At 67.4% G+C, this 56,479-nt stretch carries 52 protein-coding genes, 1 tRNA gene and 1 pseudogene (2 of these 54 running past the window's edge); 26 read left to right on the top strand and 28 right to left on the bottom strand.

The window, feature by feature from the left end; all coding sequences use genetic code 11:
* The 9 genes from AB4Y91_RS07400 to AB4Y91_RS07360 all read left to right on the top strand — a co-directional run.
* Positions 1–13: the final stretch of an FKBP-type peptidyl-prolyl cis-trans isomerase gene (locus tag AB4Y91_RS07400; protein WP_441417790.1), read on the top strand. The gene continues 923 nt to the left of window position 1, outside the view; 13 of the gene's 936 nt are visible here — the last part of the coding sequence; its start codon lies beyond the left edge, outside the window; the stop codon is at positions 11–13.
* Between the two features lie 39 nt (positions 14–52).
* Positions 53–448, top strand: a complete 396-nt coding sequence (locus AB4Y91_RS07395; RefSeq protein WP_441417789.1) for an FKBP-type peptidyl-prolyl cis-trans isomerase — start codon at positions 53–55, stop codon at positions 446–448.
* A 217-nt stretch (positions 449–665) separates the two neighbouring features.
* Positions 666–2,693 carry a helix-turn-helix transcriptional regulator gene (locus AB4Y91_RS07390; RefSeq protein ID WP_441417788.1) on the top strand — a complete coding sequence of 676 codons (2,028 nt, stop codon included), beginning with the start codon at positions 666–668 and terminating at the stop codon, positions 2,691–2,693.
* A gap of 5 nt (positions 2,694–2,698) precedes the next feature.
* Positions 2,699–3,097 (top strand): hypothetical protein, encoded by a 399-nt coding sequence (locus AB4Y91_RS07385; protein WP_441417787.1) that lies wholly within the window; start codon positions 2,699–2,701, stop codon positions 3,095–3,097.
* Between the two features lie 35 nt (positions 3,098–3,132).
* Positions 3,133–3,402, top strand: a complete 270-nt coding sequence (tatA, locus tag AB4Y91_RS07380; protein WP_441417786.1) for a Sec-independent protein translocase subunit TatA — start codon at positions 3,133–3,135, stop codon at positions 3,400–3,402.
* 48 nt (positions 3,403–3,450) lie between these two features.
* Positions 3,451–4,245 carry a twin-arginine translocase subunit TatC gene (gene tatC, locus AB4Y91_RS07375; protein ID WP_441417884.1) on the top strand — a complete coding sequence of 265 codons (795 nt, stop codon included), beginning with the start codon at positions 3,451–3,453 and terminating at the stop codon, positions 4,243–4,245.
* Between the two features lie 24 nt (positions 4,246–4,269).
* Positions 4,270–7,170, top strand: a complete 2,901-nt coding sequence (locus AB4Y91_RS07370; protein ID WP_441417785.1) for a DEAD/DEAH box helicase — start codon at positions 4,270–4,272, stop codon at positions 7,168–7,170.
* Positions 7,171–7,267: 97 nt separating this feature from the next.
* The gene (locus AB4Y91_RS07365; RefSeq protein WP_441417784.1) at positions 7,268–8,941 is read left to right on the top strand and encodes an amidohydrolase; all 1,674 of its coding nucleotides are present in this window, start codon (positions 7,268–7,270) and stop codon (positions 8,939–8,941) included.
* Positions 8,942–9,134: 193 nt separating this feature from the next.
* Positions 9,135–9,872, top strand: a complete 738-nt coding sequence (locus tag AB4Y91_RS07360) for a polyprenol monophosphomannose synthase (RefSeq protein ID WP_441417783.1) — start codon at positions 9,135–9,137, stop codon at positions 9,870–9,872.
* A 74-nt stretch (positions 9,873–9,946) separates the two neighbouring features.
* On the opposite strand, the gene AB4Y91_RS07355 is transcribed toward AB4Y91_RS07360, so the two are convergent.
* The 4 genes from AB4Y91_RS07355 to AB4Y91_RS07340 all read right to left on the bottom strand — a co-directional run bounded on the left by AB4Y91_RS07355 (position 9,947) and on the right by AB4Y91_RS07340 (position 13,201).
* Entirely contained in the window at positions 9,947–10,294 is a 348-nt protein-coding gene (locus AB4Y91_RS07355; RefSeq protein ID WP_026266329.1) for an RNA polymerase-binding protein RbpA, read from the bottom strand.
* A 331-nt stretch (positions 10,295–10,625) separates the two neighbouring features.
* Complete coding sequence (locus tag AB4Y91_RS07350) at positions 10,626–11,597, bottom strand: SPFH domain-containing protein (protein ID WP_441417782.1); 972 nt, start codon at positions 11,595–11,597, stop codon at positions 10,626–10,628.
* A 124-nt stretch (positions 11,598–11,721) separates the two neighbouring features.
* Positions 11,722–12,207, bottom strand: a complete 486-nt coding sequence (locus tag AB4Y91_RS07345; protein ID WP_441417883.1) for an NfeD family protein — start codon at positions 12,205–12,207, stop codon at positions 11,722–11,724.
* A gap of 124 nt (positions 12,208–12,331) precedes the next feature.
* Positions 12,332–13,201 carry a methyltransferase domain-containing protein gene (locus tag AB4Y91_RS07340; protein ID WP_441417781.1) on the bottom strand — a complete coding sequence of 290 codons (870 nt, stop codon included), beginning with the start codon at positions 13,199–13,201 and terminating at the stop codon, positions 12,332–12,334.
* A gap of 110 nt (positions 13,202–13,311) precedes the next feature.
* Between AB4Y91_RS07340 and AB4Y91_RS07335 the strand changes: the two genes are divergently transcribed.
* Positions 13,312–15,390: a prolyl oligopeptidase family serine peptidase gene (locus AB4Y91_RS07335; protein WP_441417780.1), complete on the top strand. Its 2,079-nt coding sequence runs from the start codon at positions 13,312–13,314 to the stop codon at positions 15,388–15,390.
* Here the strand turns inward: AB4Y91_RS07335 and AB4Y91_RS07330 are convergent.
* Positions 15,387–16,082, bottom strand: a complete 696-nt coding sequence (locus tag AB4Y91_RS07330; RefSeq protein ID WP_441417779.1) for a peptide deformylase — start codon at positions 16,080–16,082, stop codon at positions 15,387–15,389. The two genes, AB4Y91_RS07335 and AB4Y91_RS07330, sit on opposite strands and share 4 nt — an antisense overlap.
* Before the next feature lie 9 nt (positions 16,083–16,091).
* Complete coding sequence (locus AB4Y91_RS07325; protein WP_441417778.1) at positions 16,092–17,039, bottom strand: hypothetical protein; 948 nt, start codon at positions 17,037–17,039, stop codon at positions 16,092–16,094.
* 66 nt (positions 17,040–17,105) lie between these two features.
* On the opposite strand from AB4Y91_RS07325, the gene AB4Y91_RS07320 reads away from it, so the two are divergent.
* Entirely contained in the window at positions 17,106–17,507 is a 402-nt protein-coding gene (locus tag AB4Y91_RS07320) for a nuclear transport factor 2 family protein (protein WP_441417777.1), read from the top strand.
* Positions 17,508–17,522: 15 nt separating this feature from the next.
* Here the strand turns inward: AB4Y91_RS07320 and AB4Y91_RS07315 are convergent, their stop codons facing one another.
* Genes AB4Y91_RS07315 through AB4Y91_RS07305 form a run of 3 tightly spaced genes read right to left on the bottom strand, consistent with a single transcriptional unit; the run spans position 17,523 to position 20,649 of the window.
* A complete protein-coding gene (locus AB4Y91_RS07315; protein ID WP_441417776.1) occupies positions 17,523–18,674 on the bottom strand; it encodes an FAD-dependent oxidoreductase in 1,152 nt (383 codons plus the stop codon).
* A complete protein-coding gene (locus AB4Y91_RS07310; protein WP_441417775.1) occupies positions 18,671–19,387 on the bottom strand; it encodes a class I SAM-dependent methyltransferase in 717 nt (238 codons plus the stop codon). The genes AB4Y91_RS07315 and AB4Y91_RS07310 overlap by 4 nt, the downstream gene beginning before the upstream one ends.
* An 11-nt stretch (positions 19,388–19,398) precedes the next feature.
* On the bottom strand, positions 19,399–20,649 hold the full coding sequence (locus AB4Y91_RS07305) for a type III polyketide synthase (RefSeq protein ID WP_441417774.1): 1,251 nt from the start codon (positions 20,647–20,649) through the stop codon (positions 19,399–19,401).
* Between the two features lie 161 nt (positions 20,650–20,810).
* Between AB4Y91_RS07305 and AB4Y91_RS07300 the strand changes: the two genes are divergently transcribed.
* Positions 20,811–23,219, top strand: a complete 2,409-nt coding sequence (locus AB4Y91_RS07300) for an ATP-binding cassette domain-containing protein (RefSeq protein WP_441417773.1) — start codon at positions 20,811–20,813, stop codon at positions 23,217–23,219.
* Between the two features lie 1,799 nt (positions 23,220–25,018).
* Here the strand turns inward: AB4Y91_RS07300 and AB4Y91_RS07295 are convergent.
* The 4 genes from AB4Y91_RS07295 to AB4Y91_RS07280 form a co-directional block, all read right to left on the bottom strand.
* A complete protein-coding gene (locus AB4Y91_RS07295; protein ID WP_441417772.1) occupies positions 25,019–25,918 on the bottom strand; it encodes an isoprenylcysteine carboxylmethyltransferase family protein in 900 nt (299 codons plus the stop codon).
* A gap of 136 nt (positions 25,919–26,054) precedes the next feature.
* Positions 26,055–26,342: a hypothetical protein gene (locus AB4Y91_RS07290; RefSeq protein ID WP_441417771.1), complete on the bottom strand. Its 288-nt coding sequence runs from the start codon at positions 26,340–26,342 to the stop codon at positions 26,055–26,057.
* A 608-nt stretch (positions 26,343–26,950) separates the two neighbouring features.
* Positions 26,951–27,493, bottom strand: a complete 543-nt coding sequence (locus AB4Y91_RS07285; protein WP_441417770.1) for a GNAT family N-acetyltransferase — start codon at positions 27,491–27,493, stop codon at positions 26,951–26,953.
* A 22-nt stretch (positions 27,494–27,515) separates the two neighbouring features.
* Positions 27,516–28,067: a cysteine hydrolase family protein gene (locus tag AB4Y91_RS07280; protein WP_441417769.1), complete on the bottom strand. Its 552-nt coding sequence runs from the start codon at positions 28,065–28,067 to the stop codon at positions 27,516–27,518.
* An 89-nt stretch (positions 28,068–28,156) separates the two neighbouring features.
* Between AB4Y91_RS07280 and AB4Y91_RS07275 the strand changes: the two genes are divergently transcribed.
* Both AB4Y91_RS07275 and AB4Y91_RS07270 read left to right on the top strand, forming a co-directional pair.
* Complete coding sequence (locus AB4Y91_RS07275; RefSeq protein ID WP_441417768.1) at positions 28,157–28,573, top strand: DUF3054 domain-containing protein; 417 nt, start codon at positions 28,157–28,159, stop codon at positions 28,571–28,573.
* Positions 28,574–28,660: 87 nt separating this feature from the next.
* Entirely contained in the window at positions 28,661–28,942 is a 282-nt protein-coding gene (locus tag AB4Y91_RS07270) for an Lrp/AsnC family transcriptional regulator (protein ID WP_146337532.1), read from the top strand.
* 40 nt (positions 28,943–28,982) lie between these two features.
* Here the strand turns inward: AB4Y91_RS07270 and trpD are convergent, their stop codons facing one another.
* Positions 28,983–30,041 (bottom strand): anthranilate phosphoribosyltransferase, encoded by a 1,059-nt coding sequence (gene trpD, locus AB4Y91_RS07265; protein ID WP_441417767.1) that lies wholly within the window; start codon positions 30,039–30,041, stop codon positions 28,983–28,985.
* Between the two features lie 112 nt (positions 30,042–30,153).
* Here trpD and ctaE point away from each other — a divergent pair, with 112 nt between their 5' ends.
* The 4 genes from ctaE to qcrB all read left to right on the top strand — a co-directional run bounded on the left by ctaE (position 30,154) and on the right by qcrB (position 34,532).
* Positions 30,154–30,828: an aa3-type cytochrome oxidase subunit III gene (gene ctaE, locus AB4Y91_RS07260; RefSeq protein WP_217500973.1), complete on the top strand. Its 675-nt coding sequence runs from the start codon at positions 30,154–30,156 to the stop codon at positions 30,826–30,828.
* Positions 30,829–30,914: 86 nt separating this feature from the next.
* The gene (gene qcrC, locus AB4Y91_RS07255) at positions 30,915–31,703 is read left to right on the top strand and encodes a cytochrome bc1 complex diheme cytochrome c subunit (RefSeq protein ID WP_441417766.1); all 789 of its coding nucleotides are present in this window, start codon (positions 30,915–30,917) and stop codon (positions 31,701–31,703) included.
* Positions 31,704–31,804: 101 nt separating this feature from the next.
* On the top strand, positions 31,805–32,875 hold the full coding sequence (gene qcrA / locus AB4Y91_RS07250) for a cytochrome bc1 complex Rieske iron-sulfur subunit (protein WP_441417765.1): 1,071 nt from the start codon (positions 31,805–31,807) through the stop codon (positions 32,873–32,875).
* Positions 32,853–34,532: a cytochrome bc1 complex cytochrome b subunit gene (gene qcrB, locus AB4Y91_RS07245; RefSeq protein WP_441417764.1), complete on the top strand. Its 1,680-nt coding sequence runs from the start codon at positions 32,853–32,855 to the stop codon at positions 34,530–34,532. The genes qcrA and qcrB overlap by 23 nt, the downstream gene beginning before the upstream one ends.
* 79 nt (positions 34,533–34,611) lie before the next feature.
* Here the strand turns inward: qcrB and AB4Y91_RS07240 are convergent, their stop codons facing one another.
* Positions 34,612–35,379 (bottom strand): GntR family transcriptional regulator, encoded by a 768-nt coding sequence (locus AB4Y91_RS07240; RefSeq protein ID WP_441417882.1) that lies wholly within the window; start codon positions 35,377–35,379, stop codon positions 34,612–34,614.
* 228 nt (positions 35,380–35,607) lie between these two features.
* On the opposite strand from AB4Y91_RS07240, the gene AB4Y91_RS07235 reads away from it, so the two are divergent.
* The gene (locus AB4Y91_RS07235) at positions 35,608–35,898 is read left to right on the top strand and encodes an HPr family phosphocarrier protein (RefSeq protein ID WP_441417763.1); all 291 of its coding nucleotides are present in this window, start codon (positions 35,608–35,610) and stop codon (positions 35,896–35,898) included.
* Positions 35,899–35,988: 90 nt separating this feature from the next.
* Here AB4Y91_RS07235 and AB4Y91_RS07230 read toward each other — a convergent pair whose 3' ends face one another.
* From AB4Y91_RS07230 to AB4Y91_RS07215, 4 genes are all read right to left on the bottom strand, one after another.
* A complete protein-coding gene (locus tag AB4Y91_RS07230; protein WP_441417762.1) occupies positions 35,989–36,390 on the bottom strand; it encodes a cytochrome c oxidase subunit 4 in 402 nt (133 codons plus the stop codon).
* Positions 36,387–38,111, bottom strand: a complete 1,725-nt coding sequence (gene ctaD / locus AB4Y91_RS07225) for an aa3-type cytochrome oxidase subunit I (protein WP_441417761.1) — start codon at positions 38,109–38,111, stop codon at positions 36,387–36,389. The genes AB4Y91_RS07230 and ctaD overlap by 4 nt, the downstream gene beginning before the upstream one ends.
* 12 nt (positions 38,112–38,123) lie before the next feature.
* Entirely contained in the window at positions 38,124–38,996 is an 873-nt protein-coding gene (gene ctaC / locus AB4Y91_RS07220; RefSeq protein ID WP_441417760.1) for an aa3-type cytochrome oxidase subunit II, read from the bottom strand.
* Between the two features lie 205 nt (positions 38,997–39,201).
* Positions 39,202–39,591 carry a HesB/IscA family protein gene (locus AB4Y91_RS07215; protein WP_138769282.1) on the bottom strand — a complete coding sequence of 130 codons (390 nt, stop codon included), beginning with the start codon at positions 39,589–39,591 and terminating at the stop codon, positions 39,202–39,204.
* Positions 39,592–39,730: 139 nt separating this feature from the next.
* On the opposite strand from AB4Y91_RS07215, the gene AB4Y91_RS07210 reads away from it, so the two are divergent.
* Positions 39,731–39,985 (top strand): hypothetical protein, encoded by a 255-nt coding sequence (locus AB4Y91_RS07210; RefSeq protein WP_441417759.1) that lies wholly within the window; start codon positions 39,731–39,733, stop codon positions 39,983–39,985.
* Here AB4Y91_RS07210 and AB4Y91_RS07205 read toward each other — a convergent pair.
* Together AB4Y91_RS07205 and AB4Y91_RS07200 are read right to left on the bottom strand one after the other, a co-directional pair.
* A tRNA-OTHER gene (locus AB4Y91_RS07205) sits at positions 39,967–40,046 on the bottom strand. The genes AB4Y91_RS07210 and AB4Y91_RS07205 overlap by 19 nt on opposite strands.
* A 140-nt stretch (positions 40,047–40,186) precedes the next feature.
* Positions 40,187–40,531, bottom strand: a pseudogene (locus AB4Y91_RS07200) (peptidase dimerization domain-containing protein); the annotation flags it as partial.
* Positions 40,532–40,771: 240 nt separating this feature from the next.
* Here AB4Y91_RS07200 and AB4Y91_RS07195 point away from each other — a divergent pair.
* Together AB4Y91_RS07195 and AB4Y91_RS07190 are read left to right on the top strand one after the other, a co-directional pair.
* Positions 40,772–41,191 (top strand): hypothetical protein, encoded by a 420-nt coding sequence (locus AB4Y91_RS07195; RefSeq protein ID WP_441417758.1) that lies wholly within the window; start codon positions 40,772–40,774, stop codon positions 41,189–41,191.
* A 220-nt stretch (positions 41,192–41,411) separates the two neighbouring features.
* A complete protein-coding gene (locus AB4Y91_RS07190) occupies positions 41,412–42,011 on the top strand; it encodes a DUF3043 domain-containing protein (protein ID WP_175323623.1) in 600 nt (199 codons plus the stop codon).
* Positions 42,012–42,122: 111 nt separating this feature from the next.
* On the opposite strand, the gene AB4Y91_RS07185 is transcribed toward AB4Y91_RS07190, so the two are convergent.
* A complete protein-coding gene (locus tag AB4Y91_RS07185) occupies positions 42,123–43,196 on the bottom strand; it encodes a quinone-dependent dihydroorotate dehydrogenase (RefSeq protein WP_441417757.1) in 1,074 nt (357 codons plus the stop codon).
* Between the two features lie 78 nt (positions 43,197–43,274).
* Here AB4Y91_RS07185 and AB4Y91_RS07180 point away from each other — a divergent pair, with 78 nt between their 5' ends.
* Genes AB4Y91_RS07180 through AB4Y91_RS07170 form a run of 3 tightly spaced genes read left to right on the top strand, consistent with a single transcriptional unit; the run spans position 43,275 to position 46,999 of the window.
* Positions 43,275–44,969, top strand: a complete 1,695-nt coding sequence (locus AB4Y91_RS07180; RefSeq protein ID WP_441417756.1) for an FAD-binding dehydrogenase — start codon at positions 43,275–43,277, stop codon at positions 44,967–44,969.
* A gap of 21 nt (positions 44,970–44,990) precedes the next feature.
* Positions 44,991–45,977, top strand: a complete 987-nt coding sequence (locus AB4Y91_RS07175) for an alpha/beta hydrolase (protein ID WP_441417755.1) — start codon at positions 44,991–44,993, stop codon at positions 45,975–45,977.
* On the top strand, positions 45,974–46,999 hold the full coding sequence (locus AB4Y91_RS07170) for an alpha/beta hydrolase (protein ID WP_441417754.1): 1,026 nt from the start codon (positions 45,974–45,976) through the stop codon (positions 46,997–46,999). The genes AB4Y91_RS07175 and AB4Y91_RS07170 overlap by 4 nt, the downstream gene beginning before the upstream one ends.
* Positions 47,000–47,072: 73 nt before the next feature.
* Here the strand turns inward: AB4Y91_RS07170 and AB4Y91_RS07165 are convergent, their stop codons facing one another.
* From AB4Y91_RS07165 to leuA, 3 genes are all read right to left on the bottom strand, one after another.
* Complete coding sequence (locus tag AB4Y91_RS07165) at positions 47,073–47,918, bottom strand: isoprenyl transferase (protein WP_441417753.1); 846 nt, start codon at positions 47,916–47,918, stop codon at positions 47,073–47,075.
* Positions 47,919–47,920: 2 nt separating this feature from the next.
* Positions 47,921–48,676, bottom strand: coding sequence for a DNA repair protein RecO (gene recO / locus AB4Y91_RS07160; RefSeq protein WP_441417752.1), 756 nt, complete (start codon positions 48,674–48,676; stop codon positions 47,921–47,923).
* A 97-nt stretch (positions 48,677–48,773) separates the two neighbouring features.
* Entirely contained in the window at positions 48,774–50,513 is a 1,740-nt protein-coding gene (gene leuA, locus AB4Y91_RS07155; protein ID WP_441417751.1) for a 2-isopropylmalate synthase, read from the bottom strand.
* Between the two features lie 252 nt (positions 50,514–50,765).
* Between leuA and AB4Y91_RS07150 the strand changes: the two genes are divergently transcribed.
* Complete coding sequence (locus tag AB4Y91_RS07150) at positions 50,766–52,718, top strand: M13 family metallopeptidase (protein ID WP_441417750.1); 1,953 nt, start codon at positions 50,766–50,768, stop codon at positions 52,716–52,718.
* 111 nt (positions 52,719–52,829) lie between these two features.
* Here the strand turns inward: AB4Y91_RS07150 and AB4Y91_RS07145 are convergent, their stop codons facing one another.
* From AB4Y91_RS07145 to AB4Y91_RS07135, 3 genes are all read right to left on the bottom strand, one after another.
* Positions 52,830–54,416, bottom strand: coding sequence for an LCP family protein (locus tag AB4Y91_RS07145; RefSeq protein ID WP_441417749.1), 1,587 nt, complete (start codon positions 54,414–54,416; stop codon positions 52,830–52,832).
* A 143-nt stretch (positions 54,417–54,559) separates the two neighbouring features.
* The gene (gene era, locus AB4Y91_RS07140) at positions 54,560–55,519 is read right to left on the bottom strand and encodes a GTPase Era (RefSeq protein ID WP_175321064.1); all 960 of its coding nucleotides are present in this window, start codon (positions 55,517–55,519) and stop codon (positions 54,560–54,562) included.
* Positions 55,503–56,479, bottom strand: the 3' portion of a protein-coding gene (locus tag AB4Y91_RS07135) for a hemolysin family protein (protein WP_441417748.1). Its footprint extends 355 nt past the window's final position; only the last 977 of its 1,332 coding nucleotides appear in the window; its start codon lies beyond the right edge, outside the window; it ends in the stop codon at positions 55,503–55,505. The genes era and AB4Y91_RS07135 overlap by 17 nt, the downstream gene beginning before the upstream one ends.

Genomic DNA, 56,479 nt, shown 5'->3' with positions numbered 1-56,479 from the left:
CGGCGTCAAGTAAACAACCCCGCTTAAGCAAGCCACCCAAGAAGGAGCAACCATGTCATTTGGACAGCGCAACATCGACCGCCAGAAGCCGGAAATTGACTTCCCGGAGGGCGACGTACCCACCGAGCTCGTCATCACCGACCTGATCGAGGGTGACGGTGCCGAGGCCAAAGCCGGCGACACCGTCTCCACCCACTACGTCGGCGTGGCCTGGTCCACCGGCGAAGAGTTCGACGCCTCCTGGGGCCGGGGCGCACCCCTGGACTTCCGGGTCGGCGTCGGCCAGGTCATCCAGGGCTGGGACCAGGGCCTGCTGGGCATGAAGGTCGGCGGCCGCCGCCGGCTCGAAATCCCCTCCGAAATGGCTTACGGCGCCCGCGGCGCCGGCGGAGCGATCGGCCCCAACGAGGCCCTGATCTTCGTCGTCGACCTCGTCGCCGTCCGCTAATCCCCACCGGCTCCCTGCCCTCGCAAGCTCGGGCCGGGGCCCTCGCCGGCGTGGGCCCACCCACCGGGTCCCTGCCCTCGCAAGCTCGGGCCGGGGCCCTCGCCGGCGTGGGCCCACCCACCGGCCACCGCGAAAGCGCGGTAACAATCGGAAAGTTCTTCCGGTTGTTGCCGCGCTTTCGCCGTTTTCGGGGCGGACACTTTAGTACCCTTGCGGAGTGTCCGCCTCACGTACTGAACGCCTCCTGAACCTGCTCATCGCCCTGCTCAACACCCAATACGGGCTACGCCGCAGCGAGCTGCGCGAGAAGGTCTATCACGACACCACCAGCTCCGAGGCGGCCTTCGGCCGGATGTTCGAACGGGACAAAGGCGAGCTGCGCCAGTTCGGCTTCGACGTCGAGACCGTGACGGACAAGGGCTGGGGCTCCGATGACCCGGCGACCACGCGGTACCGGATCGGCAAGGAATCCAACCGGCTGCCGGACGTCAGCCTGACCCCCGCAGAGTGCACCGTGCTGATCCTCGCCGCGCAGCTTTGGGAACAGGCTGCCCTGGGCTCCGCCGCGCGCGACGCCGTGCGCAAACTGCAGGCCGCCGGCGGCCTGCCGGACGCCGAACTTCCCCCGGGGGTCCAGCCCCGCATCCGCCCTGCCGGGCAGGCGTTCGAGGACCTCGTCGCCGCCGTCCACACCCAGCACCCCGTGAGCTTCAACTATCTGGCCGGCAGCACCGGACAGGAGGAGACCCGCACCGTCGAGCCCTGGGGCCTCGGCAGCCGCTTCGGGCAGTGGTACCTCGTTGGCCACGACCGCGCCCGCGGGGACAAACGGTTCTACCGGCTGTCGCGGTTCACCTCCGCCGTCACCGTGCTGGACCAGGAGTCCTTCACCCCGCCGTCGTCCTTCAACGTCCGCCAACAACTTGCCGCGCTGCCCGAACTGCCCGTGCGGCACGCCCTCGTCGACGTCGCCGACGGCGCGCTGCTGGGGCTTCGCAAGCATGCCGGACCCGCCGCCGGCACCGAGGGTGACATCACCGATGCCGTCGCGGCAGCGCCTCGCCCCGGTTTCGACCGCCTCAAGGTGCCATACCGGGACATTGAGACGCTCGCCGAGGAACTCGCCTCCTACGGCCCGAAGGCCGTCGTCGTCGCGCCGCCCGAGCTGCACACCGCCGTGCGCCGGCGACTGGCGGCAGCCGCAGCCTTCGCTGCGGCGCCGGTCCCGCCGATCGAATTCCCGCGTTTGGCTCCGGCCAAACGGAGCCGGAAACGCACGTCCGAGGACCAGCTCAAGCGGATGCTCCAGCTGGTCCCGTTCCTGGTACACAACCAGGGCCTGCACATCAGCGAAGTTGCCGACCGGTTCGGCATCACCCGCAAGGAACTCGAGGACGACCTGCGGATCCTGATCTGCTCCGGCCTGCCCGAGGGCTACCCGGACGATCTGTTGGACATCCAGTGGGACGACGACCACGTCTACATCATCGAGGACCTCGACCTTAAGCGGCCGGTGCGTTTCACCGTGGACGAGGCCTGCGCGCTGCTCACCGGCCTCGAAGCGCTCAACGGCCTGCCCGGACTCGCCGAGGGCGGCACCCTGGAGTCCGTGACGCTCAAGCTCATGGCCGCGGCCGGCGAGGAGGGGCTGAAGGCGGCGGCCGTGTCCGGTCCCGAGGTGGCGCCGGAGGATTCCGGCACCCTCGAAACGGCACGCAACGCCATCCGCACCGGCGCGCAGTTGCGGCTGAGCTATCTCTCCCCGCAACGCGATGCCGTCACCGAACGCGACATCGACCCGCAGCGGCTCTACTCAATGGACAGCACCTGGTACCTCGAGGCGTACTGCCATTCCGCGCAGGGCCTGCGGAACTTCCGGCTGGACCGGATCCAAAGCCTGGAACCCAACGGACGCCCGGTGTCCTCGGCCGCCAACCCGGCAGGCGGGTTCCCGGTCAAGCTGTTCACGCCCAACGACGATGACGCCGTGGTGGTGGTCGAGCTGACCAGGCAGGGCGCCGGGCTCGCGGATGACTACTACGCCGAACGGACCGCCGCGCTTGCGGACGGCCACGTCCTGGCCGAAATCCGCTTCGGCAGTGCCGGCTGGCTGCCGATGTTCGTGGCCCAGCACGGCGGCGCCGTCCGCATCCTGCAGCCTCCTGCGCTGGCCGCGGCCGCCCGGGAATGGCTCGACGCCGCCCTCGCCCGATACGAGGACCACCCCGCACGCCAGCTAGACTGATCAGCATGCCTTGGTGGTCCTGGATCGTAATCTGGATAGCGCTCGTCGCGCTGTCGCTGCTGTTCTTTGGCGTGCTCGGCGTCCGGCTCTTCCGGCAGTTCATGGCCACGGTCAAGGAACTCGGTGAGGCGGGGGAGCGCTTCTCCACGTTCGCTTCCTCCCCGCTTACCTCCGGTTCAGCCGCTGTTCATGTGGGTGCCGTAGGCTCGAACGGCGACGACGCGGGGAACGGAGCCGGCCCGTACGCGGAGCCCGGGGCAGCCGTTTTTGCCCCGCCCGCGTTGATGCGACATGATTACCATGCATCCAAAATCGCGCGTCAGGAAGCCCGGCGGTTGCGCCGGATCCGGCGCAAAGCGGAGCGAGGCCAGCCCCAGGCGCTGCGCGACATCGATCTGCGTTAGACATAGGATGTACTCAAACGAAAGGACCACCCAGCATGAGGCTTGAAGGCTGGCATCTCATCATCATCATCGTCCTGGCCCTGGTGCTTTTCGCTGCACCGAAGCTGCCCGGAATGGCCCGCAGCCTGGGCCAGTCGATGCGGATTTTCAAATCCGAGGTCCGCGAAATGAAAAAGGACGGCACGCCGGAGGCCAAGGCTGACTCCGACGCCGTCGAAGGCAAAGTCGTGAACCACCCCCGGTCCGCCGGCACCGAGAGCCGCCCGGGCGAGGGAACCGACGTTCCGCCGCCGAACCGCGCCTAGAACCACATGGCAGTAACCATGAGCCGCCGATCGAACCCCGAAGGCCGGATGGCCCTCCTCGATCACCTCAAAGAGCTGCGGAACCGGCTCTTTAAGTCGGCGATCGCCGTCGTCCTCGGGACCGTCGTCGGATTCCTCGTCTACCAGCCCATGCTGGCGGCGCTGATCAAGCCGATCCGCGACCTGAACGAACATGAAGGCCGGCAGGCGTCGCTGAACTTCGACGGCGTGGCGAGCTCCTTTGACCTGATGATCCAGGTGTCCGTGTTCCTGGGCCTGATCGTCGCCAGCCCGGTCTGGCTCTACCAGCTCTGGGCGTTCATTGTCCCCGGGCTGCACAAGAAGGAACGGCGCCTGGCGCTCTCCTTCGTCGCCGCCGCCGTGCCGCTCTTCGTCGGAGGCGTCCTGCTCGCCTGGCTGGTGCTCCCCAACGCGGTGCGGGTGCTGACCGACTTCACCCCCTCCGGCGGCTCCAACTTCATCAGCGCCCAGGTCTACCTGTCCTTCGTGCTGCGCCTGTTGCTCGCCTTCGGCATTGCCTTCCTGCTGCCGGTGGTGCTGTTCGGGCTCAACCTGGCCGGGCTGATCAAAGGCCAGCAGCTGCTCAAGAGCTGGCGGATCACCGTGTTCCTGGTCTGCCTCTTCGCTGCCATGGCCGCCCCCGGCGCCGACGCGATGAGCATGTTCTACCTTGCCGTGCCCATGCTGGTGCTGTTCTTCACCGCCATCGGGCTGTGCCTGCTCAACGACCGCCGGCGGGAGAAGCGGGCGGCCAAGGTGGCCGCCGAGACCGAAGCCACCGCGGACCAGGCGACTCCCAGCTCCGAGCTGGAGAATCTCTAGCCGTCCGCCCACTAGGCTGGAAGCATGTCCTCACTACCCGGGCCGGAGTCGCCGTCCGAGCGTTACCGTGCCAGCGCCGAGCGGGCCGCAGAAGCCAAGACCTATCTGGGCGGTTTCACCCGTTCGCTCGCGTTCGACCTCGATCCCTTCCAGCGCGAGGCGTGCCTGTCCCTGCAAGCGGGCCGGGGCGTGCTGGTGGCCGCCCCGACCGGGGCCGGAAAGACGATTGTCGGGGAGTTCGCCATTTACCTGGCGCTCCAGCGCGGCCTGAAAGCCTTCTACACGACGCCGATCAAGGCGCTGAGCAACCAGAAGTACACCGAGCTGGCCGAGAAGTACGGCGCGGCGCAGGTGGGCCTGCTGACCGGTGACACCAGCATCAACGGCGAAGCCCCGGTAGTGGTGATGACCACCGAGGTGCTCCGCAACATGCTCTATGCCGGCTCGGAGACCCTGGATGACCTCGGCTTCGTGGTGATGGACGAGGTGCACTACCTCGCCGACCGGTTCCGCGGCGCCGTCTGGGAGGAAGTCATCATCCACCTGCCCAGCGAGGTGCAGGTGGCCTCGCTCAGCGCCACGGTCTCCAACGCCGAGGAGTTCGGCGCCTGGCTGGACACCGTCCGCGGCCAGACAGACGTGATCGTCTCCGAGCACCGTCCCGTACCGCTGTGGCAGCACGTCATGGTGGGACGCAAGATCGTGGACCTGTTCGCCGGCGACACCAGCTTCGACGAAATTGCGCCCGCCGGTGAGGACAATGTGGCCGCTACCGCGGATACCGCAGGCTCCAGCGCCGCGATCACCGAACGCGCCGGCTACGAGGTCAACCCGGAACTGCTGTCGATGGCCCGGGCCGAGAGCCAGATGAACTTCCGCGGCCGCTTCGGGCACGGCGGCCGCAACCAGCGCCGCCAGCAGCGCGGCCAGCGGGAGGCGGCCCCGCAGGGCGGCCCGCGCAGCCCGGTCCGGAAGGCCAGCCGCCCGCAGGTCATCGCCAGCCTGGACCGGATGGACCTCCTGCCGGCCATCACCTTCATCTTCTCGCGCGCCGGCTGCGATGCCGCCGTGGCGCAGTGCGTCTCCGCCGGGCTCTGGCTGACCACCGAGAAGGAACAGCTCATCATCGCCCAGCGGGTCGACGAAGCGGCCCAGGACATCCCCTCCGACGATCTGGACGTCCTGGGCTTCTGGAGCTGGCGGGACGGGCTGCTGCGTGGCCTGGCCGCGCACCATGCCGGCATGTTGCCGACCTTCAAGGAGGTCGTCGAGAAGCTGTTCGTGGACGGACTGGTCAAGGCGGTGTTCGCTACCGAGACCCTCGCGCTGGGCGTCAACATGCCCGCGCGCTGCGTGGTGCTGGAGAAGCTGGACAAGTTCAACGGCGAAGCGCACGTGAACATCACGGCGGGGGAGTACACCCAGCTGACCGGCCGGGCGGGCCGCCGCGGGATCGACGTCGAGGGGCACGCCGTCGTGCTCTGGCAGCCGGGCACCGATCCGGCAGCCGTCGCGGGTCTCGCCTCCCGCCGGACCTACCCGCTGAACTCCAGCTTCCGTCCCACCTACAACATGTCCATTAACCTCGTGGCCCAGTTCGGCCGGCCGCGCGCCCGCGAAATCCTTGAGTCCTCCTTCGCCCAGTTCCAAGCGGACCGCTCCGTGGTCGGACTGGCCAAGCAGGTCCGCAGCCGGGAGGAATCCCTGGCCGGGTTCAGCAAGGCAATGAGCTGCCATCTGGGCGACTTCACCGAGTACTCCAGACTGCGCCGGGCCCTGTCGGACGCCGAAAACGCAGCTTCCAAAGGCACGTCACGGGCCCGGAAGTCGCTCACCGAAGACTCCCTGAGCCGGCTGCTGCCCGGCGACGTCGTCGATGTGCCGTCGGGCCGGGCCCCCGGCCTCGCCGTCGTGCTCAGCTCGGACCACCACTCCCGCGAGCCGCGGCCGGCGGTTATGACCCTGGACAACCAGCTTCGCCGGATCGGCCTTCACGATGTGGAAGGACCGCTGGCCCCGATCACGCGGGTCAGGATTCCCAAGTCCTTCAACGCCAAAGTGCCGAAGTCGCGGCGCGACCTGGCCTCATCGGTCCGCAACGCCATCCGGGAGAGCCGTCCGCCGGCACCGCCGAACCGGAACGAGGACTTCGGCCGTGCCGCCGCCTTGCCGAACATGGAGAAGAAGATCGCGGAACTGCGCCGCGAGCTCCGGGCCCACCCCTGCCACGGCTGCAGCGAACGCGAAGACCACGCCCGCTGGTCCGAGCGCTGGTGGAAGCTCCGGCAGGAAACCGACGGCCTGATCCGCCAAATCCAGGGCCGCACCAACACCATCGCCAAGACCTTCGACCGGGTCTGCGGAGTCCTCTCCGGCTACGGCTACCTGGAAACCTCCGACTCGGGCACGCTTTCCATCAGCCCTGACGGGCAGCGGCTGCGCCGGATCTACGGGGAAAAGGACCTGCTGATCTCCCAGTCGCTGCGGATGGGCGCCTTCAGCGACCTCGACGCCGCGGAAATCGCGGCACTGGCCAGCGTTCTGGTCTACCAGGCCAAGCGCGAGGACCGCGGTCTGCGGCCCAAGATGCCCAGCGTCTCGCTGGAGTCCGCCGTCGACACCGTGGTGCGCGAGTGGTCCGCCCTGGAGGACGTGGAGGAGGCCAACAAGCTGCCACTGACGGGGGAGCCCGAGCTCGGCCTGGTCTGGCCGATCTTCAAGTGGGCCAAGGGCCGGCACCTCCAGGAGGTGCTCAGCGGCACGGACCTCGCCGCCGGCGACTTCGTCCGCTGGGTGAAACAGGTCATCGACCTGCTGGACCAGCTCGCCAAGATTCCCGGACTGGACCCGCGCGTCGCACGGCTGTGCGGCGACGCGATCACCCTGGTCAAACGCGGCGTCGTCGCTTACTCGGCCGTCGTGTGACCGGACCCTAGCGGCCCTCCGCCCCTGCCTTTCCTCCACCATGCCCCGATGCCGCAGGCCCGGCACACCGGCCCCCAGCTACAAGGAGTTCCACACCATGACCGCTTCACCGTCCGAGGCTTCCAAGGAACAGCGCAAGGTGACGCTGTACCGCAACGGTTCCGTCTACACCGCGGCTGATCCCTTCGCTACGGCCATGCTGGTCGACGGTGACACCGTGGCCTGGGTTGGCTCTGAACAGGCCGCCACGTCCATCGCGGACTCCTCCATGGAGGTCATCGACCTCCAGGGCGCGCTCCTTGCCCCCGGCTTCGTGGACTCCCACGTGCACCTGACGGAGACCGGCATCGCCCTGGACTCGCTCCAGCTCGGCGGGGTCCGCTCCGCAGCCGAATTGCTTGACGCCGTCGCCGGCGCCGCCGTCTCCGCTTCCGGCGCGGGCGGCACGGTGCTGGGGCACGGCTGGGACGAAACGCTCTGGGCCGACCCGGTCCTGCCCAGCCGCGAAGAACTGGACCGCGCCGCCGGCGGCCGGCCGGTATACCTGTCGCGGGTGGACGTGCACTCGGCCCTTGTCTCCGCTTCCCTGGCCGCCACGTCCGGCCTTGAGAGCCTCGACGGCTACGCCGCCGACGGGCAGGTCAAACGGGCCGCCCACACCGCCGCGCGGCGCGCCGCCCGGAACCTGCCCGCCGGTGCCCTGCGCCGCTACCAGGAGGCCGCGCTGGCGGAGGCGGCCGCCAACGGCTATGTCGCTCTCGCCGAAATGGCGGCACCGCACATCGGCAGCATCGAGGACCTGCAGCTCGCGGCCGGCTGGAACGCCGCCGACCGGCCAGGACACGCCGTTCCGGAGATCCTGCCCTATTGGGGCCAGCTTGCCGGTTCCGCCGAACAGGCCCGGTCCATCCTGGACAGCCTTGGCGTTTCTGTCCTGGGCCTGGCCGGCGACCTGAACATGGACGGTTCCATCGGTTCACGGACCGCCGCGCTCCGCGGCGACTACAGCGACGCGCCGGGGGAGCGGGGCACCCGCTACCTCTCGGTCGATGAGGCCGCCGCGCACCTCGCGGCCTGCTCGGTGCTCGGGATCCAGGCAGGCTTCCATGTGATCGGCGACGCCGGGCTCGACGCCGCGCTGGACGCCCTGGACCAGGCCGCCGCCGAAGTCGGGGAACAGCGCGTCCGTGCCGCCGGCCACCGCCTGGAGCACGTCGAAATCGCCGACGCGGACGCCATCCAACGGCTGGCCAAGTACTCGGTGACCGTCAGCGCGCAGCCCGTCTTTGATGCCCTCTGGGGCGGCGGGGAGAGCCTCTACGCCCAGCGGCTTGGCGCCCGCCACGCCGCCATGAACCCCTTTGGCTCGTTCTACTCCGCCGGCGTGCCGGTGTGCTTCGGCAGCGACAGCCCGGTCACGCCGCTGCGGCCCTGGTCCAGCGTCCGCGCCTGCCTCGAACACCACAACGCCGACGAGCGGATTTCCGCCCGCGCAGCCTTCCTCGGCCACACCCGGGCCGGCTGGCGGGCGGCCCGGTACCGGAACCCGATGGCGGGCCAGCTTGTCCCCGGCGCTCCGGCGAGTTTCGCGGTCTGGGAAGTCGAAGAACTCATGGTGCAGGTGGCCGACGGCCGGGTCCAGTCCTGGAGCACGGACCCGCGCGCCCGGACACCGTTGCTCCCGGCACTGGACACCGGCACCGACCCGGTCTGCTTGCAGACCGTTCGGGACGGCGTCGAACTCTTCTCCAACGGCTCACTCGGACGCTAAGCGCCCTGCCGGGCCGGACCACGCCGGCATGCCCGGGCGGTCCACACCGGGCGGTCCGCGCCGGACCACGCCTGCCGGGCCGGCCGCCCGGCCTCGGCGTGCTGACTGACTATAATGGGGAGCTGTGCCTGTCGTCGGCTAACTGCCGACAGTCCCGGCCCTCCGACCGCTCCCTCCAAGGAAAGGCCCCGCTGTGCGTGTCCTCACGATCATCCCGACCTACAACGAGCTGGAATCGTTGCCCAAGACCCTCGGGCGTCTCCGCACCGCTGTGCCGGCCTCCGACGTCCTGGTGGTTGACGACAACAGCCCCGACGGCACGGGCCAGCTGGCGGATCGAATCGCGGCTGAGGATGGCCAGGTCCACGTCCTGCACCGGGAGGGCAAGGCCGGACTCGGCGCGGCATACATCGCCGGCTTCAAGTGGGGCCTCGACGCCGGCTACGACATCCTTGTCGAGATGGACGCCGACGGTTCGCACAAGCCGGAGCAGCTGCCCCAGCTGATAGAAGCAGTCGAGCAGGGTGCAGACCTGGCCATGGGTTCCCGCTGGGTACCGGGCGGCAGCGTCGTGAACTGGCCGCTGTACCGGCAGGCCATCTCCCGCGTTGGCAGCACCTACGCCCGCATCATGCTGGGCGTCAAGATCAAGGACGTCACCGGGGGCTTCCGTGCCTTCCGCCGGAGCACGCTGGAGAAGCTCAACCTCGACTCCGTGGACTCGGTGGGCTACGGCTTCCAGGTGGACCTCGCCTGGCGTGTGGCCAAGCTGGGCCTGAACATCGTGGAGCGTCCCATCACCTTCGTCGAGCGCGAACTGGGCGCGTCGAAGATGAGCGGCAACATCGTGGTCGAAGCCATGATCAACGTCACCAAGTGGGGCCTCACCGCCCGCTGGAACACGCTAAGCCGCAAGCTCGGCCGCAAATAGACTCAGACGCGCAAAAGGCCGGGCCGGCCCCTCAACGAGGTGCCGGCCCGGCCTTTTGTGCGTGGGCGCGGTTGCTAGGCCGAGCGGCGTTCGCCGCGGCGTTCGCGCAGGATGGTGAGCCGGTCTTCGAGGATCTGCTCCAGCTCGGGCAGGGAGCGGCGTTCCAGCAGCATGTCCCAGTGCGTGCGGACGGCCTTCTCGTTGCTGTTCACGGGGCGTTCGCCGTCGACCAGCAGGGCCTCCTTGCCGGTCTTCGAAACCCAGACCGGGGGGATCTCCGCTTCGGAGGAGAAGGTCACGAACACCTGCTCGCCGTCCTCGCAGCGGTACTCGACCCGCTGGCGCGGAGCCGGTTCGACGCCGGATTCGGTCTCCATGCTCTGTGCGCCAAGGCGCATACCCCGCAGGCTGCGATCGCTCATCTTTTCTCCCTTTTGATCGGTTCGCAGGGCCGGGCCCTGCGCTAGCCGGGGGCCACTGGGACCTCGCCGGACTACTTGTTGCGTGGCGTTCCCCACTGCAGGAATCGTCAGTAGATATAACGCCGCGCGAAGCGTAATTGTTCCGGCAGGCTGAACCGTCCGGACAAATACTCAAGTATACGCGGGAGCGGCACCTCAGGTAAAGCCGCTCCCGCGTCGGGTGAAGCGACCGAGAGCAGCTGCGGGAAAAGCGGCAGGGACAAGCGGCAGGAAAAAGGGAGACACCCGCCCGAGCGGGTGCCTCCCTGTAACTACGGTTGAAGCGCCCCTACTAGGCCTCCGGCGCGGAACCCGCGGCCGTCGTCGGCTCCGTCGACGTTGCGGCAGAGGCAGCAGCGGTCCCGAACGGCCCGTCCGAGCGCGGGTCGGGGTTGGTGCCGCCAAGGGCGCTGCCGATCCCCTTGAGCGCCTCGCCCACCTCGCTGGGGATGATCCACAGCTTGTTGGAACTTCCCTCGGCGAGCTTCGGCAGCGTCTGCAGGTACTGGTAGGCCAGGAGCTTCTGGTCCGGGTTGCCCTTGTGGATGGCGTCGAAGACCTTCTGGATGGCCTGCGCCTCGCCGTCGGCCCGCAGAATGGCTGCCTGGGCATCGCCTTCCGCCTTCAGGATCGAGGACTGGCGCTGGCCCTCGGCGGTAAGAATGGCGGACTGCTTGGTGCCTTCGGCCGTCAGGATGGCGGCACGGCGGTCCCGCTCGGCGCGCATCTGCTTCTCCATCGAGTCCTGGATGGAGTGGGGCGGATCAATCGCCTTGAGCTCCACCCGGGAGACCCGGATGCCCCAGCGTCCGGTCGCTTCGTCCAGGACGCCGCGCAACTGGCCGTTGATCTGGTCGCGCGAGGTCAGCGCCTCTTCAAGGTTCAGCCCGCCGACCACGTTGCGCAGTGTGGTGGTGGTGAGCTGCTCGACGGCCTGGATGTAGTTGGCAATCTCGTAGGTAGCGGCCCGCGCGTCGGTCACTTGGAAGTAGACGACGGTGTCGATGGACACCACGAGGTTGTCCTCGGTGATCACCGGCTGCGGCGGGAAGGACACCACCTGTTCGCGCAGGTCGAGGAGGGGCAGGAGCCGGTCAACGAAGGGAATCAGGATGGTGAGGCCCGGGTTCAATGTCCGCTGGTACTTGCCCAGGCGTTCCACGACGCCGGCGCGCGCTTGCGGGACAATCCGCACCGAGCGCACCAGCACGATTATTACGAACGCAACGAGTACCAGCAGCACTATTGCGACTGCGATATCCATACATCACCTTTTCCCCAGTTATGTGGTTTTGCTGTGCGCGGCAGTCCGGCTGCCGCTGATCCTGCGGCCGGTGGCGGCAACAGGAAGATTGTGCCCCGAGAGGCGGCTCAGAACGGTCGCAGCCTTACAGCGCCTCCGGTTCCGGCGACGGGTTCGGTTGCGGCTCAGGCTGCGGGTCGACGACGGCGGTGGCACCGTCAATGGACCTGACGACGGCGTGCTGCCCGGGAGTCAGCACGCCGGACTCCGAGCGGGCGCTCCAGATGTCGCCGCCGATCTTGACCAGGCCGCCGTTGGCGCTCACGGGTTCCATGACGAGCGCGGATTCGCCGATCAGGCGTTCGACGTTGCTCCGCTGGTCGGCCGGGCTGCTGCGAAGGTGCTTGAGCGCCACCGGCCGCACGAATCCGATCATGAGCAGTGAGACGACGCTGAAGACAACGATCTGGAGCCAGAAGTCCGCGCCGGCGAAGGCGGCGACCAGCCCGGCCAGGGCACCGCCGCCGAGCATGATGAAGAACAGATCGAGGGTGAGCATCTCCACCACGGCAAACACCAGGAAGACCGTGAGCCACAACGCCCACCAGTTTTCGGCCAGCCAGTCGAACATCATTCCCCCTTAGCCACGCAGCCGGGCCTGCAGGCACAGGCCCTCCCTAACGTGGTCCATCCTAAGCCGGACGGCAAGGACGCGGGCAGGGTGCCAGGACCAGCCCGGGAACGTGGCCAAGTCGTTATCGTTCAGCGGCCTGTTGCGGAGACTGCAACGGTTCGAAAACGCCGATCCGGAAGCGGGCGGACACTGCTGTGCGGGCAGGCAGTCCTGCCACCCTGGCGGCCAGGGAGGCAGGGTCCAGGTGGTGCCCGGCGGGCCCCATCAGGGCGAGGTTGGCGACGTCGGCGGGCGCCAGGCGCAGGTCCAGGTCCAGGTCCCGCCCTTCGTGCGCGTGGAAGTGCCCGGCGAGTGTCGCCGCGAGGCGTTCCTCCTTGGCCGGCTCGATTCCCAGCATGCCGGTCTGTCCGGCGATCTCGGCCAGGTGCCCGGGCCGGGGAGTCACCACGATCAGTCGGCCGCCGGGCCGGAGCACCCGGGCAAACTCAGCCGCGTTGCGCGGCGCGAAGACCACGGTGACGACGTCGACGGCGTCGTCCGCCACAGGGAGCGGCTGCCACACGTCGCCGACGAGGTTGACCGCCTCCGGGTTCAGCCGGGCCGCCCGGCGAAGCGCGAATTTTGAGATGTCGATGCCGATGGCCGCAGCCGCCACACGGTCCAGCAGGGCGCGAAGGTAGTGCCCGGTGCCGGTCCCGGAGTCCAGCACCGCGGACCCGGCTTCGGCGAGGAACGGGGCGGCAAGTCCGGCGACCGCCTCGGCCAGGGGACGGTAGTGGCCGGCGGACAGGAAGTCGAAGCGGGCCGCGACCATCGCCGCGGAGTCCGCTTCGAAGACGGTGCCCTTGCCGGTCAGGAAGTTGAAGTATCCCTGCTTGGCGGCGTCGAAGCTGTGCCCGGCGGCGCAGATCAGGGAGCGCCCACCGCTGCCTGCCGTGAACGGCCTCCGGCACACGGGGCACACGAGGGCGGCGAGGGAAGCGGCGGGCATAAAGTCAATCGTAGGGCCGGCACGCTCCGGCGGCCGCCCTGAACTCCCGGCGGCGCCGCGCGGATGTGAGGTATTTCACCTCACGGACGCCAGCGGTTAGGCTCGCACTCGTGAAATCCGAACATCTTCCCCTGCTCAAGTCCGTTTCGGCTCCCGCGGTGCACCCTGACGGCTCCCGTGCCGTCGTGGCCGTGGTCCGCCCCGATTTCGACGCCGACGCCTACGTGGGCCAGTTGTGGAACGTGCCGGTGGATCCGGCACTGCGACCGCGCCGGCTGACCCGCGGCTTCCGTGACACGGCACCCGATTTTTCCCCGGACGGGCAGGTGCTGGGGTTCCTCCGCGCCGAAGCCGGCGGCAAACCGCAGCTGCACGTGGTGGAGGCCTCGGGCGGCGAGCCCGTGGTGCTGACGGATGCGCCGCTGGGCGTCAGCGCCTTCACCTGGTCCCCGGATTCGCGCAGCATCGTTTTCAGCGCCAGGACGCCCGAGGACGGCCGCTACGGCACGGTCGACGGTGTCTCGGCCGGCGGCGAGGATGCCCGGCTGATCACGGACTACCAGTACCGGATGAATGGCGTCGGCTACACGGCGGATAAACCCCTGCAGCTCTTCGTCATCCCGGTCCCGGACCTGGACGAGGAACCGAGGGTGGCCCCGGCCGGCCGGGCACTCAAGGCCGCCAAGGCCGCAGAAGAAGGCACGGCTGCCGCGGGCCTGCCGGAGGCGCGTCAGCTCACCACAGCCGCGACGGACCACAACAGTGCCACCTTCAGCACCGACGGCGAAGCCGTGTACTTCACCGCCGCCCTGCACGATGGCAGCGACGAGGACCTGGTGAGCGGCATTTACCGGATTCCGGCTGATCCCCAAGCCGGGGGAGAGTGCCCCGAGTCCGTGCCCCTGGGCGACACCGGACGGCTGTCCGTCACCGCCGTCCGGCAAAGCCGGGACGGCCGGTGGCTGTACTTCTCGGCGCAGGACCTCGGCGCCGAGGGCAAGGACTTCGTGGCCCGCAACACGGCGCTCTACGTCCTGCCGGCCGGCGGCGGGGACGCTGTCCTGCTGAGCGATCCGGAGACCACGGATCTGAGCGGCGGCGGGATTGAGCTGCGCGGCGCAGAGGGCGCCTTGGTCCTGAATAACGCACGCGGCACCGTACAACTGTTGGAGTTCGGCCCCACCGGGCAACGCTGCGTACTGCTCGATGGCGAGCGCGTGGTTAGCGGCGCTGCCGAGGGCGGAGGAACGCTGGTCCTGAGCTTCGCCGATGCGGAAACGGCCGGAGACGTGGCAGTCCTCGAGAGCGGCGGCCGACTCCGGGTCGTGAGCGACTTCTCGGCGCCGCTGCGCGATGAAGCCCGGATCATCGCCCCGCAGGAACTCACCTTCGCGTCCGGGGACGGCTATCCGGTGCACGGCTGGCTGGTCCGGCCAGCGGGCGACGGACCGCACCCGGTGCTGCTCAACATCCACGGCGGCCCGTTCGCCCAGTTCACCGGTGCGCTCTTCGATGAGGCCCAGGTCTACGCGGCGGCCGGGTACGCCGTCCTGATGTGCAATCCGCGCGGCTCGGCCGGCTACGGCCAGGCCCACGGACGCTCCATCAAGGAGCGCATGGGCACCGTCGACATGCAGGACGTCCTGGCCTTCCTGGACGGGGCGCTGCAGAAGTTCGAGGAACTCGACGCCGCGGCCCTCGGCATCATGGGCGGATCCTACGGCGGCTATTTGACGGCCTGGACCATCAGCCACGACCACCGCTTCAAGGCCTCCATTGTGGAGCGCGGCTTCCTCGATCCGGTGAGCTTCACGGGATCCTCGGACATCGGCTGGTTCTTCGGCGGCGAGTACACCGGCCGCACGGCGGAACAGATGACGGCGCAAAGCCCGATGGCCCGGGTGGAGCAGGTGCGCACTCCCACCCTGGTCATCCACAGCGAGGAGGACCTGCGCTGCCCGGTGGAGCAGGGCCAGCGCTACTTCACTGCCCTCAAGCAGCAAGGCGTGGAGGCTGCCTTCCTGGTCTTCCCGGGCGAGAACCACGAACTGTCCCGGTCCGGAACACCGCATCACCGCTGGCAGCGCTTCGAGCAGATCCTGCAGTGGTGGTCACGGCATCTTCCGACCGCGGCCAATCCGGCGTCGGCGCGCGGCGCAGGCAACGCGGCAGGAAGCTCGGGAAGCTAACCGGCCGGCTCGTCCGGCAGGAACCCCAGTTCCTGCCGGGCGTGTTCGATGTCCGGCTGGGCCCAGCGGGCGGCGTATTCGGCGTTGCTGCTCAGGGAGCGCAGCTCGGCCCGGTCCAGGTAGATGATCCCGTGCAGGTGGTCGGTCTCGTGCTGGACAATGCGGGCCTGCCACCCGGTGAAGTCCCGCTGTTGCGCTGTGCCGTCCACCGCGGTGAAGTCCAACCGCACCGATTCAGGCCGCAGCACTGCCGCCTGCAGGCCGTTGAGGGACAGGCAGCCCTCGTAGAAGGCCTTCTTGGCCGAGCCCAGCGGCACGTAGCTCGGGTTGAGCATGGCAAAGAACGGCAGGGGCTCCCGCCCCCGGGCCGCGGCTACCTCCGGGTCGACGTCGAACCGGTCCTCCAGGACGGCTATCTGCAGGGGGATTCCCAACTGCGGTGCGGCGAGCCCGACGCCCGGTGCTTTGTGCATGACCCTGCGCATCAGATCGATCAGCCGGCTGAGTTCGGCGTCGTCCAGCTGGCCGGTGAAGGGCACCGCCTGCTGCCGGAGCACCGGGTGGCCCACCTGGACGATGGGCGGAAGCACGCCTGCGTTCAGGATCTCCTCAACAGTCTCCTGGATGCTCTCGGTGCTGATCTCGGCGGTGGGGGCGATGGTGTTTGCGTCGTTCGTCGTGTCTGAAGACATGGGAACAGACTACTGGCGACCGCACCTTGAGGTGACGAAATCGTAAATGCGTCCCCGCAGTTGTGACCCGGCGTCGATCTTCAGGGTTCCCCGACGTCCGCCGACGGTGACCTGCACCGGAATCAGCGTCCCCACCTTGTCCTCCGCCACGGCGTGCGGGTCGCACCGGGCCGGGCGGATGCCGAGCCGCACTTCGTGCACCGGCCCGGCCGCATCCACCCGGAGGCCGCTGGGCCAGGGCGCACTCGTGTCTTCCTCCAGCAAGGTGGTCCCGCCGATGCTGTCGATCGTAAGGGTCCCGCCGCCACCGGCTGCCGCCGGGTTTCGCGGGGTGATGACCAGGTGCAGGACGGCAGCTCGGGCATCTGCGGACACCTCGAGGCTGGGGCTGAGCCGGAAGCCGGCCACCGCGGCGGCGGCCTGGGCAACGCACATTTCGGCGTTGTTCCGAGGCAGGACTCCGAAAGGATCGGCCGCTGGTGCGGTGAGCGTCTTTTCCGGTATTCCGGCGGCGGCCGCCACCCGGACCTCGACGACTGCGCCCGGCTCTACAGGTTTTGAACCGGACGGCGCGGCCTGGCTGGATCGCGGCGCAGGATCGGGGCAGGCGGCGGCCGGCAACCGGGCCGGCAGGCTCTTTGTCTGGCCGGGCGGCAGCTCCGTCCCCGCTGCCGCCGAGGTCCAGTGGATTCCGTCAGCAAAAAGCGGACTCCGCAGACCGGCTGCGAGCACGGTGACCGCCTCGCCGGTGGTGTTGGTCAGCTGGATCTCTACGATCCGCTTGCTGTAGTTGTCGCGGAACTGGCTGATCTCCGCGGTCAGCGGTCCGCTTCCGGAAGCCGCCGGCGTCGCTCCGCTTCCGGTTGCTGCCGGGCCCGTGCCCGGACTGCACGATGCCGCCGCCAGGACGACCAGCACTGCGGCGGACCACCGGAGCGTCGGGGGAAGGCTACCCATGCGGTCAGTCTAGGCCGCGGCACCGCGGCCGGCACGCCTGGGGCGCAGTTCGGCTAGTCTCGGTCCATGACACCGATACCCCTGGACTGCGTGCTCGGCCTGCTCCGGGCCATCGAAGCCGGCGGCGGCGCGGAGGCGCTCGGCCCCTTCCTGGCCGAAGACTACGTCCTGACCGAGGCACCCCACCTGCTCGCTCCCGGGGGGTCCACCCGCAACCGGGACCAGGTCCTCGACGGTGCCGAGCACAGCGGCGAAATCGTTTCCGGGCAGCGCTTCGAAGTCCAGCGCAGCACGTGCGAGGGAGGCCGGGTGGTCCTGGAGGCCGAGTGGTCCGCGACGGTGCTGATGGATCTACCGCATTGGGACAAGGGCGACGAAATCCGGGCCCGGACCGCCTCGGTGTTCGAGGTGCGCGACGGCCGGATCATCAGCCAGCACAGCTACGACTGCTACTACACGCCGCACTGAGGGCTCCCGCCCCGGCTACTGCATGGTGAACCGGCGGGCCACGAAGCTGTTGACGGCCGGGACGGCCGCCGCGGCGGCCAAGACACTGTTGCGTGCGGTCAGCGGGCCTTCGCGGAGCGGCCGGCCCAGCGCCATGTTGATCTCCGACTGCCGCGCCGCTCTGGCGGCCTGGCGCATCCGCTGCCGTTCGAACGCCGGCAGGCCGTTGCGGTTGCCAGCCATGAGCTCCGGCACGAGGGGTGCCAGCGCCAGGGCGTCGAGCCAGCCCAGGCTCATGCCCTGACCTCCAATCGGGCTGATCTCGTGTGCCGCGTCCCCGATCAGAATGCAGCGGCCAACCACCAGTCGGCGGGCCAGTCGGGAACGCACGCCGAAGCCGCTGAGCATGCTGTTGCTGCCGGGGTCGACGCCGACGCCGGTCCGTCGCCGGACCTCCCGTGCCAGCCAAGCGGCGTCGGCCGAGCTCCCTGCCGGAGCCCCGGCCGGACCGAGGCGAACCACCCAGCGGCGCAGCTTCCCCGGCAGCGGGAACGACTCGACGATCCCGCCGCTGGCCAGGAACAGCGCCGCATCCGGACCAAGTCCGGTGCCGTCGGCGAAGTCGCCCATGAGGTAGCGGTCCGGGTAGTCCCGGCGCCGCAGGGGCACGCCGAGCGCAGCCCGGGCCGCGGAGCGGACCCCGTCCGCGGCGATCACGAGGGGAGCCGCGAATCTCACCGACCGTCCGCCCAGGCAGGCCTGTACCGTGACCTGCCGGCCGTCGTCGTGCAGCCCCTCCACCCGCATGCCCCGGCGCAGCGCGTCCGGGTCGAGCTCCTGCAGCCGCCCCTCCAGCACCGCCTCGGTGCGACCCTGCGGCAGGGAGAGCACGAACGGGAACAGCTCGGACACCCGGGCGAAGGACATTTCGGCCAGCATGGTGCCGCGGTTGAGGGCAATGCCGCGCCGGATCGGGACGCCTCGGCGGACGAGCTCCTGATCCACGCCGACGTGCCGCAGGGCATCGAGTGCCGGCGGATGGATGCCAATGGCCCGCGAGTGCGGTTCCGGCCCGGTCCGCTGTTCGAGCACCGCGACCCGCAGCCCCCGCTGCAGCAGCAAGGCAGCCATGAACAGCCCCACCGGACCGCCGCCGATGATCACGACGTCCGTCGCGGCGTCGGTCATGGTCCCGCCCCGGCACTCCGCCCCCGCGCCCTGTCCAGGATCAGCAGGTTGCGGAACGGGGCGCGGGCCACCACGGCCCAGCCCGGGGGAGCCGCAGCGCGCAGTTCCGCCGAGGTGTAGCTGCGCCGGATCGACGTCAGGCCGTCCTGCCGGATGTAGGAGCCCCGGAACGGCAAGGCGCCCGCATAGAACAGCGAATAGGCGGCCGGGCTGCGGCGGAGGTCGTTGTGGATCACCGTCCCGGCACTCAGTGCGGCCGATTCGGCAAGGAAGCCAGCCAGCGCGCCGGCGTCCAGGTGGTGCAGCACATGGTTGGAGACGACGACGTCGTAGCGCTCACCTTCGCCGAGCAGTTCCGCCGCTGTCTGCCGCCGGAACGTCACGCCGCCCCGGGTGCGCCGGGCGGCCGCAAACGCAGCGGCCCGTGGGTCCGGATCGATCGCAGTGATCTCCAGTCGCAGCCCGTCCCGGGCCGCCCAGCGGGACAACAGCACCGGGACGTCGCCGCCGCCGCAACCGATGTCCAGCAACGTGGTGGCCGACTCCGCGGAGAGCAGCGGCTTGATCTGCTGCCGGTAGATGCCCCTCCAGCCGGACACAGCGCGGTTCACCAGGGCGAACTGGGCGTAGGTCCGTTCCAGCCTGGCAGGATCGCAGTCGGGCCGGTCCATCTCCTCAACGGCATCCAGGGCACGCGTGCGCAGCAGCACCATGGCGCCGGTGCTCAGGCCAGGGCCGATGCCGGCCGGGGCACGCCGGGGCGCTGCAGGTCGGCCTCACCGCTGGCCGCCCGTGGTGCCGTGATCTTGGTGAAGAGCGCGGTCTCCACCGTCAGGCCCGGGCCGAATGCCATCGAGCAGATGCGTTCCCCGCCCTCGTCGTCGGCTGCCAGCGCACCGCCGGTGTCGGCGCCGTCGGTGCCAGCGCCGGGCGCGGGAAGGTCGAGGATGTGCCGGATCACGAAGAGCACGGTGGCGCTGCTCATGTTGCCGTAGTTCCGCAGCGTTTCGCGCGCCGGGATCAGCTGTTCGTCGCTGAGCTCCAGCCTGGACTGCACCTTGTCCAGGATGCTGCGGCCGCCGGGATGGATGGCCCAGTGCCGGATGTCGCGGTAGGGGAGTCCGAGGAGCGAGGCATCCCGGGACAGGAGCGGTTCGAGGGCGCCGATGATGTGGTCGTCGATGATGTGCGGGACGTAGGTGCCGAGGACCATTTCGAAGCCTTCGTCGCCGATGTTCCACGCCATCGCTTCCTCGCCCACCGGGGTCAGGACCGTTTCGAAGTGGTCCAGGGTCAGCAGGGCCGGCTGGTCCGGGATGTCGCGGGCACTGATGATGGCGGCCGCCGCGCCGTCGGCAAACAGCGCGGATCCCATAATCGTGTCCGGGTCGTTGGAGGTCCGGACGTGGAGGGAACAAAGTTCGGCGCAGACCACCAGCACCACGGCCTCCGGGTCCGCGTCGCAAAACGATTTGGCCGCGCGCAGTGCCGGGAAGGCGGCGTAGCAGCCCATGAAGCCGAGGTGGTAGCGCTGGACCGAGGGGTTCAGCCCGAGCGCACGGACAATCTTGTAGTCGGGGCCGGGGTTGAAGAAGCCGGTGCAGGACACTGTGACGAGGTGGGTGATCTCGCGGGCTTCGATGCCCTGGCAGGCCGCCAGCGCCTTGTCCGCCGCCTCGATGAAGAGCTTGCTGGCTTCGGCCGCGAAGATGTCGTTCCTGACTTTGGTGCTGGGGCTCAGCAGCAGGCCGGTGGCGGGGTCGAAGAACTGCGGATTCTCCGACCGGCTGCCGGTGGTGAGCTCCCCGACTGCGGTGTAGCGGGTGTCGATGGCGGCGGAGTCGAAGCAGGTGCTCACCAGCCGGGAGCCGAGCCGGCTGAGCCCCGGCTGGGCGGCAAACACGTCGCGGGCCTCGGACTGAATCAATACGGTGGGCGGGACAGCAGTTTCCAGGGACCTCAGGTAGACCGTCATGGTTCATTCTCAGTGAGGGCGGCGGATAAGACAATGCATGCCGGGGGCGTGCGGCCAGCGCGGCGGAGGATAACCCCATCGTCTGTTCTAAGCTGTTCACATCGAGCGAGGCGACGCCGTCGGATGCGCGGGGGCGGCCAGGCCGAACAGAGGGAGACACGATGAGCATGGCGACCAACACGAACGCGGACACGGAGACGGACCCGCGGCTGGCGCCGCACGTCGCCGACACCCACGACCTCATCCGTGTGCAGGGCGCCCGGGAGAACAACCTCAAGGACATCAGCGTTGAAATTCCGAAGCGCCGGTTGACCGTGTTCACCGGTGTTTCCGGCTCGGGTAAGAGCTCGCTGGTGTTCGCCACGATCGCCGCCGAGTCGCAACGGATGATCAACGAAACGTACAGCGCCTTTGTGCAGGGCTTCATGCCCAACCTGGCGCGGCCCGACGTCGACCTGATGGAGGGGCTGACGACGGCGATTATCGTCGACCAGGAACGGATGGGCGCGAACCCGCGCTCCACCGTCGGCACCGCCACCGACGCCAACGCCATGCTCCGCATCCTCTTCAGCCGGCTCGGGACACCGCACGTGGGGCCTCCCACGGCGTTCTCCTTCAACGTCCCGACGAGGAAGGCCAGCGGGGTGATGAGCACCGAAAAAGCCGGGGGGAGGGTTGAGAAGAGTGTGGTGCACGGCGCCGTCTACCTGGGCGGCATGTGCCCGCGGTGCGAGGGGATGGGCTCGGTCTCCGACTTCGACCTCACGGCGCTCTATGACGAGACCAAGTCGCTGGCCGAGGGCGCGCTGACGATCCCCGGGTACAGCATGGACGGCTGGTACGGCCGCATCTTCAGCGGCGCCGGTTTCGACATGGACAAGCCGATCGCGAAATACACCAAGAAGGAAATGAACGACCTGCTCTACAAGGAGCCGACCAAGATCAAGGTCGAGGGCATCAACCTCACCTATGAGGGCCTGATCCCGAAGATCCAAAAATCGATGCTTTCCAAGGATGTCGAGGCGATGCAGCCGCACGTCCGGGCCTTCGTCGAGCGTGCCATTACCTTCCAGGCCTGCCCGGAGTGCAACGGCACCCGGCTCAGCAAGGAGGCACGGTCCTCGAAGATCCGGGGGAAGAACATCGCCGAATTGTGCGAGATGCAGATCAGTGACCTGGCCGTGTGGGTCCGCGAGCTCGACGAGCCCTCGGTCGAGCCGCTCCTTAAGGGCCTGCGGCACCTGCTCGATTCGTTTGCGGAAATCGGGCTGGGCTACCTTTCGCTGGATCGGCCGGCGGGGACTTTGTCCGGGGGAGAGGCCCAGCGGACCAAGATGATCCGGCACCTGGGGTCCTCGCTGACCGACATCACGTACGTCTTCGACGAGCCGACGATCGGCCTGCACCCGCATGACATCGAGCGGATGAACCAGCTACTGCTGCAGCTCCGTGACAAGGGCAACACCGTGCTCGTCGTCGAGCACAAGCCGGAGACGATCGCGATCGCCGACCACGTCGTTGACCTCGGTCCCGGGGCGGGCACCGGGGGCGGCAGTGTCTGCTTCGAAGGAAGTGTGGAGGGCCTGCGGCGCAGTGACACCATCACCGGCCACCACCTCGACGACCGGGCGACGGTCAAGGATGCGGCGCGTACTCCGTCAGGCTCGCTTGAGGTGCGCGGCGCGTCGACGAACAACCTCCGGGACGTCGACGTCGACCTCCCGCTCGGGGTGCTTTGCGTGCTCACGGGGGTCGCCGGATCCGGCAAAAGCTCGCTGATCCAGGGCTCGGTGGCCGGCCGGGACGGCGTGGTGCTGATCGACCAGAGCGCCATCAAGGGTTCACGGCGCAGCAACCCTGCGACGTACACGGGCCTGCTTGAACCGATCCGCAAGGCGTTCGCAAAGGCCAACGGCGTGAAGCCGGCGCTGTTCAGCTCCAACTCCGAAGGCGCCTGCCCCACCTGCAACGGCGCGGGCGTGATCTTCACGGAGCTTGGCGTTATGGCCACTGTCGAGTCCACCTGCGAGGACTGCGAGGGCCGCAGGTTCCTGGCATCAGTGCTGGAATACAAGCTGGCCGGCCGCAACATCGCTGAAGTCCTGGCGATGTCGATGACCGAGGCGGAGCTGTTCTTTGGCGACGGCGAGGCCCGCACGCCGGCGGCGCACAAGATCCTCGACCGGCTCGTGGACGTCGGACTCGGCTACCTCAGCCTCGGCCAGCCGCTCACCACCCTGTCCGGCGGCGAACGGCAGCGGCTCAAGCTGGCCACCCAGATGGCGGAGAAGGGGGACGTCTACGTCCTCGACGAACCGACAACGGGCCTGCACCTGGCCGACGTCGCGAACCTGCTCGGGCTGCTGGACCGGCTGGTCGATTCCGGCAAGTCGGTGATCGTCATCGAGCACCACCAGGCGGTCATGGCACACGCCGACTGGATCATCGACCTGGGCCCCGGCGCCGGACACGACGGCGGCCGGATCGTCTTCGAGGGCACGCCCGCCGAGCTGGTTGCCGCGAAGTCCACGTTGACCGGGGAACATCTGGCGGCCTACGTCGGAGAGTGAGCGCGGGCTCTGCCTGGGTCATTTAAGCGCGGCATGGATACTCGATGAGATCCGGATCTTACCTATATGTGAAAATCAAACATTGCAGAGGGTTTTCGATTTCTTTATGTCGGGTTTATGCTAATGCATTAGCAATTGATAATTTATCAAATAGTCCGGGGGAGTAGCCCCCTGAAGTCACTCCAGCCTGTTTGCCGGCACGTTCTTCTGACATGGATGTCTCCGCGGCCGGCACCCTGCTTTCACCTGGCTTCCCGGCGCTCCCTGGCTTTCAACTAGTCCGGTGTCCGGCTGAGGGCTGTGGCGAACTGCCGCCCAAGCCGCGTGGCCGGACAGCGCAATTTCCGCATTATGGCGAAATTGTTGTTCTGATATCCGCTAATTGCTCGGGATCTTCCTGGCACGTCAGGTGGCGACGTTGTCCGCCGAATTGACACGAGGTCGGCTAATAAAGTGACCATGGACAAGAAATGCAAATTTGCAACCAACCAGCGCAGAGGCAGCAAATTCGCAGCCTGTGGCACTGGCTTCGCGCATCGGCGCTGGAATGTCTCCGGCGGCTCCAAGGTCGCACCGCGCAGCGGCATCCCGGCTGCTTCCTCCCGGCGGAAATGTCCCGGCTGCTTCATCCCGGCGCAGCCGGTGCACCAGGCGACGGACAGCAACCGCGGTCGGCACTATGGAAGCCCACTTCCGGCCCTTAACGTAACGCCGATAATCAACATTATGTCAAGTAAACGGAAAATTGCCAGGAGGGGCTTCGCCTGGTTACGGGGTGAGACGCCATGGGTCCCAAGGCCGCTCAGGTGGATTTCGCACGACAACCCATAGCGGCCACGCCATAACGGCCAGAACGCCGAATGCCTCCCAGCCGAAGCCGGCCCGGGAGATCACGTTGATGAGCACGCCGAGTAGAAGTATCAATACCCACCAGGCTGTGTAGAAGGCGCCGCGCGCCCTCCGTTTCCACCAGGAAAAACTGCCGCTGACATCGGACGGCGCCCGTTCATCTTTGGATACGAATTGGCCCACCAGGAGGCCCACGGCCATGGAGGTCACAACGACTTCGGGAACGAGACCAAGGGCAAACGCTCCAGCGGCGACCACCACGGCCACCCAGACTAGAAACCCGCAGGCCGCGGCGAACGAACGGGCCGGGACTTCCCTCCCCCTGGATCGTCATGAATGAATAGTACCGACGACGGCCGAATGGCAGTTCCCACGAAGCCAGCTCAGTACGAACCACCTTTGATGTTTGCGGCGCCGCTCGCCACACAAGACCTTCGTGAAGGAAAGCATGCCGCTAAGGGGTTCGGTCCTGCGGCCCTCTCCCCTGCCAGATAACCGGCAGGCCAACAACCAACCCGATTACTGTGGCGGGCACCGCAATGACTCCAGCAAGATGAGGCAGCAAGCCGTCCGGTGCCGCGAGATCGGTCCAGCCAACCAGCAGTGCCGTGGCGCCGACGGCGAGCGTCCCTGGCCAGCCAAAACCCCGAAACCGTGCCCAGCCCCCCGCCGCAGCGGACGCAACAGCGCCCAGGAAGATCAGCGTATGGCCGGACCTTTCGCGTTTAAAACCATCGGAATATCCGAAGAGGAAAGCGGTGAGCCAGAGTCCCCATGCTGTTAGGCCAACGGAGACCAGGACTCCTAGAGCCCACATGCCAGTTTCCAAGCGGCGCCGGCGGAGGGAAATCATGGGCACAGCCTACGCCGGGTCCCAGTAGCCCTCGCCCCCCGGCGCCGGGTTCGGGCCGACAGCTACGGCGTGCCCGGCTGGGTGCGTCTCGCCGTCGTCATGTGCGGGATCCAGCAGCGGACCGTGTCGCAATACTGCTGAAATTCATCCACACGAGCGAGCCGGCGACTGCGTAGGCAATAACCAGCCACGACTGCATCATCACGCCTACCGCGGCGCCCTGGACAATCCCTGCGACCGCCATCGGATTGCGGATCCAGCGATACGGGCCCACGATAACCAGCCGGTTGGGCATCGCCGATGGCAGCGGCGTGCCGTGCCCCAACGTGGACATGACGATGGCCGACCAGATGCCAAGAGCGCTAGCAAGTAGCAGGACCATGGCGCCGGCTGGATTTGCAACCGGCGGAAATGGAAGGGCCACCGCCCACCGTTGTTCGAGGAACGCGAGGGCAAAAGGAACGACGGCCAGGAAGAAGCCCCAAAATATGACGATCTGCCCGAATGTTGCGGCGACATGGCTTACTGCTGCCGGGCGGCGGGCGGCCGGGCGGAATGCGAAGGGCCCGCGGATGATCCATGCGGTCGGTATGCGCCCCAGAAGCACCGCGCAAAGCGCGATCACTGAACCAGCGAAGGCCGCACCCATGGTCACCACACCCCAGCCGGCCTCGGCCGTTATGGTGGCATATGCCGCCAGCACGAAGGCGACCAGTCCGGTCCAGCTGACACTCACCACTGCGGCGGCCCGGATACCAAAAGCGGCGAGGGCTGAAGCCACGACAAATAGGGGAATGTCGAAGACCGCGACGGCGGCGGCATCAAGATTGCCGAGGGTCGCCAGGCGGATGGCCGGGGACACCAGAACCGCAATCCACCAGGACGCACCGGCGAAAGCCTGGAAGGCGAAATACGTCCGCCCCCACCAAACGAGACGCGTCACAGAACTAACCCCAGCACTGGTCCCCTTGTCCTCATGCGGTTCGAATTCATTCAACGTCTGACCGTCGACCCGGCGCGCCGGGGTTTCGTCGAGAACGATGGTGGGAAAAGCCTACCCATGGAACGCTGCAGCGTCCGGGATGCGGACTGCCCGCCGGTCCCCCAACCGGCGGGCCGCCCCAGCGCGGGAGCTAGTGGTAGTTCAGGCTGACCAGCAGCGCTTTGAGTTGTGCATATTGTTCCGTGGCCATCCACGCCTTAGCCGCTCCCCGGTTCTTGAATGCGGGGTCGTCGAAGAGCACACGGGTGACCAAGCCGCCGTTGTCAGTCGACACAACGTTGCACCAGGAGGGCACCCCGTCGCCCTGCTTCAGCGACCGAGGATCGACCAGGCCCATGAAGTAGGCGTCGCCGGCACCGGCACCATAAGATTCAACGGAGAACCCGAAGACCGGGCCGGAACCATTCGGTGCCGCCATGCCCGCGACCTCCGCCTGATCCAACACCCGTCGCGACACCGGGCCCCCGGCACAGCCCACGGGAACGCCGTTGGCCATGAGAAGCAGATCGTTGCCGGCGCCGTCCGAAACAAGAGCTTCGACACCGGGAGGCCCCGCCGGAGGAAGCGCTGTCCGCACCGTCCACGACCCCGGGTAGTCGAAGGAGATATGCCCGTCAGGGAAGGTGAACGTCTTGAGGCTGCTGGGCGCGGGCTTTGCCGCCGGCGCGTGAGTCGGTGCGGCCCCGCCCGCTCTGGTGGGCGAAGCGGCAGGCGAGGTCGCAGAGTTTGCGGTCCCCGGAGTGGACAGCGGCGAAGCGGCCAGCACCGTAGAGGAAGTGGTGGCGTCTGTCACTGCCACGTTCGGCGCGGCTGCGGGAGCAGCCCCTGGCTGTGGCCCACAGCCGGCCAGGACGAGGCTGGCGGCAAGACCGGCCATTGTTACTGCGGTGATGTACCCGGCACGATTGGATTTCATTTTTGTTACCCCCAATATCTGTGAAGGCGGGCTAATCGTCCCGCTAGATATAAGGTTTCCCGGGCGTGGCCAGAAATTACGGAGCCGCCAAAAATCTCTAAAGCCAGGCCTCAGGGCAGTGCCGGCGCGCCCTGCTCGTCTGTCTCGACCCAGTAGCGCCGCTTGCCGTTGCGGGTGTCTTCGTAGACGCCGCCGTTGCGTTCGATGGTCGCCCTGGATCCGGCGTTGTCCTCGTCGCAAGTGATCAGGACCCGGGAAATTCCGAGTTCCTTCGCCACCGGCAGGGCGTCGGCCAGTGCCTTGGCTGCGTGACCGCGGCGCCGTGCGGACGGCCTGACGCTGTAGCCGATGTGGCCGCCCTCGTTGAGGAGGAAACTGTTCAGCTCATGCCTAATGGCCAGCGAGCCCAGGAAGGTGTCGCCGTCCACAATCCACAGGTAGGTGCACGGGACGTATCCGGGCTTCCGGGGGGTCTCCGGTAACGCGTTGTTGACGAGCGCACCGACGAAGCGGCGGAAGGTGGCGGTGTCCTTGAGATCATCCAGCGGCCAGTCCTCGGCGCCGCCGCCGTCCCTGTGGGCACCGTCGAACTCTGCTGCTCCCTCCAGCCAGGAGGAGTGGTAACGGATGTCTGGAACAATGAGGCGGGCCATCAGACGATCCTATGCTCCGGGATCAGTCGAACATCACTGTATTGGTCGCCACGACGCCCGCCGCACGCCCCGGCGCCGACTGGTTTTGCCAGTAGAGGTTTGTGTGGGCGATCACCAGCTCCGGCGGCGGTGCGCCCCAAGCCGAAAGATCCTCTGTGGTGTGCGCATCACCCACCAGGGTCACGTCGTAGCCACGCACAAACGCCCCGTGGATGGTGGATCGGATGCACTCGTCCGTTTGCGCTCCCGCAACGAGGATTCGCCCGACGCCGGCAGCGGCGAGCACATCTTCAAGGTCCGTAGCCTCGAAGGAATCACCGTAGGACTTGTGCACCAGCGGTTCGTGCTCCGCCCGGAACAGCTCAGGAACATACTGCCAGGCCTCGCTCCCCCGCTCCAGCTCCGCATCCGAATGCTGGACCCAGATGATCGGGACGGCGGCCGCACGAGCCTTGTCGACGAGTTCGGCGATCTTCGCAACGACGGAATCGCGCTCGTGGGCGCCTTCCACCACCCCGTTCTGCACATCGATCACCATCAAGGCCGTGTTGGGCCGATCCGACAGCGTTGTCATGATCATCTCCTTGCTGGCAGCTGTGGTTCCTCAGGTCATCATGCTAGGCCGCGACGGCGTCCCGCAATGGCCGCAGCTAGGCTGGAGGTATGCCAGCCAACACTTCCCCGGTCCCCCCACCGCCATCGAATGCACGAGTGGCCCTGCTGGCCGCCGCCGGCGACGCCGTCCTGATCCTGCTCTTCGCCGCGATCGGACGCGACGCCCATCAGCGTGGCGAGATCATCACCGGGGTCGTGGCGACGGCCTGGCCGTTCCTCGCCGGCGCCGCCGTCGCATGGCTCGCCCTGCGCCTGTGGCGGGGTCCCCTGGCGCTCTGGCCGGCCGGCGTCGCGGTCTGGCTCGGCACGGTGGCGGTCGGCATGCTGCTCCGGGCCCTCACCGGGCAGGTTGTGGTGCTGCCGTTCGTGATCGTGGCGCTGCTCAGCCTGGCCGTTTTCCTGCTCGGCTACCGCCTTTTGTTCGCGGCCACACGGCGTCTCCGGGCAGGGCGCCGGCGGAGCTGATGCACTAGGCTTGCAAGCAGATGGCACGGCCTCAATGGGGCCAATCAACAAGCCAGCAACGGCGCACCAGATCCGAAAGGCCCCCACGTGATCACCGCTTTCGTCCTGATCAAGACAGACGCTTCCGCCATCCCGGAGACGGCTGAAAAAATCTCCGCGATTCCCGGCATCAGCGAGGTCTATTCCGTGACCGGCGAATGGGACCTGATCGCAATCGCACGCGTCGCCAAGCACGAGGAGCTCGCCGACGTCATCGCGGACAAGCTCTCCAAGGTCCCGGCCGTGGTGCACACCACCACGCACATCGCCTTCCGCGCCTACTCGCAGCACGACCTCGACGCGGCGTTCGCCTTGGGCTTCGAACAGTAGCCGGCCCAGCGGGCACGGAGCGCCGCCAGCCGGAGGGAAATTAGTCGCGGGAGAGTGCGACCCAGCGGTCCAGCACCGCGGCTGCCGCGCCCGAATCGACGGACTCCTCGGCCCGCTTCATCGCAGCTGCCATCCGTTCGGTCAGCGGACCCGAGGCGTCCAGGTCGAACGACACCAGACCGGCAGCGGCGTTCAGCAGCGTGGCATCCCGTGCCGGGCCAGGCTTTCCGGCAAGCACCGAGCGGACGACGGCGGCGTTGGCGGCAGCGTCGCCGCCGCGCAGTTCCTCGACAGTCGCCTGGCGGATACCAAGATCGCGGGGGTCGAATTCCTGCTCAATAACCTTGCCGTCGCGGATTTCCCAGATCCGCGACGGACCCGTGGTGGTCAGCTCGTCCAGCCCGTCGTTGCCGCGGAACACCAGGCCTCGGCTGCCGCGCTTGGCAAGCACGCCGGCCACCAGCGGCGCCATCCGTTCATTAGCGACGCCGACGGCGGACGCCTGGACGTGCGCCGGGTTGGTCATCGGTCCCAGGAAGTTGAAGGCCGTGGGGACACCCAGCTCGCGGCGCGCGACGGCGGCATACCGCATTGAGGGGTGGAAGACCTGCGCAAAGCAAAAGGTGATTCCAGCCTCTTCGGCGTTCCGGGCTACCCGCGGGATGGGAAGGTCCAGCCGGACACCCAGCGCCTCCAGCACGTCGGCGGAGCCCGAGCTCGACGACGCCGCCCGGCCACCGTGCTTGACCACCTTGGCGCCCGCTCCGGCCGAGACGAGAGCGGCCATGGTGGAGATGTTGACAGTATTCAGTTGGTCTCCGCCGGTGCCGACGATGTCCAGCTTTTGACCCGCGATCTCGATCGGTTTGGCGGAGTCGATCATCGCCTCGACGAGGCCCGTGAGTTCTTCCACCGTCTCACCCTTGGCGCGCAGCGCCACCAGGAAGCCGGCCACCTGGGCCGGCGTAGCTTCGCCGGACATGATGGAGTTCATCGCCCACTCAGTATCGCCGGCGCTGAGGTTCGTGCCGAGGATGAGGGCGCCAATGAGGCGCGGCCAAGTCTTGCCTACAGCCTGTGCAGATGCCTGAGAAGTCACGTTCTGATGCTATCGAGCCGGGGGCTGCAATGCCCAATGCGAAGGGGTCCCGGAACTTTTCCCCGCGATTTCGCGTCTTTGTAGAAAAAGTCCCCCCAAAACGCGGGTTGCGTTGGGCAGGACGGACTTTTACAGACATAATGTCTATGTGACATCTGCGACCCATGCCCCCAGTACCCCGGCGCACCCGACGCTGAATCGCCCGAACATGGTTTCCGTTGGAACCGTCGTCTGGCTGTCCAGTGAGTTGATGTTCTTCGCCGGTCTCTTTGCCATGTACTTCACACTCCGTTCGACTTCCGGACAGATGTGGGCCGAAGAGACAGCCAAGCTCAACTTCCCCTTTGCGCTCGTAAACACGATCGTCCTCGTGGCCAGTTCCTTTACTTGCCAGATGGGCGTCTTCGCCGCCGAACGGCTCCAGCCGCGCAGGCTCGGCGGGCCCCTGAGCTTCACCCGCTGGGGAATGAACGAGTGGTTCACACTCACATTCATCATGGGTGCGTTCTTCGTGGCCGGCCAGGCGACCGAGTACGCCATGCTCGTCTCCGAGCACGTCTCGCTCTCTTCCAACGCCTACGGTTCCGCGTTCTACATGACCACCGGCTTCCACGGCCTGCACGTCATCGGCGGCCTGATTGCCTTCCTGCTCATCATCGGACGCTCCTTCGCAGCGAAGAAGTTCGGACACTTTGAGGCAACCTCCGCGATCGTCACCTCGTACTACTGGCACTTCGTCGACGTCGTATGGATTGGCCTCTTCCTGGTCATCTACGTCCTCAAGTAGCCCCACTTGTCTCTCTTTCTACAAGAGATAGAATTTCAAGAAGCGGCTCCCGGAGCCAACGCAGGATCGAATAAAGGAACCACCACGTGAAGGCACTCTCGCAGAAGCGACGTCACCCACTGGCAGCAGTTGCACTGTTGCTGATGGGCCTCCTCATCACTGGTGGGCTGTACGCCGTCGCCACCACCGTCAACCAGGCCAAGGCCGACACCACGAGCTTCAGTGCAAGCGACGCAGAAGAGGGCGGCAAGCTGTTCGCCGCCAACTGCGCCACCTGCCACGGCATGGGTGCCAGTGGCTCGCAGGCCGGACCGTCGCTCGTCGGCGTCGGCGCCGCCGCCGTTGACTTCCAGGTTGGCACCGGCCGTATGCCCATGCAGATGAACGGCCCGCAGGCTTACAAGAAGCCCGCCCAGTTCAACGAGGAGCAGACCCACCAGCTCGCGGCTTACGTCGCTTCGCTCGGCCCCGGCCCGTCCATCCCCGAGGCAGGTGTTCTCGATGAGAGGGGCGACGCCGCCAAGGGTGGCGAGCTGTTCCGCACCAACTGCGCCATGTGCCACAACGCTGCTGCAGCCGGCGGCGCGCTTACCCGGGGCAAGTTCGCCCCGGCTCTCGCTGACGTCTCCGGCAAGCACATCTACGAAGCCATGGTCACCGGCCCGCAGAACATGCCGGTCTTCTCCGACGCCAACGTCTCCCCCGAAGGCAAGCGTGACATCATCACCTTCCTGAAGCAGATCGAAGCCAACGGCTCCCCCGGCGGCAACGACCTGGGCGCCCTGGGTCCCGTCTCCGAAGGCCTGTTTGTTTGGATTGCCGGCCTGGGCGTCATCATCGCCTTCACCATCTGGCTGACTTCGCGGACGTCCTAGACGGACCGCGGCACCTGTAAGAATTTTCTGCTGATCCGTCAGCAGTTTGAATTGAAAACTAACTCGACACTGGTCGAGACGAGAGAAGGATGAGGCGAATTATGGGCAACCATAGTGACGGCAGTCCGAACCACTCGGGCACCGTAGCTACGGCTGGTCAGAATGAGGTGGAGAAGTTCCAGGATCCTGGAATTCCTCCGCATCGTTTGCGCCTGGCTGACACGGACCCGAGGGCCGCCAAGCGAGCGGAACGGCAGGTGGCCATTCTGTTCGGCGCCTCGGTCGTTGGCACCCTGATATTCCTGGTGGCGTACTTCGCCATCGATCTTGGAAATGACTCCTCGATCGCCACTATCCGGCTGCAGAACATGCTGCTGGGTATCGGCACCGCCTTTGCCATGCTGGGCATCGGCACCGGCATCGTGCACTGGGCCAAGGCCCTTATGCCGGACCACGAAGTGTCGGAAGAGCGCCACGCCATCCGCACCGAAGAGGACCGCCTGGCCGCTGTCCGGATTGTCGACGACATCGTCGAGGAAACCGGCATCAAGCGCCGCCCGCTGATCCGCAACACCCTGCTTGGGGCCGTCGCCCTGGCGCCGCTGCCGGCCCTGGCCGTCTTCGGCGACCTCGGTCCCCGCCCGGACAACAAGCTGGCGCACACCATGTGGGCCCCGGTTGGCGGCAAGACCAAGCGTCTCACCCGCGACCCCGATGGCACCCCCATCAAGGCCTCGGACGTCACCATCGGCTCGGCTTTCCACGTCATCCCGGAAGGGCTCAACGAGCTCGAAGAAGGCAAGTTGAACGAGAAGGCGAAGTCCGTCGTCCTGCTCATGCGCCTTAACCCCGAGTCCCTCAAGCCCTCCCCGGGCCGCGAGGACTGGAGCTACAACGGAATCGTTGCCTACTCCAAGATCTGCACCCACGTTGGTTGCCCTGTTGCCCTCTACGAGCAGCAGACCCACCACCTGCTGTGCCCGTGCCACCAGTCAACCTTCGACCTGACCCAGGAATGCAAGGTTATCTTCGGCCCGGCCAGCCGGCCGCTCCCGCAGCTGCCCATCGCCGTAGACGACGAGGGCTACCTTTACGCTACGAGCGACTTCCATGAACCCGTTGGACCTAGCTATTGGGAGCGTGCTGAGCATGAGCGCAACATCAACCCCTAACGCCTCCCCCTTCGTCGCCAAGACCAAGGGCGGCCGCATTACCGATTTTGTTGACCAGCGCGTGGGCGGTTCCGGAATGCTCCGGGAATTCGGCCGCAAGGTCTTCCCGGACCACTGGTCCTTCATGTTCGGCGAAGTGGCCCTGTACTCTTTCGTCATTCTGCTGCTCTCCGGCACCTTCCTGACCTTCTTCTTCGACCCGTCGATGGCGGAAACCCACTACCAGGGTTCCTATCTGCCGTTGAAGAACGTCGAAATGTCGGTGGCCTACAGCTCGTCCCTGAACATCTCCTTCGATGTCCGCGGCGGCCTGTTCATGCGCCAGGTCCACCACTGGTCCGCGCTGCTCTTCGTAGCCTCGGTTTCGGTGCACATGCTTCGGGTCTTCTTCACCGGCGCCTTCCGCAAGCCGCGCGAAATGAACTGGGTGGTGGGCAGCGTGCTGCTCATCCTCGCCATGGCCGCCGGCTTCACCGGCTACTCCCTCCCCGATGACTTGCTCTCCGGCAACGGCCTGCGCATCATCGACGGCGTGATCAAGTCCATCCCGGTGATCGGCACCTACATCTCGTTCTTCCTCTTCGGCGGCGAATTCCCGGGCACGGCTATTATCGGGCGCCTGTACATGCTCCACATCCTGCTGGTTCCCGCCCTCATCCTGCTGATGATCGTCGTGCACCTCTTTATGGTGGTCGTGCACAAGCACACCCAGTACCCCGGCCCGGGCCGCAACGACGGCAACGTCGTCGGCTACCCCCTCGGCCCGGTTTATGCGGCGAAGGCCGGCGGCTTCTTCTTCATCGTGTTCGGCGTCATCGCGCTGATGGCCGGTTTCTTCACCATCAACCCGATCTGGAACTACGGCCCGTACGACCCCTCCCCCGTCTCGGCCGGCACCCAGCCTGACTGGTACATCGGCTTCGTTGACGGCGCCCTGCGCCTGATGCCGGGCACCTTCGGGAACTGGCACGTCGAGCAGGTCTGGTTCGGCCACGTCTTCACGTTCAACGTGCTGCTGCCGGCGCTGGTCCCTGCGGGCATCCTGTTCACCGTGATGTTCACCTACCCGTGGATCGAACGCTGGATCACCAAGGACGACCGCGAGCACCACGTCCTGGACCGTCCCCGGAACGCGCCGACCCGCACCGCCATCGGCATGGCCGGCTTCGTCTGGTACTGCGTGATGTGGGCTGCTGCTGGTTCCGACCTCATCGCCACCCACTTCCACGTGGCCTTGAACGACGTCACCTACTGGCTGCGCGCCCTGTTCTTCATTGGCCCGGTACTCGCCTTCATCATCACGAAGCGCGTCGCCCTGGCCCTGCAGCGCAAGGACCGCGAAATCGCCCTCCACGGCCGCGAGACAGGCCGCATCGTGCGGCTGCCTCACGGTGAGTTCATCGAGGTCCACGCCCCGCTGAACGAATACAAGCGCTACAAGCTGGTCGGCTTCGAATCCCCGTCGCCGCTTCCGGCCGAGCCGAACAGCCACGGCGTCGTGGACCGCAAGGAAAAGCGTCGCGCGATGCTTTCCAAGTGGTTCTTCGAGGACCGGGTCGCTCCGGCAACCCCGGCCGAACTCGCGGCGGCCCACGGCCACCACGGCGAGCACGAGTCGATCGAACCGGCTGCGGAGCAGAAGAGCCTCAGCCACTAAGACACGGCATTAGTCCACAGAAAGGCCCGGTCCACCAGGACCGGGCCTTTCTGCGTTTCCAAGGACTCCGCGCTGGTTGTCAGGGGCGGTAGCCGGAGGCGTAGTTCCGTGTGGGACGGACGCCGGGGCGCTGCAGCGGCACCCAGAGCTTGTAGCGGTCCGCCCGGTAGTAGGAGACCGAGTAGTCGACCATGGCCCGGGCCACGAAGGCGTGGCGCTGGATCTTCAGCAGCGGTGAGCCGACCTCCACGTTGAGCAGGCGCGCCGTGGACGGAGACGCAGCCGTCGCCTCGATCATGTCCTCGCCCCACTCCATCACCAAGCCGTACCGCTCGCTCAGGACGTTGTAGAGCGACGTCGGCGGCTCGCCGTCGAGCAGTCCGGGCACGCGGTGCGCGGGGATGAAGTTCTCGTCCACGCTCATTGGCTCACTGTCCGCAAGCAGGAGTCGCCGGAACCGCACGAGGGGTGTTCCCTCCTCGAGCTGCAGTTCGCGGGCCAGAAAGGCGCTGGCGTTGATCTGTTCAAAGCTGAGCACCTTGGCGGCCGGGACCATGCCGCGTCGCTGCATCTCCTCGCTATACGAGGTCAGTTTGACCTGGAGGTCCAGCTTGGGCTTGCGGACGAAGGTGCCGAGGCCCACCACGCGCTCGATCACTTCTTCGCCCACGAGCGCGTCGATGGCCTGGCGCACGGTCATCCTGGCCAGCCCGAAGCGTTCGGAGAGGTCCCGTTCGGAGGGAAGCGCCGAACCCGGCGGGCAGGAGCTGGCAATGTGGGCGCGGAGGATTTCGCGGAGCTGGACGTAGATGGGGGTGCCGCTGGTCCGGTCAATGTCACCGGCCATCCGGGCCGCGTTAGAGCCCACGGAGGCGCCTGCTGCAATCGTTCATCCCTTAAGCCTAAGGCACTTTCCCAGCAGGTCTAGACCACCCAGGTCTGCCCGGTTCGCCCGGGACTTCTCCCCCGGCTACGCTGGATATGCGCCCCGCCGGCCTGTCGTTTCCGGACCAGTTGGCCGGGGGCCCCAGCACCGGCCGGCACCGCCCGGCGCGTCACGATTGAAGGAGTTCCATTGCCAGCACGCAAGGCGGTCGTCCAGGCCTCGATCGGACTGCACGCCCGCCCCGCGGCCGCGTTTGTCCGGGCCGTGACGCAGACCGGATTCGCCGTCACGATCAGCAAGGACGGCAGGCCGGGCGTGGATGCACGGTCCCTGCTGGAGGTCATGACCGAGGACTTCGCCTGCGGTTGCGAAGTGGAGCTGGCGGTTCGGCCGGAGACGGTCCCCGACAATGCAAGTCTCGCCGACGCTGAGCGCGCCCTCACCGAGCTCTGCGCCCTGCTCGAGTCCCAGTCCGGCTGACCGGCCGCCACGCCCGCTGGGCACAGGCAAACGACGGCGGGCCCCCACCAAAAGGTGGGGGCCCGCCGTCGTTGCTGTCAGTGTCCGGCGCTAGTGCGCGTGGTCACCGCGGCTGTACTCATAGACCCAGCCCACGAGCGCCACCACGGCGAGGCCGCCGGCGATGAACGTGATCCAGAAGCCCACGGCCAGGCCGAGGAAACCGCCCGCGCATGCCAGGCCGAGAACCAGAGGCCACCAGCTCCAGGGGCTGAAGTGGCCCTGCTCGCCCGCGCCCTCGTGGATCTCAGCGTCGCTGCGGTCCTCGGGGCGCATGCCGACCCGACGGCCGGTGAAGCCCAGGTAGGCGCCGATCATACCGGCCAGGCCTGCAACCAGCAGGACACCCAGGATGCCGACCCATTCGGACCAGTGCGTCATGAAGCCGTAGACGATGGCAACTGGGACGAAGAAGAAGACTCCCAGTCCAAAAATCCTTGATTCGATTTTCACTGGGCCTGATCCTTCTGGTCGGCGTTACCGAGCGTCGCTGCTGCCGGAGCAGGCGAGTCGACGGTGTAGTACTGGGAGAGCTCGGGGTGGTGCAGGTCCAGGGCAGGACGCTCCGAGCGGATCCGCGGCAGCGAGGTGAAGTTGTGACGCGGCGGCGGGCAAGACGTCGCCCATTCGAGCGAGGCGCCGAAGCCCCAGGGGTCATCGACCGTGACCTTCTCGTTGCTGCGCCAGGTGATGTACACGTTCCAGAAGAACGGAATCAGCGAGGCGCCGAGGAGGAAGGACGAGTAGGTGGAGAACTGGTTCATCCAGGTGAAGTTGTCCTGCGGCATGTAGTCCGCGTAGCGGCGGGGCATGCCCTCGACGCCGAGCCAGTGCTGGATGAGGAAGGTGCCGTGGAAGCCCAGGAAGAGCATCCAGAAGTGGATCTTGCCGAGACGCTCGTTGAGCATCTTGCCGGTCCACTTCGGCCACCAGAAGTAGAAGCCTGCGAACATCGCGAACACCACGGTGCCGAAGACCACGTAGTGGAAGTGCGCCACGACGAAGTAGGAGTCGGAGACGTGGAAGTCCAGCGGCGGTGAGGCCAGGATGATTCCGGTCAGGCCGCCGAAGAGGAAGGTGGCCAGGAAGCCGATGCTCCACAGCATGGGGGTTTCGAAGGTGATGGAACCCCGCCACATGGTGCCGATCCAGTTGAAGAACTTCACGCCGGTGGGAACCGCGATCAGCATCGTCATGAAGGAGAAGAACGGCAGCAGGACCGAGCCGGTGACGTACATGTGGTGCGCCCACACGGTCACGGACAGTGCGGCAATCGAGATCGTCGCATAGACGAGGCCCTTGTAGCCGAAGATCGGCTTGCGGCTGAAGACCGGGAAGATCTCGGAGACGATGCCGAAGAACGGCAGCGCGATGATGTACACCTCGGGGTGGCCGAAGAACCAGAACAGGTGCTGCCAGAGGACGGCGCCGCCGTTCTCCGGGTCGAAGATGTGGGCGCCGAAGCGGCGGTCCGCGCCGAGGGCGAAGAGGGCGGCGGCCAGCGGCGGGAACGCCATGAGCACCAGAATCGCCGTGACCAGAACGTTCCAGGTGAAGATCGGCATCCGCCACATCGTCATGCCCGGGGCGCGCATGCAGATGATGGTGGTGATGAAGTTGACCGCGCCGAGAATGGTGCCGAAGCCGGAGAGCGCCAGGCCGAAGACCCAGAGGTCACCGCCCACGCCGGGGCTGAAGGTCGTGTTGGACAGCGGCGCGTAGGCGAACCAGCCGAACGACGCCGCACCCTGCGGGGTGATGAAGCCGGACACGGCGATCGTGGAGCCGAACAGGAAGAACCAGAAGGCCAGCGCGTTCAGCCGCGGGAAAGCGACGTCGGGGGCACCGATCTGCAGCGGCATGATCACGTTGGCGAAGCCGGCGAACAGCGGCGTCGCGAACATCAGCAGCATGACGGTGCCGTGCATGGTGAAGAGCTGGTTGTACTGCTCTTTGGTCTGCAGGATCTGCATGCCGGGCTCGAAAAGCTCCGCACGGATCAGCAGCGCCATAACGCCGCCGAAGCAGAAGAACACGAAGGACGAGATCAGGTACATGTACCCGATGGTCTTGTGGTCGGTGGAGGTGATCCAGTTGACGACGATGCGTCCCTTGGATTTGGGTACTACGGGAGCCTCAAGGATCCCTGAGGGCTGAGAGTAGGTCGTTGCCACTTCGCGCTCCCCTTACTTGTTCTCGGTCGGGGCCGGGTTGCGGTCGTACTCTTCGCCGAGCAGTCCGGTGTTGCCGTCCTGGCGGAGCTGTTCCAGGTGGGCCTTGAACTCCGAATCGGAGACAACCTTCACGCGGAACAGCATTTCGGAGTGGTACTCACCACAGAGTTCGGCACATTTGCCGTCGTAGGTTCCCTCTTTGGTGGGGGTGAACCGGATGTAGTTGGTCTTGCCCGGGATCATGTCGCGCTTCTGCAGGAAGGCGGGAACCCAGAAGGAGTGGATGACGTCGCGGGCGTTCAGCTCGAGGTCAACCGACTTGTTGACCGGCAGGTAAAGCGTAGGCAGCTTTTCCTTGTCCACGTTGTTGCCGGTGAGGTGCGCCTGGACGCCGGCCTCGTGGACGTCGTCGGTAACAACGTCGCCCTTCTTGTAGTTGAAGTCCCAGGCCCACTGCTTGGCTCGGACGTCGACGACGACGTCGGCCGGCTGGTCACGGTTGTCGATCGCTTGCTGGTCGCGGTCGGTGAAGTAGAAGAACACCAGGACCATAAACAGCGGAATCGTCAGGTAGAAGACCTCGAGGGGCAGGTTGAAGCTGTTCTGGCGCGGGAAACCGACCGTGCCCTTCCGCCGCCGGTACGCGACGATGACCCAAATCATCAAGCCCCAGGTGATGATGCCGACGACCAGCGCGGCAATCCATGAGTTGACCCAGAGGTCCATGATGCGGTCAGTGTGGTTGGTGGTGCCACGCTCAGTGGGCAGCCACCCTTTCTGTACCTCTGGTGAACATCCAGTCAAAGCCAACGCGCCGGCTAGTGCCAAGCCAGTGATCGTAGTGATCTGTTTGCGTCGGCTGCCGGTTCGGTTCTGCGAACTCACAGACGGCCCTTCCTACTTGTTGCTGTCGCCCGGCCGCCGTCGGCGTTCCGGGCACACTAAAAGTTTTACTACTCGGTGTAGAGCTTACCGCTCCCCGCGAGTTTTCGCCCACATGTCCGCGCCGTGCCTCGATGGAGTTTTTGGCGGTTCCCGCGGCCATCCCCTGGACGGCACTAAGGCCGGGCGGATTGCCCGGCCTTAGGCCTTAGTGGAAGGAGTCCCCGCAAGCGCAGGATCCGCCCGCATTCGGGTTGTCAATGGTGAAGCCCTGCTTCGAGATGGTGTCCTCGAAGTCGATGCTCGCGCCGCTGAGGTAAGGGACGCTCATCTTGTCCACAACGACCTCGACGCCGTCGTAGTCGCGGACGGCGTCACCCTCGAGGAGCCGCTCATCGAAGTACAGCTGGTAGATCAGCCCGGAACAACCGCCCGGCTGCACGGCAACGCGGAGCCGAAGATCAGTGCGGCCTTCCTGTTCCAGCAGGCTGCGGACCTTCCCGGCGGCCACATCGGTCAGCTGGACCTCGTGGCTGGCCAGTTCCTGGTCCGCCTGGACGGTGGTGTCGGCGCTGTTTTCATTGGTTGTAGTGCTCATGGCCTACCTTCTTACGACGGTCGTGGCGGCTCCGCCTGCGCGGTGCCCGCCCCTACTTAAACGGTATGGGCTATAGCTACATGCTACGTCGATCAGACGTGTAGCTCTAACTCCTGACGTAACCGTCAACGCCGGCTGGATGTTCCCCGGAAATGCCCACCCGGCAGAGCCGGAGATCCAGCCGGCGACCCAGCCGCAGGCGTTCCGCTTAGGCCAGGCCTTCCGCGTTCAACCGGGCCAGCAGGAACGCCTCGGCAACGATTGCGTTGCGGAAGTCGTCGAGGTGGAGCGACTCGTTGGCGCTGTGCGCCCGCGAATCGGGATCCTCAACGCCGGTGACCAGGATCTGGACGTCCGGGTACAGCTCGGTCAGGTCGGCGATGAACGGGATTGAACCGCCGATCCCGGTCTCGACAGCCGGCACGCCCCACGCCTCACCCAGCGCCCACATCGCCATGGTGGCGGCGGTGGAGGACGTGTCCGTAAGGAAGGCGTTGCCGCTCTCCCCCGGGGTGAACACCACCTCGGCGCCGAACGGCGCGTGGGATTCAACGTGCCGGCGGACCGCTTCCATGGCCTCGGCCGGGTCCTGGCCGGGGGCCAGCCGCAGGCTGAACTTGGCGCGGGCCCGCGGCAGCAGGGTGTTGGAGGCAACGTCCACGGCTGGGGCGTCGAAACCGATGATGGACAGCGCGGGCTTGGTCCACATGCGCGAGGCGATGCTCCCGGTGCCGGCGAGCTTGACGCCGTCGAGCACGGAAGCATCCTTGCGGTACTCCTCCTCGGTGAGGTCCACTTCGGCGTCGTCGCGGCTGACAAGGCCCTCGATCGCCACGCTGCCTTCGTCGTCGTGCAGGGTGGCAATCAGCCGCGCCAGCAGCGTCGGGGCGTCAAGGACCGGGCCGCCGAACATCCCGGAGTGGACCGCGTGGTCCAGCACCTTGACCTCGATGGTGCCGTCCACCAGGCCGCGCAGGCTGGTGGTGAGGGCCGGGATGCCGACCTTCCAGTTGGACGAGTCGGCGACGACGATCACGTCGGAGCGCAGCAGTTCCTGGTGGGTTTCGAGGAACGAACGGAAGGTGGGTGAGCCTGCTTCTTCCTCACCTTCGAAGAAGAAGGTCACGCCCAGGCCCAGCTCCTCCCCCAGCACCCGGGTCACCGCGGAGTAGGCGGCGACGTGGGCCAGGATCCCTGCCTTGTCATCCGCGGCGCCGCGGCCGTAGAGGCGGCCGTCGCGTTCGACGGCGGTGAACGGCTCGGTCTCCCAGAGCCCGAGGTCGCCGGTCGGCTGGACGTCGTGGTGGGCGTAGAGCAGGATGGTGGGCTTGCCGGCTGCGGCGGGGCGGCGTGCGACGACGGCCGGCCCGCCCGGGGTTCCATCCTCCTTGTCGCAGCGCAGGATCCGGACGTCCTCGAAGCCGCTGCCGCGGACCAGTTCGGCGACGGCGTCGGCGCTGGCATTCAGCGGAGCAGGATCGAAGCTGGGCCAGGCGATGCCCGGGATCGCCACGAGCGCCTTCAACTGCTCGACGGTGGCGTCAAAGGACTCGGTAACGGCCTGACGGAGGGCGGCGGCATCGATGGAGCCGACGGCTGAGGGCTGCGGGGTCCCCGCGGGTGATGAAGTCATGGCCAAAACACTACCCGTGTCCGGCATCACGACAAATGCGCCACGGCGCTCCCGCGGCGGCTCTGCAGCGGCCCGGGAGACGTTTCCCCCGGCGCTGATACCGGCGCGATTTACGGCTGGGATCACCGCCGCCCCGGCCCGGTGTGGGCTGGGTCTCGGGCTAGCCGCCGCAGGGTATTCTGTAGGGGTGTTTGGACGTAAAAAGGAAGCGCCCCTGGCGCAGGACGTAGTTGACCAGCAGGTGGCCGAGGCAGCAGCCCGGGACGCCGCCATCGGCAAGGGCGCACCCACGCCCAAGCGGAGCGCCCAGGTGGCTGCCCGCAAGCGCCCCTTGGTTCCGGAGGACCGCAAGGCCTCCCGGGCGGCCGAGCGCACGGCGATCGCGGACCAGCGCCTCAAGATGCGCCAGGCCATGGATACCGGTGACGAGAAGTTCCTGCCGCTGCGTGACAAGGGCCCGCAGAAGCGCTTCGCCCGCGACTACGTGGACGCCCGTTTCAGCCTTGGCGAATACCTGATGTTCGGCGCCCTGGTCTTCGTGATCATCTCCCTGCTGGTCCCGGCGAGCAGCGAACAGATGATCTACGTCCTCGGCGGTTTCTGGGTCATGTTCCTTGCCGTCTTCGTGGACGTCTTCATCCTGTCCCGGAAGCTCAAGAAGCGTCTGGCCGAGAAGTTCGGCGAGGTGGAGCGGGGTACCGTCTGGTACGGCTCCATGCGATCCCTGCAGTTCCGCCGCCTCCGCCTTCCCAAGCCCCAGGTCAAGCGCGGCGACTTCCCCGCCTGAATCCGGCCATCGAAAAGCCCCCGGCAGTTGGACTGCCGGGGGCTTTCGCGTTTCCGGAATCCGCGCGGGCGTGCTGGGTGGGAGCCCGCCCTGGCGGCGGGAGACCGCCGGTTAGCGGCGGGCCGGCCGCTTCGCCAGCTCGCGGTTGATCTTCGCCGCCCAGAAGGGACCTTCGTATAGGAACGCAGTGTAGCCCTGCACCAGGGTGGCGCCGGCCTCAAGCCGGTCCCGGACGTCCTGTGCGGTCTCGACCCCGCCGACCGAAACCAGCGTGATGGCCCCGCCGGTCGCGGCCTTGAGCCGGGCCAGGACTTCCAGTGATCGCTTCCGGAGCGGGGCACCGGAGAGGCCCCCGGCGCCGCACGCCTCAATCTGTTCCGGGCTGGAGACCAGTCCGGCGCGGGCGATGGTGGTGTTGGTGGCGATGATGCCGTCCAGCTTCAGGTCCAGCGCCAGCCTGGCGACGTCGTCGATGTCCTCGTCGCTGAGATCCGGGGCGATCTTCACCAGCAGAGGCACGTGCCGGCCGGCCGCGTTGTCCGCGGCCTCCCCCACCGCGGCCAGCAGCGGGCGCAGGGTGCTGACATCCTGCAGCAACCGCAGGCCCGGGGTGTTCGGGGAACTGACGTTGACCACCAGGTAGTCGGCGGCCGGGGCCAGGCTGCGGGCACTGATCAGGTAGTCCTCCACGGCATCCTCAAGCTCCACCACCTTGCTCTTGCCGATGTTCACACCGATCACCGGGCGGACCCCGGGATAGCGGCGCTGCAGGGCAGCCCGGGCGGAACGGAGCCTGGGCGCCACGGCCGCGGCACCGTCGTTGTTGAAGCCCATCCGGTTGATCACGGCGCGGTCCTCGATCAGGCGGAACAGCCGCGGCGCCGGGTTGCCCGGCTGGGCCTGCCCGGTGATGGTGCCCACTTCGATGTGCCCGAAGCCAAGGTCGGTCAGCGCTTCGATCCCGTGGCCCTCCTTGTCGAAACCCGCGGCCAGCCCAAAGGGCGAGGGGAAGGTCAAGCCGAATGCCTCGGTCCGCAGCGCTGCGGACGGCGCCGTGAACCGTTGCAGCACGCGGCCGGCGCCGCAGCGGTTGGCCAGCCGGATGCCTAGGAAACCGATCTTGTGGGCGCGCTCGGCGTCCATCCAGGAGAAGGCGAGCCGGAAGAAGGTGGGATATACGCGCATACCCCTAGTTTTCCGGTTCCGGCCGCGCAAACCAAAATGCCGGGCAAACCGTACCCCCGCGGGCGCTAGCATGAAGCCATGACCAGCGAGGGTGCAGTCCACAGCAGCGTGCCGGCGACGCCCGGCACCCGGATCGAGGCCGACGTCGTCGTTGTCGGGGCAGGCCTCGCCGGCCTGGTGGCCGCGGCGGAAGCGTACGCGGCTGGCCGCCGGGTGGCTGTCCTGGACCAGGAGCCGGAGGCTTCGGCCGGCGGGCAGGCGCACTGGTCCTTTGGCGGCCTGTTCCTGGTCAACACCCCGGAGCAGCGCCGGCTGGGCGTCCGGGACAGTGCCGAGCTGGCCCTCGCCGACTGGCTGTCTTCCGCCGCCTTCGACCGCCCCGAAGACGCCCTCGCCCGGGAGTGGGCCGAGGCCTACGTGAACTTCGCGGCGGGTGAGAAGCGCGCCTGGCTCGCCTCGCTCGGCGTCCGGCTCTTTCCGCTCGTGCAGTGGGCCGAGCGCGGCGGCTACGGCCCGGACGGCCACGGCAACACGGTGCCGCGCTTCCACGTCGCCTGGGGCACCGGCCCGGCACTGGTCGCGCCCTTCCTCGCCAAACTCCGCGAGGGCGTGGCTGCAGGGCGCGTCTCCTTCCACTTCCGGCACCGCGCCACCGAGTTGACGACGACGGCGGGCCGGCTCAGCGGCGTGCACGGCGAGATCCTGGAGGCCAGCAGCGCTGCGCGGGGCGAGCAGTCCTCCCGCATCGCCGCCGGCGCGTTCGAGGCCTCCGCCGGAACCGTCATCGTCACCAGCGGCGGCATCGGCGGCAACCACGGCGCGGTCCGGCGGCAGTGGCCCGGCGGCGGCGCCCCGGCGTCCATGCTGAGCGGCGTGCCGGCCTCGGTGGACGGCGACTTCCTGGTCGCTGTGGACCGTGCCGGCGGCCGGCTGATCAACGGCGACCGGATGTGGCACTACCCGGAAGGCATCCAGAACCACACCCCGGTCTGGCCGCAGCACGGCATCCGGATCCTGCCCGGGCCCTCGGCGCTCTGGCTCGACGCCACCGGCAAGATGCTCCCGGCACCGCTGTTCCCCGGCTTCGACTCGCTCGGCGCGCTGCGGCACATCCTCGGAACCGGGCACACCCACTCGTGGTTCGTGTTGAACAAGACCATCGCGCTGAAGGAGTTCGCGCTCTCCGGCTCGGAGCAGAACCCGGACCTGACCGGGAAGGACGTGCGCCTGCTCGCCGCCCGGCTGAAACCTTCCGCGGACAGTCCGCTGCAGCGGTTCCTGGACCGGGGCGTGGATTTCCTGCAGGCAGGCACTCCGACGGAGCTTGCCGCGAAAATGAACGGGCTCACCGGGACCCCGCTCATCGACGCCGCCGGGCTGGACCGGCTGGTCCGGTCCCGGGACCGGCAGTTCGCGAGCGGGCTGGGCAAGGACCCGCAGCTTGCCGCGATCCGCGCCGCCCGCCGCTTCACCACCGACAGGATCATGCGGGTGGCCCCTCCGCACCGGATGCTGGACCCCCGGCACGGGCCCCTGCTGGCGGTGCGCCTCTCCGTCCTGACCCGCAAAAGCCTCGGCGGGATCCAGACCGACCTGCAATCCCGGGTCCTGGACGCCGCCGGCCGGCCGGTCGCCGGACTCTACGCGGCCGGCGAGGCGGCTGGCTTCGGCGGTGGCGGCATCCACGGGTACCGCGCCCTGGAAGGGACCTTCCTGGGCGGGTGCCTGTTCTCTGGCCGCGTGGCAGGCCGCGCCGCGGCCTCGGCCCTGTAGCCGGCAGAGCGGGAGGATCCGATGGACTGGCAGACCGACATCCTGGGTGAGGACTTCGCGGCGTGCGCTTTCAAGGCGGCCGGCCCGGACGGGGTCGAACGCACGGCCACCCTGGTCCGGCACATCCCTTCGACCGGAGCCGGCAAGGCTCCCCGGCGGGCCGTCCTCTTCCTGCACGGCTGGAGCGACTACTTCTTCAACGAGGAGCTCGCCGAGTTCTGGACCGGCCACGGCTTCGGGTTCTTCGCACTGGACATGCACAACCACGGCCGAAGCCTGCAGCACGGTGCGCACGGCGGCTACGTCGCCGACCTTGCCGACTACGACGCCGAGATCACGGCGGCGATCGGCATCATCGAATCCCTGGCCCCCATGGGGTCCCCTCCCCCGCGGGTCACCTTGATGGGACACTCCACCGGCGGGCTCATCGCGGCGCTCTGGGTGAGCCGGCATCCGGGCCGCGCCGCCCAACTGGTCCTCGACAGCCCGTGGCTGGAAATGCATGGCAGCCCGGCGGTCCGCCGCGCCGCGCGGACCATGCTGGAGCCGCTGGCCCGGTTCCGGCCCGAATCCGTGATCCGGCTTCCCGAGCGCGCCTTCTACTGGCGCAGCATCAGCAGCGCCGCCGAGGGCGAATGGGTGCTGGATGACAACTACCGCCCGCCCCGGGCCTTCCCGGTGCGGGCGGGCTGGCTCAGCGCCGTGCTGGCCGGCCAGTCCCAGGTGGCCCGGGGGCTGAACATCGACGTTCCCATCCTCGTGATGATCTCCGGGGCCAGCGCCAACGGAATGTTCTGGAAGGAGTCCATGCGGCGCACCGACGCCGTTCTGGATGTCAACACCATTGCCCTGCGCGCCCTGAGCCTGGGCCGCACCGTGACCCTGGAACGGATCGACGGTGCCCTGCACGACGTCTTCCTCTCGGCGCCGCGGGTCCGCGCGGACGCGTATGCGCGGCTCGCCCGCTGGATCCGCGCCTACGTGCTGGACGACGGCGGCCCCGCGTGAGGGGTCCAGCGCAGCCACCGCGGTGGCGCCGGGATGTACTGGGACACCGCTTCGAGTCCTTGGAGCTGGAACTGCCGCCGGACGATGAAGGACCCGTCGTCGCCACCCTCGTTCGCCATGCCAGCAACGGCGGTGCAGCGGCTGGCCCGCCGGACGCCCCCGGGACCCGGGCGCCGGAGAAAGTGGTCCTCTACCTGCACGGCTGGGCCGACTACTTCCTGCAGGCGGAACTCGCTGAGCAAATCGTGGCTGCTGGGTTCCACTTCTACGCCCTGGACCTGCGGAAGTTCGGGCGCAGCCTGCGCAGCTGGCAGACCCCCGGCTACACCACCGACCTGGCGGTCTATGACGAGGACCTCGCCGCTGCGCTTGCCGCCGTCACCGCCGATGTGGCCACCCGGACCGGCAGCGCCGGGCGGCCGACGGTCCACCTGCTCGCGCATTCCCTCGGCGGCCTCGTCGCGGCACTGTGGGCTGACCGGAATCCGGGAGTACTGGGCACCCTGGTCCTGAACGCGCCCTGGCTGGAACTGCAGGGCAGCAGCCTGATCCGGAACATCGCCATGCAGTTGGTGGAACCACTGGCGCGCGCCGACCCGCGGCGGCCGTTGCTGCTGCCCAGCATGCCCGGCTACTGGGACAGCGTCAGCGGCTCAGCGCACGGCGAATGGGACGTGGATCCCGAGTGGCGGCCACGGGCGTCCTTCCCGATCCGTCCGGGTTGGACGAAGGCTGTCCTCGCCGGCCATGCGGCCGTGCAGCGGCGGCTGGACATCACCTCGCCGGTGCTGGTGATGCTTTCCGGGCGCACCCACGTCCAGGCCGAATGGAGCGACGTGCTGATGGACGTCGACGCCGTGATCGACGTCGAGGAAACTGCCCGCCGGGCGCTGGGGCTGGGCCGCAGGGCTGCCGTCTTCCGCTACCCGGGCGCCATCCACGACGTCTTTCTCTCCCGCCGCACGGTGCGGCAGGAGGCCTACGACGACCTCCTGCTCTGGCTGAGCCTCTACCCAGGCTGACTGCGCTGGAACGGGCCAGCGTGGCAGGCGGCGTGGCCGGCGACGTGGCTGGCCGCCGCGCCGGCTACCGGGGTCAGGCTGGGGTGACGGGGGCGGCGGCGTCCACCGCGCCGCCGTAGCGGCGGTCCCGCTGCGCGTAAATCTCCACGGCGTCCCAGAGGGTGCGGCGGTCCACATCCGGCCACAGCGTGTCCAGGAAGACGAATTCGGCGTAGGCCGACTGCCAGAGCATGAAGTTGGAGAGCCGCTGCTCACCCGAGCTGCGCAGGAACAGGTCGACGTCCGGCAGGTCCGGTTCGTCCAGGTACTTTTGGATGGTCCGTTCGGTGATAGCGCCTGGCCTGAGCCGGCCTGCGGCCACCTCCTCGGCGATGGCTGAGACTGCGTCGGTGATCTCCGCCCGGCCGCCGTAGTTAACACACATGTTCAAAGTGCAGGTGCTGTTGCCGCGGGTGAACTCCTCGGCCTCTTCTAGCTCCCGGATCACCGACCCCCAGAGTTTGGGCCGCCGGCCCGACCAGCGGATCCTCACGCCCCACTCATCCAGCTGGTTGCGCTGCCGTCGCAGCACATCCTTGTTAAATCCCATCAGGAAGCGGACTTCCTCGGGCGAACGGCGCCAGTTTTCGGTGGAGAATGCATAGACGCTGACGTGCTCAATGCCCAGTTCGATTGCCCCGGCCATGACGTCCAGCAGGGCCGGTTCCCCCGCCTTGTGGCCTTCGATCCGGGGCAGTCCACGCTGGTTCGCCCAGCGGCCGTTTCCGTCCATCACGATCGCGACGTGCCGGGGAATGAACTCGGCAGGGATGGCGGGCGGCACGGCACCGGAGGGATGCGGGTAGGGCGCCACCACTTCGGAGCTGCGCTGTCGGACGGGATTCTTCTTGCTGCCTGGAGTTTTCTTGCCTAGGGCCACGGTTAGGTTCGCTCCACATGTTTGAGGGATTTCAGGACACGTTCCAAATGCCACTGCAGGTAGCTCGCCACCAGGCCGGCGGCCTCCCGGCGGTGGATGGTTGCGGACGCATCTGCGGCCGTCCAGTTCCCGGTCAGCAGCGCACCCAGCAGCAGCACAGTCTCCGTAGCCGGCGCGGGTGAACCCGGTGGCCGGCACTCCCCGCAGACCATGCCGCCCAGCGGGGCGGAGAACGCGGTGTGCGGGCCCGGAGCGCCGCAGCGGGCGCATTCGGTGAAGCTGGGTGCCCAACCGCCGGTGGAGAGGGCGCGGAGCAGGTAGGAGTCCAGGATGAGTTCCGGGGCATGGTCGCCGCGGCTCAAGGAAGCCAGCGCCCCGACCAGCAGGTTGTACTGGGCGGTTCCCGCTTCGCCGTCGACGTCGGTGAGCTTTTCCGCGGTTTCGGTCATCGCGGCGGCGACGGTGTAGCGGCCGTAGTCGGCCGCGATACTGGAGCCGTAGGCGCCCTTGGCGACGGCCTGCGTGACCACGTCCAGGGTGCGGCCGGAGATGAGCTGGAGGTCCGCGACCATGAACGGCTCCAGCCTGGCGCCGAATCGGCTGCTGGTGCGGCGCACGCCCTTGGCGACCGCACGGACCTGCCCGTGGTGCTTGGTCAGCAGGGTGATGATGCGGTCCGCCTCGCCGAGCTTATGGGTGCGCAGGACCACGGCGTCGTCGCGGTACGCGCGGGCAGCAAAGGAGGAAGGTTGGGCCACAGTTAATCTTCGCACTGACTTTCGGGAATCTCCGCCATTGGGAAAACAGCACTGCGCCGCCGGAGACTCCGACGGCGCAGTGCTGTTCCCGAATGGCCTAGGCGCGGGCGTCCCGGATGGCGCGGTTGACGGCGGAGATGACGGCCTTGAGCGAGGCCATCGACGTGTTGGCGTCGATGCCGACGCCCCACAGCACCCGCTCCCCCACGGCGCATTCAACGTAGGCCGCGGCCTGGGCGCTGCCGCCCTCGGACAGGGCGTGCTCGCTGTAGTCCAGCACGCGGACGTCAACGCCGTCCTCGCGCAGGATGCTCAGCAGGGCCGCGATCGGTCCGTTGCCCACCCCGGTGCGCCGGAGCTGCTTGCCGTCCACCTTGAGAGCGGCGGTCAGCGTCATGGTGCCGTCCTCGTCGGACTCGGTGCTGACCGCGCCGAGCGCATAGCGGCCCCACTGGGCTTCGGCCGCGGCGGAAGGCAGGTATTCGTCCTGGAACAGCTGCCACAGCTGGGCGCCGCTGACTTCGCCGCCCACCATGTCGGTACGGCGCTGGATGACGCCGGAGAACTCGATCTGCGCGCGGCGCGGCAGGTCCAGGTTGTGCTCGTTCTTGAGCAGGTAGGCCACGCCGCCCTTGCCGGACTGCGAGTTGACCCGGATCACGGCTTCGTAGCTGCGGCCGAGGTCCTTCGGATCGACGGGCAGGTAGGGCACCTGCCAGGCGTAGTCCGCCACGTCCTTGCCGGCGGCTGCGGCGTCCTTCTCCAGGGCTTCCAGGCCCTTCTTGATGGCGTCCTGGTGCGAGCCGGAGAAGGCTGTGAAAACCAGGTCACCGCCGTAGGGTGAACGCTCCGCGACGGGCAGCTGGTTGCAGTACTCCACCGTGCGGCGGACGTCGTCGATGTCGGAGAAGTCGATCATCGGGTCGATGCCCTGGACGAACATGTTCAGGCCCAGCGTGACCAGGTCGACGTTGCCGGTACGTTCGCCGTTGCCGAACAGGCAGCCCTCGATCCGGTCGGCACCGGCCAGGTAGCCCAGCTCGGCCGCCGCGACGCCGGTACCGCGGTCGTTGTGCGGGTGCAGGGAGAGGATGATTCCTTCGCGCGGGTGCAGGTGCCGGCTCATCCATTCGATCGAATCGGCGTACACATTGGGGGTGGCCATCTCCACCGTGGCCGGCAGGTTGATGATCACCTGGCGGTCGGCGGATGCTTCGAAGACGTCGGCGACGGCGTTGCAGACGCGCACGGCGTAGGCGAGCTCGGTGCCCGTGAAGGACTCCGGGGAGTACTCGTAGGTGATGTGGGTGTCTTCGAGGGTTTCCTCGTACTTCTTGCACAGCCGGGCACCCTGCAGGGCGATGTCGAGGATTCCGTCCTCGTCCTGGTTGAACACGACGCGGCGCTGCAGGACCGACGTCGAATTGTAGAGGTGCACGATGGCCTGCTTGGCGCCGACCAGGGACTCGTAGGTCCGCTCGATCAGATGCTCGCGTGCCTGGGTCAGGACCTGGATCGTAACGTCGTCCGGGATGTGGTTGCCCTCGATCAGCTGGCGAACGAAGTCGAAGTCCGTCTGCGAGGCCGAAGGGAAGCCGACTTCGATCTCCTTATAGCCCATCCGGACCAGCAGATCGAACATCTTCATCTTGCGGGCCGGGCTCATCGGGTCGATCAGGGCCTGGTTGCCATCACGCAGGTCGACCGCGCACCAGCGCGGGGCCTTGGTGATGACCTTGTCGGGCCAGGTGCGGTCCGGCAGTTCGACCGTAATCAGGTCCTGGAACGGGACGTAGCGGTGGACCGGCATTCCTGAGGGCTGCTGTGCGTTTCGCATTACTATCGGGGCCTTTTCTGTGGTTCTTGGTGAAAGGGTGGCCGGGCAACACAAACTCCGCAGCGAGGTTTGGCCTTGCGCTAGATCGCGTCTGAGGCCCCGCCGCGGCAGCTAAGAAGGAGCAGTTCTGCGCGCACGTTTTCACAGTAACACGGGTGCGTAAGATGAAGGAGCCATACCTCCGTAACGTCCACCATGCAGACGCTGTGCCGGTCCCAAGCCCGGTTCAGCCTCCCACTCGAAGGAGCATCAGTGCCGCTATCCGGGATCGACAAGTCCACCATCGACGACGGCGTCCGCCCCCAGGACGACCTGTACCGGCATTTCAATGGCGGCTGGCTGAAGAAAACCGCCATTCCGGACGACCGGCCCCTGGAGGGAACGTTCACGGCGCTGCGCGACGGCTCGGAGCTGGCGGTCAAGGAGATCATCCTGGAGGCGGCCGGCCGCGGCGAGGCAGCCACCGGTATCGAACGCAAGATCGGCGACCTGTACAACAGCTTCATGGACGAGGCCGCCGCGGAGGCCAAAGGCGCGGAGCCGATCCGGGAGCGGCTGGCCGAGGTTTTCGCCACCGGCTCGGTGGCCGAACTGGTCCAGCTGTCCGGACGGCTCTTCCGCGCGGACGTCTCCGGACTGTTCTACATTTACCCGGCACCGGACGCGGGCAACCCGGACCGGATCCTGCTCTACACCGGCCAGGGCGGCCTGGGCCTGCCGGATGAGTCCTACTACCGCGAAGAGAAGTTCGCGCCGATGGTCCAGGCCTACCGTGAACATGTCCGCACCATGTTCGGGCTGGCCGGCGTAGCGGACGCGGAGGCAGCCGCGGCCCGGGTGGTGGACCTGGAGACGTCCCTCGCGTCCCATCACTGGGACAAGGTCACGCTGCGCAATCCGCAGAAGACGTACAACTTGAAATCAGCCGAGGAGGTCTCGCAGCTGTTCCCGCTGCTGTCCGCCTGGTTCGATGCCGCCGCCATCGTGCCGGAGAAGCGCTCCGAACTCGTCGTCAGCACGCCGGACTTCTTCGCGGGAGCCGCGGAACTGCTCCAGGCGGTGCCGCTGGCCACCTGGCAGGAATGGCTGGCCATGCGGGTGGTCAGCGCAGCGGCGCCGTATCTGTCCGCCGCGTTCGTGGACGCGAACTTCGCCTTTTACGGCACCACGCTCAGCGGCACGCCCCGCAACCGGGACCGCTGGAAGCGTGGCGTCGCCGTCGTCGAGGCCGCCCTGGGTGAGGCCGTCGGGCAGATCTACGTCGCCCGGCACTTCCCGGAAAGCCACAAGGCGCACATGCGTTCGCTGGTCGGCAACCTGATCGAGGCGTACCGCGAATCCATCACCGGCCTGGCGTGGATGGGCGAAGAGACCAAGCTGGAGGCGCTGAAGAAGCTGGATTCCTTCCGGGCCAAGATCGGCTACCCGGACAAATGGATCGACTACTCCGCCGTCGTGATCGACGAGGCGGACCTGCTGGGGAACGTGGAGCGCGCCCACAGCGCCGACGTCGACCGGCACCTGGACGAGGTGGGCAAGCCCGTGGACCGGGAGAAGTGGCTCATGACGCCGCAGACCGTGAACGCCTACTACCATCCGTTGCTGAACGAGATCGTGTTCCCGGCAGCCATCCTGCAGCCGCCGTTCTTCACCGCCGACGCCGACGACGCCGTGAATTACGGCGGCATCGGGGCCGTGATCGGCCACGAGATCGGCCACGGCTTCGATGACCAGGGCTCCCAGTACGACGGCAGCGGCCTGCTCCGGAACTGGTGGACCGAGGCCGACCGGACGGCCTTCGAGGCGCTGACCTCCAGGCTGGTGGCCCAGTTCGATGCCCTCTCCCCCGCGGAAGCCGAAGGCCACCACGTCAACGGCAGGCTGACGCTGGGCGAAAACATCGGCGATCTTGGCGGCCTGACCATCGCCTACAAGGCGTACCTGATCAGCCTCGGCGGCCAGGAGGCGCCGGTCCTGGACGGGCTGACCGGAGCCCAGCGCTTCTTCGCTTCCTGGGCGGCCAGCTGGCGGCAGGTGATCAGGAGCGAGGAAGCCATCCGGCGGCTCGCCACAGATCCGCACTCCCCCAACGAATTCCGCACCAACAACATCGCCCAGAACCTTGACGCCTTCCATGCGGCCTTCGAAACCGGCGAGCAGGACGGCATGTGGCTGGCGCCGGAGGAACGCGTCAGCATCTGGTAGCCAGCCTTCGGCGGCAACTGAGCCAACAGGGGCGGGCCGGTTTAAACCAACCCCCGGCCCGCCCCTGTTAACTTCGTTCGGCCGGCCCCCAGTTCGTGCCCCGTCCTCGTCCTAGGGGACAATCAGCTCCGGGTTCGCCTGCTGGCAGACGGTGTCACCGGCCGTCTGGTTGACGATGTCCGGCGGCAGCGATACCGGTGCATCCGCCTGCTTGGTGCCGCCCTTGTAATCGCTGCCCACATAGACCTGGACGCCGGTGACACCGGCCGCCGGGAGCACCTGCTTCGCCCGGATGCCCAGCAGTTTGGCGACGTCGGCTGCAACGTCGGCGAAATCTGCTCCGTAGTAGACGGCGGTGGCCGCCACTGACTGGGCGTCGAACTGGCTTGTCTGGGTGAAGCCGCCGGCCTTGAGGGCGGCCGCGAGTTCCTGGCCCCGAGCCGGGTTACCGGAACCGTTGGCCACGGCAATGGGCTGCAGCGTCTTGTCGTAGGCCGGGGCGGCCGGGGCCTTGCTGGCCGTCGGCGTGGCACTTGCCGACGCGCTGGCGGAAGCATCGGGGGTGGCCGCAGGCTTGGCCGTCGGGTCGGTCAGGTCGATGTCCTTGCGCATCGCCGCAAACAGCTCGGAGGCTGCGGGTTCCGCCAGTTGGAGGCGGTTCGAGTCGGACACCGCCGGCTCGGTCGGGGCGGCAACGAACGCCACCTTGCCGACGTCGATGTTCTTCAGCCGGTTCCCCACCGTCAACAGCGTCGGTACGGAGGCCAGGCCGTCGTCGATGGTCAGGTTCTTGGTAATGGCGTCCGCAATGCCGAGCATCCGGGCCGGGTTGGTCAGGGTCCCGTCGTCCTTGATCTTGCGGACCAGCGAGGACAGGAAGCCCTGCTGCGCCTTGATCCGGCCGAGGTCACTGCCGTCGCCGAAGGCATGGCGGGTACGAACGAACGAGAGAGCCTGCTCGCCCTTGACCTTGGACGTGCCCTTGGGAAGCCGGAGCCCGGAGTCCGGGTCGAAGACCGCGTCGCTGATGCAGACATCCACACCGCCGACGGCGTTGGAGAGTTCCTTGACGGCATTGAAGTCCGCCATCATGAAGTGGTCGATCTCCAGGCCGGTGAGCTTGTTGACGGTGTCCACGGCACAGCCGATGCCCGCTTCGGACATCGCCGAATTGATCATGACGCCTGTCTGGGCGGGATACTGCTTGTTGGACTTCGGGTCCTTGCACTTAGGGGTGTCCACCAGCAGGTCGCGCGGGAAACTAACGACGCTGACGCGCTTGTTGTCCGCCGAGATGTCCATCAGCATCATGACATCCGAGTGGCCGTAGCCGGAGGAATCGTCCTTGGAGCCGTACTGCGAGTTCTTGCCGTCGCGGGTGTCCGTGCCCAGGATCAGGATCTGCATTCGCCCGGTGGCATCGTCGGGCGCGCCCTCCGTCCGGCTGTTGCCGGCGCCGAGGGCCTGCGTGCTGATGTTGCCCTGCAACCGGATGAGCCAGTAAGCCCCGAACGCAATGACCCCCACGAGCAGCACGGAGACAACGATCGTGGTGGCCTTCAGCCAGCCGGGGATATGCCGGGCGGCGCCAAGATGGCGCGCCGGGCCGACGGAAGGATCTTCCGCGTGCCGAGCAGCCGCATGGGACCGAACCGGGGGGCCGGTTCCGTCTGCACGGTTATCACGGGGTAGAACCACGGGTGGAGCCTTCCTTTGCGAACGGGAGTTTCCCTATTTTAGTGGCCGAAACTGGGAAAATCCCGATGGGCATGCCCGAGCGGGGCCGCTGCGTTGTTGCGCGGTCCGTCCCGGCGGGTAACCGCCGCCGGTTCAGTCCAGGCCTAGAAGCCCAGCTTCACCAGCTGCTTTGGATCCCGCTGCCAGTCCTTCGCGACCTTGACGTGCAGGTCCAGGTAGATGCGGGCGCCGAGGAGCGCCTCGATGGCCTTGCGGGCCGTGGTGCCGACGTCGCGGAGCCGCGCTCCGCCCTTGCCGATGATGATTGCCTTCTGCGACGGCCGTTCGACATAGAGATTAACCCGGACATCCAGGAACGGGCGGTCCTCGGGCCGGCCCTCGCGAGGAACAATCTCATCGACCACAACCGCCAGGGAGTGCGGAAGTTCGTCGCGGACGCCTTCCAGGGCTGCCTCGCGGATGAGTTCGGCGATCATCACCGCTTCCGGCTCGTCCGTCAGGTGTCCGTCCGGGTACAGCGGCGGCGACGGCGGCATGTGGCCGATTAGCACGTCGGCGACGGTGCCGACCTGGAAGCCGTCCGTCGCGGAGACGGGAACGATATCCTTCCAGCCGTCCTCCCCCAGCACCTCGCGGCCCAGGGCGGCGACGGCGAGCAGCTGCTCGGTCAGTGCCTGGCGGTCCACCGTGTCGGCTTTCGTCACGATCGCAATGACCGGCTTGTTGCCGATGGCGGCGAGCTGTGCGGCGATGAACTTGTCGCCGGGGCCGATCTTCTCGTTGGCGGGCAGGCAGAAGCCGATCGCGTCGACCTCGGCGAGGGTGTCCGCGACCAGTTCGTTGAGCCGCTTGCCCAGCAGGGTCCGCGGGCGGTGCAGGCCCGGGGTGTCGACCATGATCAGCTGCGCGTCGTCGCGGTGCACAATGCCGCGGATGGTGTGCCGGGTGGTCTGCGGCTTCGCCGAGGTGATGGCGACCTTCTGGCCCACCAGGGCGTTGGTGAGGGTGGATTTCCCCGCGTTCGGCCGTCCCACCAGCACCGCGAACCCGGCCCGGTAGCCGCCGAAAGGCGCTTCGCCGTCGGACTTATTCTGCTTGCTCACGTGGAACTCCCTGTTGCGTTGGTTCAGCCTCGTCGAGAAGATCTTCAAGGTCAGTTTCTTCCTTTGGCACCGCGGCCGCAATGATGTGGCTGACGCGGTTCCGGCGGCCTTCCAGCCTGTCGGCGCGGAGGGTGACGCCGTCGACGCTGACGGTGCTTCCGACGATCGGCACCCGGCCGAGCGCCTTGGCGAGCAGGCCGCCGACGGTGTCCACCTCATCGTCGTCGAGCTCCAGGTCGAAGAGCTCGCCGAGGTCGTCGATGCTCATCCGGGCGCTGACCCGGTAGCTGCCGTCGCCCAATTCGACCGCTTCCGCGGCCTCGGTGTCGTATTCGTCCACGATCTCGCCGACGATTTCCTCGATCAGGTCCTCGAGCGTGACCAGCCCGGCGGTGCCGCCGTACTCATCGATCACGATCGCCACGTGCGTGGATTCCTTCTGCAGCTCGCGGAGCAGCTCGCTGACCGGTTTGGAGTCCGGCACGTAGCGGACCTCGCGGGCCAGTTCGTCGACGACCGGGGGTTCCTCGCCGGGGGCCAGGTTGTGGACGACGGCGGCGACGTCCTTGAGGTAAACGATGCCGAGGATCTGGTCCGTGTTCTCCCCGATGACGGGGATCCGCGAGTACCCGGAGCGGAGGAACAGCGACATGGCCCGGTGCAGGCTGGAGCCGGAGTCGATGCAGAGAATGTCGGTCCGCGGCACCATCACGGAGCGGACCAGGGTGTCGCCGAAATCGAAGACGGACTGGATCAGCTCGGCCTCGTTGTCCTCGATCACGTCGGATTCGCTGGCGCGATCAACGAGTTCGCGGAACTCCTCTTCGCTGAAAAAGGCCTCGTTGTCCGCAGGCGCCCCCGGTGCCACGGCGCTGCCCAGGGTGACCAGCCAGCCCGGGATCGGACCAAGCACCCAGCAGAGCCAGCGGATCAGCGGGGCGGAGAAACGGACCATGCCGG

Source organism: Arthrobacter sp. YAF16 (assembly GCF_052113385.1).
Taxonomy (GTDB): Bacteria; Actinomycetota; Actinomycetes; order Actinomycetales; family Micrococcaceae; genus Arthrobacter.
This window is presented reverse-complemented; position numbering and strand designations above follow the sequence as displayed.

What these genes read in the sequence shown, in the direction of transcription:
- AB4Y91_RS07395 (WP_441417789.1), top strand. Translation starts at nt 53, where the DNA reads ATGTCATTTGGACAGCGCAACATCGACCGCCAGAAGCCGGAAATTGAC.
- AB4Y91_RS07385 (WP_441417787.1), top strand. Translation starts at nt 2,699, where the DNA reads ATGCCTTGGTGGTCCTGGATCGTAATCTGGATAGCGCTCGTCGCGCTG.
- tatA (WP_441417786.1), top strand. Translation starts at nt 3,133, where the DNA reads ATGAGGCTTGAAGGCTGGCATCTCATCATCATCATCGTCCTGGCCCTG.
- tatC (WP_441417884.1), top strand. Translation starts at nt 3,451, where the DNA reads ATGGCCCTCCTCGATCACCTCAAAGAGCTGCGGAACCGGCTCTTTAAG.
- AB4Y91_RS07370 (WP_441417785.1), top strand. Translation starts at nt 4,270, where the DNA reads ATGTCCTCACTACCCGGGCCGGAGTCGCCGTCCGAGCGTTACCGTGCC.
- AB4Y91_RS07365 (WP_441417784.1), top strand. Translation starts at nt 7,268, where the DNA reads ATGACCGCTTCACCGTCCGAGGCTTCCAAGGAACAGCGCAAGGTGACG.
- AB4Y91_RS07355 (WP_026266329.1), bottom strand. Translation starts at nt 10,294, where the DNA reads ATGAGCGATCGCAGCCTGCGGGGTATGCGCCTTGGCGCACAGAGCATG.
- AB4Y91_RS07350 (WP_441417782.1), bottom strand. Translation starts at nt 11,597, where the DNA reads ATGGATATCGCAGTCGCAATAGTGCTGCTGGTACTCGTTGCGTTCGTA.
- AB4Y91_RS07345 (WP_441417883.1), bottom strand. Translation starts at nt 12,207, where the DNA reads ATGTTCGACTGGCTGGCCGAAAACTGGTGGGCGTTGTGGCTCACGGTC.
- AB4Y91_RS07340 (WP_441417781.1), bottom strand. Translation starts at nt 13,201, where the DNA reads ATGCCCGCCGCTTCCCTCGCCGCCCTCGTGTGCCCCGTGTGCCGGAGG.
- AB4Y91_RS07330 (WP_441417779.1), bottom strand. Translation starts at nt 16,082, where the DNA reads ATGTCTTCAGACACGACGAACGACGCAAACACCATCGCCCCCACCGCC.
- AB4Y91_RS07325 (WP_441417778.1), bottom strand. Translation starts at nt 17,039, where the DNA reads ATGGGTAGCCTTCCCCCGACGCTCCGGTGGTCCGCCGCAGTGCTGGTC.
- AB4Y91_RS07320 (WP_441417777.1), top strand. Translation starts at nt 17,106, where the DNA reads ATGACACCGATACCCCTGGACTGCGTGCTCGGCCTGCTCCGGGCCATC.
- AB4Y91_RS07315 (WP_441417776.1), bottom strand. Translation starts at nt 18,674, where the DNA reads ATGACCGACGCCGCGACGGACGTCGTGATCATCGGCGGCGGTCCGGTG.
- AB4Y91_RS07310 (WP_441417775.1), bottom strand. Translation starts at nt 19,387, where the DNA reads ATGGTGCTGCTGCGCACGCGTGCCCTGGATGCCGTTGAGGAGATGGAC.
- AB4Y91_RS07305 (WP_441417774.1), bottom strand. Translation starts at nt 20,649, where the DNA reads ATGACGGTCTACCTGAGGTCCCTGGAAACTGCTGTCCCGCCCACCGTA.
- AB4Y91_RS07300 (WP_441417773.1), top strand. Translation starts at nt 20,811, where the DNA reads ATGAGCATGGCGACCAACACGAACGCGGACACGGAGACGGACCCGCGG.
- AB4Y91_RS07290 (WP_441417771.1), bottom strand. Translation starts at nt 26,342, where the DNA reads ATGGCGGCACCGAATGGTTCCGGCCCGGTCTTCGGGTTCTCCGTTGAA.
- AB4Y91_RS07285 (WP_441417770.1), bottom strand. Translation starts at nt 27,493, where the DNA reads ATGGCCCGCCTCATTGTTCCAGACATCCGTTACCACTCCTCCTGGCTG.
- AB4Y91_RS07280 (WP_441417769.1), bottom strand. Translation starts at nt 28,067, where the DNA reads ATGACAACGCTGTCGGATCGGCCCAACACGGCCTTGATGGTGATCGAT.
- AB4Y91_RS07275 (WP_441417768.1), top strand. Translation starts at nt 28,157, where the DNA reads ATGCCAGCCAACACTTCCCCGGTCCCCCCACCGCCATCGAATGCACGA.
- qcrA (WP_441417765.1), top strand. Translation starts at nt 31,805, where the DNA reads ATGGGCAACCATAGTGACGGCAGTCCGAACCACTCGGGCACCGTAGCT.
- qcrB (WP_441417764.1), top strand. Translation starts at nt 32,853, where the DNA reads ATGAGCGCAACATCAACCCCTAACGCCTCCCCCTTCGTCGCCAAGACC.
- AB4Y91_RS07240 (WP_441417882.1), bottom strand. Translation starts at nt 35,379, where the DNA reads ATGGCCGGTGACATTGACCGGACCAGCGGCACCCCCATCTACGTCCAG.
- AB4Y91_RS07215 (WP_138769282.1), bottom strand. Translation starts at nt 39,591, where the DNA reads ATGAGCACTACAACCAATGAAAACAGCGCCGACACCACCGTCCAGGCG.
- AB4Y91_RS07210 (WP_441417759.1), top strand. Translation starts at nt 39,731, where the DNA reads ATGTTCCCCGGAAATGCCCACCCGGCAGAGCCGGAGATCCAGCCGGCG.
- AB4Y91_RS07185 (WP_441417757.1), bottom strand. Translation starts at nt 43,196, where the DNA reads ATGCGCGTATATCCCACCTTCTTCCGGCTCGCCTTCTCCTGGATGGAC.
- AB4Y91_RS07180 (WP_441417756.1), top strand. Translation starts at nt 43,275, where the DNA reads ATGACCAGCGAGGGTGCAGTCCACAGCAGCGTGCCGGCGACGCCCGGC.
- AB4Y91_RS07175 (WP_441417755.1), top strand. Translation starts at nt 44,991, where the DNA reads ATGGACTGGCAGACCGACATCCTGGGTGAGGACTTCGCGGCGTGCGCT.
- leuA (WP_441417751.1), bottom strand. Translation starts at nt 50,513, where the DNA reads ATGCGAAACGCACAGCAGCCCTCAGGAATGCCGGTCCACCGCTACGTC.